55 protein-coding genes and 3 tRNA genes (2 of these 58 cut by a window edge) are annotated in these 55,681 nt (G+C 64.2%); 23 read left to right on the top strand and 35 right to left on the bottom strand.

Translation table 11 applies throughout. From position 1 onward, the window contains the following. From glrR to HOP51_RS12315, 6 genes are all read right to left on the bottom strand, one after another. Positions 1-723: the 5' portion of a two-component system response regulator GlrR gene (gene glrR, locus HOP51_RS12340; RefSeq protein WP_234274209.1), read on the bottom strand. The gene continues 558 nt to the left of window position 1, outside the view; 723 of the gene's 1,281 nt are visible here — the first part of the coding sequence; it begins with the start codon at positions 721-723; its stop codon lies off the left edge, out of view. A 157-nt stretch (positions 724-880) separates the two neighbouring features. Next, positions 881-1,489 carry a hypothetical protein gene (locus tag HOP51_RS12335; protein ID WP_234274190.1) on the bottom strand — a complete coding sequence of 203 codons (609 nt, stop codon included), beginning with the start codon at positions 1,487-1,489 and terminating at the stop codon, positions 881-883. Continuing rightward, positions 1,486-2,985: a sensor histidine kinase gene (locus HOP51_RS12330; protein WP_234274189.1), complete on the bottom strand. Its 1,500-nt coding sequence runs from the start codon at positions 2,983-2,985 to the stop codon at positions 1,486-1,488. Before HOP51_RS12330 ends, HOP51_RS12335 begins: the two co-directional genes overlap by 4 nt. Positions 2,986-3,852: 867 nt before the next feature. Continuing rightward, positions 3,853-5,166 carry an amino-acid N-acetyltransferase gene (argA, locus tag HOP51_RS12325; protein ID WP_234274188.1) on the bottom strand — a complete coding sequence of 438 codons (1,314 nt, stop codon included), beginning with the start codon at positions 5,164-5,166 and terminating at the stop codon, positions 3,853-3,855. Between the two features lie 168 nt (positions 5,167-5,334). Next, positions 5,335-6,600: an inorganic phosphate transporter gene (locus tag HOP51_RS12320; protein ID WP_234274187.1), complete on the bottom strand. Its 1,266-nt coding sequence runs from the start codon at positions 6,598-6,600 to the stop codon at positions 5,335-5,337. 67 nt (positions 6,601-6,667) lie between these two features. Beyond that, positions 6,668-7,348, bottom strand: coding sequence for a TIGR00153 family protein (locus HOP51_RS12315; protein ID WP_234274186.1), 681 nt, complete (start codon positions 7,346-7,348; stop codon positions 6,668-6,670). 144 nt (positions 7,349-7,492) lie between these two features. On the opposite strand from HOP51_RS12315, the gene HOP51_RS12310 reads away from it, so the two are divergent. Further along, positions 7,493-8,338 (top strand): CYTH domain-containing protein, encoded by an 846-nt coding sequence (locus HOP51_RS12310; RefSeq protein ID WP_234274185.1) that lies wholly within the window; start codon positions 7,493-7,495, stop codon positions 8,336-8,338. Between the two features lie 63 nt (positions 8,339-8,401). After that, positions 8,402-9,277, top strand: a complete 876-nt coding sequence (locus HOP51_RS12305) for an ion transporter (protein ID WP_234274184.1) — start codon at positions 8,402-8,404, stop codon at positions 9,275-9,277. A gap of 2 nt (positions 9,278-9,279) precedes the next feature. On the opposite strand, the gene HOP51_RS12300 is transcribed toward HOP51_RS12305, so the two are convergent. Together HOP51_RS12300 and HOP51_RS12295 are read right to left on the bottom strand one after the other, a co-directional pair. Beyond that, entirely contained in the window at positions 9,280-9,903 is a 624-nt protein-coding gene (locus HOP51_RS12300) for an L-threonylcarbamoyladenylate synthase (protein ID WP_234274183.1), read from the bottom strand. 49 nt (positions 9,904-9,952) lie between these two features. Beyond that, positions 9,953-10,882: a PHP domain-containing protein gene (locus HOP51_RS12295; RefSeq protein ID WP_234274182.1), complete on the bottom strand. Its 930-nt coding sequence runs from the start codon at positions 10,880-10,882 to the stop codon at positions 9,953-9,955. A 115-nt stretch (positions 10,883-10,997) separates the two neighbouring features. On the opposite strand from HOP51_RS12295, the gene HOP51_RS12290 reads away from it, so the two are divergent. Beyond that, positions 10,998-11,297, top strand: a complete 300-nt coding sequence (locus HOP51_RS12290) for a YciI family protein (RefSeq protein WP_159549145.1) — start codon at positions 10,998-11,000, stop codon at positions 11,295-11,297. A gap of 176 nt (positions 11,298-11,473) precedes the next feature. After that, positions 11,474-13,555, top strand: coding sequence for a bifunctional tRNA (5-methylaminomethyl-2-thiouridine)(34)-methyltransferase MnmD/FAD-dependent 5-carboxymethylaminomethyl-2-thiouridine(34) oxidoreductase MnmC (mnmC, locus tag HOP51_RS12285; RefSeq protein WP_234274181.1), 2,082 nt, complete (start codon positions 11,474-11,476; stop codon positions 13,553-13,555). A 35-nt stretch (positions 13,556-13,590) separates the two neighbouring features. On the opposite strand, the gene HOP51_RS12280 is transcribed toward mnmC, so the two are convergent. From HOP51_RS12280 to ccmA, 13 genes are all read right to left on the bottom strand, one after another. Next, positions 13,591-13,860, bottom strand: coding sequence for a YheU family protein (locus tag HOP51_RS12280; RefSeq protein WP_234274180.1), 270 nt, complete (start codon positions 13,858-13,860; stop codon positions 13,591-13,593). Beyond that, entirely contained in the window at positions 13,857-15,920 is a 2,064-nt protein-coding gene (gene ligA / locus HOP51_RS12275; protein ID WP_234274179.1) for an NAD-dependent DNA ligase LigA, read from the bottom strand. The genes HOP51_RS12280 and ligA overlap by 4 nt, the downstream gene beginning before the upstream one ends. A gap of 135 nt (positions 15,921-16,055) precedes the next feature. Continuing rightward, entirely contained in the window at positions 16,056-17,828 is a 1,773-nt protein-coding gene (gene zipA, locus HOP51_RS12270; protein WP_234274178.1) for a cell division protein ZipA, read from the bottom strand. A gap of 226 nt (positions 17,829-18,054) precedes the next feature. Then, entirely contained in the window at positions 18,055-21,549 is a 3,495-nt protein-coding gene (smc, locus tag HOP51_RS12265) for a chromosome segregation protein SMC (protein ID WP_234274177.1), read from the bottom strand. A gap of 4 nt (positions 21,550-21,553) precedes the next feature. Further along, complete coding sequence (ccmI, locus tag HOP51_RS12260; protein ID WP_234274176.1) at positions 21,554-22,780, bottom strand: c-type cytochrome biogenesis protein CcmI; 1,227 nt, start codon at positions 22,778-22,780, stop codon at positions 21,554-21,556. Beyond that, entirely contained in the window at positions 22,777-23,250 is a 474-nt protein-coding gene (locus HOP51_RS12255) for a cytochrome c-type biogenesis protein (protein ID WP_234274175.1), read from the bottom strand. The genes ccmI and HOP51_RS12255 overlap by 4 nt, the downstream gene beginning before the upstream one ends. Beyond that, complete coding sequence (locus tag HOP51_RS12250; protein WP_234274174.1) at positions 23,241-23,771, bottom strand: DsbE family thiol:disulfide interchange protein; 531 nt, start codon at positions 23,769-23,771, stop codon at positions 23,241-23,243. The genes HOP51_RS12255 and HOP51_RS12250 overlap by 10 nt, the downstream gene beginning before the upstream one ends. After that, positions 23,768-25,792, bottom strand: coding sequence for a heme lyase CcmF/NrfE family subunit (locus HOP51_RS12245; protein WP_276574355.1), 2,025 nt, complete (start codon positions 25,790-25,792; stop codon positions 23,768-23,770). Before HOP51_RS12245 ends, HOP51_RS12250 begins: the two co-directional genes overlap by 4 nt. A 12-nt stretch (positions 25,793-25,804) precedes the next feature. Next, on the bottom strand, positions 25,805-26,317 hold the full coding sequence (ccmE, locus tag HOP51_RS12240) for a cytochrome c maturation protein CcmE (RefSeq protein ID WP_234274173.1): 513 nt from the start codon (positions 26,315-26,317) through the stop codon (positions 25,805-25,807). Next, a complete protein-coding gene (gene ccmD, locus HOP51_RS12235) occupies positions 26,307-26,546 on the bottom strand; it encodes a heme exporter protein CcmD (RefSeq protein WP_234274172.1) in 240 nt (79 codons plus the stop codon). The genes ccmE and ccmD overlap by 11 nt, the downstream gene beginning before the upstream one ends. Continuing rightward, entirely contained in the window at positions 26,546-27,286 is a 741-nt protein-coding gene (locus HOP51_RS12230) for a heme ABC transporter permease (protein ID WP_234274171.1), read from the bottom strand. The genes ccmD and HOP51_RS12230 overlap by 1 nt, the downstream gene beginning before the upstream one ends. 14 nt (positions 27,287-27,300) lie before the next feature. Next, complete coding sequence (ccmB, locus tag HOP51_RS12225; RefSeq protein ID WP_234274170.1) at positions 27,301-28,038, bottom strand: heme exporter protein CcmB; 738 nt, start codon at positions 28,036-28,038, stop codon at positions 27,301-27,303. Continuing rightward, on the bottom strand, positions 28,025-28,669 hold the full coding sequence (gene ccmA / locus HOP51_RS12220; protein ID WP_234274169.1) for a cytochrome c biogenesis heme-transporting ATPase CcmA: 645 nt from the start codon (positions 28,667-28,669) through the stop codon (positions 28,025-28,027). Before ccmA ends, ccmB begins: the two co-directional genes overlap by 14 nt. A gap of 204 nt (positions 28,670-28,873) precedes the next feature. Between ccmA and HOP51_RS12215 the strand changes: the two genes are divergently transcribed. Continuing rightward, positions 28,874-29,353 (top strand): LexA family protein, encoded by a 480-nt coding sequence (locus HOP51_RS12215; RefSeq protein WP_234274168.1) that lies wholly within the window; start codon positions 28,874-28,876, stop codon positions 29,351-29,353. Then, complete coding sequence (locus HOP51_RS12210; protein WP_234274167.1) at positions 29,353-29,973, top strand: IMPACT family protein; 621 nt, start codon at positions 29,353-29,355, stop codon at positions 29,971-29,973. Before HOP51_RS12215 ends, HOP51_RS12210 begins: the two co-directional genes overlap by 1 nt. Here HOP51_RS12210 and HOP51_RS12205 read toward each other — a convergent pair. Then, positions 29,951-30,637: a GntR family transcriptional regulator gene (locus HOP51_RS12205; RefSeq protein WP_234274166.1), complete on the bottom strand. Its 687-nt coding sequence runs from the start codon at positions 30,635-30,637 to the stop codon at positions 29,951-29,953. The genes HOP51_RS12210 and HOP51_RS12205 overlap by 23 nt on opposite strands. 154 nt (positions 30,638-30,791) lie before the next feature. On the opposite strand from HOP51_RS12205, the gene HOP51_RS12200 reads away from it, so the two are divergent. The 13 genes from HOP51_RS12200 to HOP51_RS12140 all read left to right on the top strand — a co-directional run bounded on the left by HOP51_RS12200 (position 30,792) and on the right by HOP51_RS12140 (position 42,602). Then, positions 30,792-31,364 carry a chromate transporter gene (locus tag HOP51_RS12200; protein WP_234274165.1) on the top strand — a complete coding sequence of 191 codons (573 nt, stop codon included), beginning with the start codon at positions 30,792-30,794 and terminating at the stop codon, positions 31,362-31,364. Continuing rightward, positions 31,361-31,891, top strand: a complete 531-nt coding sequence (locus HOP51_RS12195; protein WP_234274164.1) for a chromate transporter — start codon at positions 31,361-31,363, stop codon at positions 31,889-31,891. The genes HOP51_RS12200 and HOP51_RS12195 overlap by 4 nt, the downstream gene beginning before the upstream one ends. A gap of 74 nt (positions 31,892-31,965) precedes the next feature. Then, entirely contained in the window at positions 31,966-32,916 is a 951-nt protein-coding gene (locus tag HOP51_RS12190; RefSeq protein ID WP_234274163.1) for a tripartite tricarboxylate transporter substrate binding protein, read from the top strand. Between the two features lie 26 nt (positions 32,917-32,942). Continuing rightward, the gene (locus HOP51_RS12185; RefSeq protein ID WP_234274162.1) at positions 32,943-33,440 is read left to right on the top strand and encodes a tripartite tricarboxylate transporter TctB family protein; all 498 of its coding nucleotides are present in this window, start codon (positions 32,943-32,945) and stop codon (positions 33,438-33,440) included. A gap of 12 nt (positions 33,441-33,452) precedes the next feature. Continuing rightward, a complete protein-coding gene (locus HOP51_RS12180) occupies positions 33,453-34,961 on the top strand; it encodes a tripartite tricarboxylate transporter permease (protein WP_234274161.1) in 1,509 nt (502 codons plus the stop codon). An 8-nt stretch (positions 34,962-34,969) separates the two neighbouring features. Further along, complete coding sequence (locus HOP51_RS12175) at positions 34,970-36,577, top strand: gamma-glutamyltransferase family protein (protein ID WP_234274160.1); 1,608 nt, start codon at positions 34,970-34,972, stop codon at positions 36,575-36,577. A 476-nt stretch (positions 36,578-37,053) separates the two neighbouring features. Further along, positions 37,054-37,785: a TenA family transcriptional regulator gene (locus HOP51_RS12170; protein WP_234274159.1), complete on the top strand. Its 732-nt coding sequence runs from the start codon at positions 37,054-37,056 to the stop codon at positions 37,783-37,785. A gap of 126 nt (positions 37,786-37,911) precedes the next feature. Further along, positions 37,912-39,366, top strand: a complete 1,455-nt coding sequence (locus HOP51_RS12165; protein WP_234274158.1) for an aldehyde dehydrogenase family protein — start codon at positions 37,912-37,914, stop codon at positions 39,364-39,366. 40 nt (positions 39,367-39,406) lie between these two features. Then, positions 39,407-39,886, top strand: coding sequence for a GlcG/HbpS family heme-binding protein (locus HOP51_RS12160; protein ID WP_159549085.1), 480 nt, complete (start codon positions 39,407-39,409; stop codon positions 39,884-39,886). A gap of 130 nt (positions 39,887-40,016) precedes the next feature. Next, positions 40,017-41,033 carry a 2Fe-2S iron-sulfur cluster-binding protein gene (locus HOP51_RS12155; protein WP_234274157.1) on the top strand — a complete coding sequence of 339 codons (1,017 nt, stop codon included), beginning with the start codon at positions 40,017-40,019 and terminating at the stop codon, positions 41,031-41,033. 30 nt (positions 41,034-41,063) lie between these two features. Next, the gene (locus HOP51_RS12150) at positions 41,064-41,402 is read left to right on the top strand and encodes a 2Fe-2S iron-sulfur cluster-binding protein (RefSeq protein ID WP_234274156.1); all 339 of its coding nucleotides are present in this window, start codon (positions 41,064-41,066) and stop codon (positions 41,400-41,402) included. Positions 41,403-41,410: 8 nt separating this feature from the next. Continuing rightward, the gene (gene nadX / locus HOP51_RS12145) at positions 41,411-42,229 is read left to right on the top strand and encodes an aspartate dehydrogenase (RefSeq protein WP_234274155.1); all 819 of its coding nucleotides are present in this window, start codon (positions 41,411-41,413) and stop codon (positions 42,227-42,229) included. Between the two features lie 61 nt (positions 42,230-42,290). Further along, positions 42,291-42,602: a DUF1330 domain-containing protein gene (locus HOP51_RS12140; RefSeq protein ID WP_234274154.1), complete on the top strand. Its 312-nt coding sequence runs from the start codon at positions 42,291-42,293 to the stop codon at positions 42,600-42,602. Positions 42,603-42,709: 107 nt separating this feature from the next. Here HOP51_RS12140 and HOP51_RS12135 read toward each other — a convergent pair whose 3' ends face one another. The 4 genes from HOP51_RS12135 to HOP51_RS12120 form a co-directional block, all read right to left on the bottom strand. Beyond that, positions 42,710-43,369, bottom strand: coding sequence for a GntR family transcriptional regulator (locus HOP51_RS12135; RefSeq protein ID WP_234274153.1), 660 nt, complete (start codon positions 43,367-43,369; stop codon positions 42,710-42,712). Between the two features lie 160 nt (positions 43,370-43,529). Continuing rightward, positions 43,530-43,835: a ferredoxin gene (locus HOP51_RS12130; protein WP_234274152.1), complete on the bottom strand. Its 306-nt coding sequence runs from the start codon at positions 43,833-43,835 to the stop codon at positions 43,530-43,532. Positions 43,836-43,916: 81 nt separating this feature from the next. Continuing rightward, positions 43,917-44,714, bottom strand: coding sequence for a creatininase family protein (locus HOP51_RS12125; RefSeq protein WP_234274151.1), 798 nt, complete (start codon positions 44,712-44,714; stop codon positions 43,917-43,919). Positions 44,715-44,919: 205 nt separating this feature from the next. After that, positions 44,920-45,582, bottom strand: a complete 663-nt coding sequence (locus HOP51_RS12120) for a GntR family transcriptional regulator (protein ID WP_234274150.1) — start codon at positions 45,580-45,582, stop codon at positions 44,920-44,922. A gap of 175 nt (positions 45,583-45,757) precedes the next feature. On the opposite strand from HOP51_RS12120, the gene HOP51_RS12115 reads away from it, so the two are divergent. From HOP51_RS12115 to HOP51_RS12105, 3 genes are all read left to right on the top strand, one after another. Continuing rightward, positions 45,758-46,006: a chromate transporter gene (locus HOP51_RS12115; protein WP_267957719.1), complete on the top strand. Its 249-nt coding sequence runs from the start codon at positions 45,758-45,760 to the stop codon at positions 46,004-46,006. A gap of 160 nt (positions 46,007-46,166) precedes the next feature. Beyond that, positions 46,167-47,645 (top strand): hypothetical protein, encoded by a 1,479-nt coding sequence (locus HOP51_RS12110; RefSeq protein WP_234274149.1) that lies wholly within the window; start codon positions 46,167-46,169, stop codon positions 47,643-47,645. Between the two features lie 191 nt (positions 47,646-47,836). Beyond that, a complete protein-coding gene (locus HOP51_RS12105; protein ID WP_234274148.1) occupies positions 47,837-48,178 on the top strand; it encodes a 2Fe-2S iron-sulfur cluster-binding protein in 342 nt (113 codons plus the stop codon). A gap of 101 nt (positions 48,179-48,279) precedes the next feature. Here the strand turns inward: HOP51_RS12105 and HOP51_RS12100 are convergent, their stop codons facing one another. Genes HOP51_RS12100 through HOP51_RS12090 form a run of 3 tightly spaced genes read right to left on the bottom strand, consistent with a single transcriptional unit; the run spans position 48,280 to position 51,750 of the window. Further along, on the bottom strand, positions 48,280-49,602 hold the full coding sequence (locus HOP51_RS12100; RefSeq protein ID WP_234274147.1) for a sodium ion-translocating decarboxylase subunit beta: 1,323 nt from the start codon (positions 49,600-49,602) through the stop codon (positions 48,280-48,282). Positions 49,603-49,615: 13 nt separating this feature from the next. After that, positions 49,616-51,442, bottom strand: a complete 1,827-nt coding sequence (gene oadA, locus HOP51_RS12095) for a sodium-extruding oxaloacetate decarboxylase subunit alpha (protein WP_234274146.1) — start codon at positions 51,440-51,442, stop codon at positions 49,616-49,618. Positions 51,443-51,501: 59 nt separating this feature from the next. Beyond that, on the bottom strand, positions 51,502-51,750 hold the full coding sequence (locus HOP51_RS12090; protein WP_234274145.1) for an OadG family transporter subunit: 249 nt from the start codon (positions 51,748-51,750) through the stop codon (positions 51,502-51,504). Between the two features lie 163 nt (positions 51,751-51,913). Here HOP51_RS12090 and HOP51_RS12085 point away from each other — a divergent pair, with 163 nt between their 5' ends. Then, positions 51,914-52,879 (top strand): tRNA dihydrouridine synthase, encoded by a 966-nt coding sequence (locus HOP51_RS12085; RefSeq protein WP_234274144.1) that lies wholly within the window; start codon positions 51,914-51,916, stop codon positions 52,877-52,879. Positions 52,880-53,071: 192 nt separating this feature from the next. Here the strand turns inward: HOP51_RS12085 and HOP51_RS12080 are convergent. The 6 genes from HOP51_RS12080 to alaS form a co-directional block, all read right to left on the bottom strand. Next, positions 53,072-53,148 (bottom strand) — tRNA-Arg (locus HOP51_RS12080). 92 nt (positions 53,149-53,240) lie between these two features. After that, positions 53,241-53,317: transfer RNA gene (locus tag HOP51_RS12075), tRNA-Arg, on the bottom strand. 33 nt (positions 53,318-53,350) lie between these two features. Continuing rightward, positions 53,351-53,443 (bottom strand) — tRNA-Ser (locus tag HOP51_RS12070). Between the two features lie 101 nt (positions 53,444-53,544). Further along, on the bottom strand, positions 53,545-53,745 hold the full coding sequence (gene csrA, locus HOP51_RS12065) for a carbon storage regulator CsrA (protein ID WP_234274143.1): 201 nt from the start codon (positions 53,743-53,745) through the stop codon (positions 53,545-53,547). Positions 53,746-53,998: 253 nt separating this feature from the next. Further along, positions 53,999-55,249 carry an aspartate kinase gene (locus HOP51_RS12060; RefSeq protein WP_234274142.1) on the bottom strand — a complete coding sequence of 417 codons (1,251 nt, stop codon included), beginning with the start codon at positions 55,247-55,249 and terminating at the stop codon, positions 53,999-54,001. Positions 55,250-55,354: 105 nt separating this feature from the next. Beyond that, a protein-coding gene (alaS, locus tag HOP51_RS12055; protein ID WP_234274141.1) for an alanine--tRNA ligase crosses the window boundary here: on the bottom strand, positions 55,355-55,681 show its 3' end. 2,283 nt of this gene lie beyond the right edge of the window; 327 of the gene's 2,610 nt are visible here — the last part of the coding sequence; the start codon falls outside the window, past its right edge; its stop codon occupies positions 55,355-55,357.

Raw genomic sequence — 55,681 nt, 5'->3', positions numbered from 1 at the left:
CAGCGGACGGATCTGGCGCTCCTGTAGCGCACGCAGCAGCTTGACCTGCAGCGGCAGCGGCATGTCGCCGATCTCGTCGAGGAACAGGGTGCCACCGTCGGCCGCCTGGAACAGGCCCTTGTGGTCGCTCACCGCGCCGGTGAAGGCACCCTTGGAGTGACCAAAGAGTTCGCTCTCCAGCAGTTGCTCGGGCAGCGCGCCGCAGTTGATCGCCACGAACGGCTTGCTGGCCCGCGGGCTGGCGTCGTGAATGGCTCGCGCCAGCAGCTCCTTGCCCGAGCCGGAGGGGCCGGTGATCAGCACGCTGACATCCGAAGCAGCCACCATGCGTGCCTGCTCCAGCACCCGCTCCATTTCGGGGCTGCGGGTGATGATGTTGGCCCGCCAGGCGTCGTCGTTGCCACTGCTGCCCGCCGGCGTGTGGGCCAGCGCCTCGTCGATGGCGCTGAACAGCTCGTCGCGGTCCACCGGCTTGGTGAGGAAGCTGAACACACCCTGCTGGGTGGCGCTGACGGCGTCTGGGATGGAGCCATGGGCGGTCAGAATGATGACCGGCAGCCCCGGCACTTCGCGCTGGATCGCCTGGAACAGGGCGAGACCATCCATCTCGTCCATGCGCAGGTCGGAAAGCACGATGTCGGGGCGTTCGGCCTCCAGCCGGCGCAGCGCCTCCGCACCACTCTCGGCGGTAGTCACCCGGTAGCCGCGACTCTCCAGGCGCATGCCCAGTAGACGCAACAGGCTGACGTCGTCGTCGACCAGCAAAATATGAGCATTGCCTGACTTCGCACCCGAGGTGCGAGTCGCGGGCCTGCGCGCCTCATTCCTGCGTGTATCGGTCAATCGAGCCGCTTCCATCACGTCCATCTCCCTTCATCGCTCAGGGCGATTGCTGTCGCAGGTTCATGTTCTGCTCGATGGCGGTGAGCGCTTCGAGCTTTTCGGCAAGCTCGGCGTTCTCTTGTTGTAATGAAACCGCCTGAGCGCGTGCATTCGACCCCTGGCTTGCCAGGGACCGCCGCCCCTCCAGTTCATTGCGCCAGTATCGCAGTAGCGGTTGGAGGTCGGCCGGCGCGGCGTGCGTATACTCCCGGTAGAGTTCCGTGGCCTGCCGCCATTCCCGCTCGTTGCCCCAGGCCAGTATTACGGCGCGGGCCAGTTCCCGCTCGGCCTCGCTTCTGCCCGGCGCGGCATCGAGTTCCATCATGGTCTGGCTGCGCCACTCCCTGTCGCCACGCTGCGAGGCCAGGCTAAAGGCCACCCAGTTGTGCAGCAGGCAGGCTTCGTCCTCGAACGTCGGCTCTCCCGCATGGCAGGCCACCGCTGCCGACGTCTCCTCCGCTTCCCTCCCGAGCATGGCGTGCTCGGGCAGCAACTCGCAGCCGCCCAGGAGGACGGCTAGTCCGATAATGGTCAGTGCCTTTCTCGTACCGGTTCTTGCACCGGTCTTTGCCATGGTTCTTACACCGAAGGTCTCAGTCCCCTTCATCGTTTCTCGCTCCTTGCGTCAATGCCCAGTTCGACGGGCTCGATATTATTATCATCTCTGGTCAGGGGCACCGCCTGGCGCGGCAGTGTCAGGCGGAAGCACACGTCAAACTCCCTGTCTTCGATCAGCGTCAAACCACCGCTCTGGATACGCGCGCAGTCGGCGGCCACCGAAAGCCCGATGCCCGAGCCCTTGAGCGGCCCTTTGCGTCGCGAACGGCCCTGGTAGAAGGGCTCGAACAGCCGTGGACGGTCGTGTTCATCAATGGGCTCGCCGGTATTGGCGACATCGAGAATGAGGTTATCGCGTCCGGCATGGGCGCGAATCAACAGCTCGCCGCCATCCTCGCCGTAGGCAATGGCGTTGGAGACAAGGTTGTCGAGAATGCGACCCACGGCGGTGCGATCCACCACCCACTCCAGCGGACCGTCGAAGGCGGTCACCCGCATGCCTTTGTTCTCCAGCGCCAGGCGGTGCTTGGCCAGTGTCGTCTTGACCAGCGTCGCCAGATCCACCCGCGCGAGGGTAATGCGCTGGTTATGCTGTAGCAGGTTGTAGTCGAGCAGCTGTTCGATCAGTCGCTGCAATTCGCGGCCGCTGGAGTCGATCAACGTCAGGATTTCGCGTTGGCGGGGGCTCAGTTCTCCGGCCACGCCATCGGCCAGCAGGGCCGAGCCTTCGCGTACGCTGGCGAGCGGTGTCTTGAGTTCGTGAGACATGTGGCGCAGGAATTGCTGCTTCTGCGCCTCAAGATCGCTGAGCCGCGTCGAGAGCCAGTCGAGCCGGTCGCCGAGCTGAACCAGTTCGGCGGGCCCCTGGATGGTGTCGCGATCGTTGGTTTCCACGCCGCTGCCGATACTGAGAATACGGCGCTCCAACTGGCGTACCGGGCGAATGATCAGCCAGCTGAACAGCAGCATGAGCAACAGGCTGGCCGACACCAGCGCCGTGGTTTGCAACCACAGCCGCGACTGTACGTCCTGCGCCCGGGCACTGATCATCTCGATGGTGGCATCGATCTGGCGATTGGTGGCCCGTCGCATCGATTCGGTGTGTTCGGCGAAGGGCACGAATAGCGCCAGCCAGACGTCGAGTTCCTCGGCATCCAGCTCCGGTAATTGTGACAGCAGCATCAGTTGCTCTTCCAGGGCCACGACATCGGGATCGTTGGGCAGGAAGCGGCGCTGTTGCGCCAGCAGTTCATGGAATTCCGAATGACGCTCGGCATAAAGCTCGAGCAGGCTCTCCTGCTCTAGCACCGCATACTGGCGCGCGCTGCGCTCCATCTCGACGGCGAGGTTCCCCAGTACGCGGGCACGCCGGCTCTCCTCCACCGCCTGGCGTGCGCTGACATCCGCCAGGCGCGAAAGCTCGGAAAGCGCCTGGCCGGCCTGATACATCAGGACTCCCAGCGGTAACATGACGACAAGAAATGCCAACAGTACGAGCTGCAGCAATGAGCGTGGACGCCAGCGGCGCGAGACCCGTTTGGTCATGACCAATGTTCTATTCAGGAGAGGGTAAGAAACCACCATGGCACATACCTGAAGGATAACAGAGTTCCACACTCAACTAACGTCCCGTTCAACGTTCCTGTCGGAAAAAAAAGAGGCCGGCTGGTGCCGGCCCAAGTACGCAGGGAACTGAAGGGTTGAAAATATGGGCATCGTTCGCCTGGTCGAGCCATGTCCCATACTTTCAGTGGGCCCGAAGGCCCCGAAGCTCCGTTGCCGACCCTATGCCACCAGGAGCTGCCGGTACGGTGAGCGGCAAGCCGCTCTGCTTCGTGCTCTGTTTGCCACCATCGCTGCGTAAAACACACCAGCGCTGGGGCCGAATTCGATCCCCCGAAGGGGATGAGGCATCCTTGCCAGGGCATCCTTGCCCAACTGGTACCTTTCCTTGCCTATCGGCGGTACCCGTCTCATCGCAACCTAAGTTACACATCGCGGAGCGAACGTTGATCATCTCGATGCCCGGGTTGCACAGGGCATGGGGGGTGGTGGTCCCCGAGCCTCTCGACGATCCGAAGTGATTCGAGCCGTTTGAATCACTTCTTTCGTTGCTCACCTAACCTATTGCCAGGAGCATGCCAGGAATTTTACTAAATCATAAAATTCAACAACTTATTGTCATAAAAAAGTTGGCACATCGATCCCGGACGACAAAACAGGGTTAAAAGCGCCAAATAACCTCACTTTTTGTCATCCTTTGGCGACACCTTTTCCGAAGCTCTATCGCAAGACATGCATAAACAATGAGTTAGCGTGTAGCTTTTTTGAGACAAGACAATGAACAGCGTTGCTCCAAAGCGACAGCCGCCGCCCGGAGCCAGGTTCAGGCGGCGGCAAGCTTGCAGCGCCTCATGCGAGGGGTTTGACGAGGATCTTCGACTTGCGGGCATGGTTGTAGGTATCGCGCCGCAGCGGCGGCAGCGATTCGATATCCGAAGAACGAAAGCCGTGCTCGACGAACCAGTGTGCGGTATGGGTAGTCAACACGAACAGCGAAGCAAGCCCGAGCCGTCGCGCCCGCCGCTCGATTCCCGAGAGTAGCAGCGAGCCTCGCTCTCCGCCGCGGTAGTCGACATGGATGGCCAGGCAGGCCAGCTCGCCCATCTCGGCCTCGGCAAAGCGATGCAACGCCGCGCAGCCGATGACCATGCCATCCCGCTCGATGACCAGGTAGTCATCGATTTCGTGCTCCAGGCGCTCGCGCGAGCGCGGCACCAGCATGCCGCGACGCTCCAGCGGTTCCAACAGCTCCAGCAGGCCGCCGATGTCGCCGAGTTCGGCCGGACGCAGTTGCTCATAGCGGTGCCGGGTAATCATGGTGCCGACGCCGTCGCGGGTGAACAGCTCGCCCAGCAAGGCATCGTGGTCATGCCACGAGAGCAGGTGCGTGCGGGCCACGCCATTACGCGCAGCGGCGCAGGCCACGGCAATGTGGCGTGCCTGCTCGCTGCCCGGCTCGGCCTGGTTCAGCAGCGGTTCGGCCTCGTCGGGCGTGAGCTGGCGCTGCATGGCGCCGTTCTCGTCGTAGAGCCCGGCCGCCTCGCCCAGCAGGATCAGCTTGTCGGCAGCCAGCGCCATGGCCGCGTGCTGGGCCACCTCGGCGGCGTCCAGATCGAACACTTCACCAGTGCTGGAGAAACCCAGCGGCGGCAGCAGCACCAGTGAGCCGCGGTCGAGCAGTCCCTGCACCGCCGAGACCCGCACCCGGCGCACCTCACCGCTATGATCGTAGTCGACGCCTTCGCGTACGCCCAGCGGTTTGGCCATTACCAGGTTGCCGGACACGGCGGTCAGCTCCACCCCATGCAGCGGGGTGTTGGGCAGCCCCAACGACAGCCGCGCCTCGAGCCACAGCCGCTGCTCGGCGGCAACCCTCTCGACACAGGTCATGATCGCCTCGTCCGCCACCCAGCGCCCATTGTGGCGCTGCGGTACGATCTTCGCCTCGGCGAGCGCCTGCTCCACCTGGGGGCGAATACCGAATACCACCACCAGGCGCACCCCGAGGGTATGCAGCAGCGCCAGATCCTGGATCAACTGCTCGCCTCGGCCTCGCGCCATGGCCTCGCCCTCGATCAGGATCACGAAGGTTCGGCCCCGGTGCGCATTGATATAAGGCGAGGAATTGCGGAACCAGTCGACGAAGGGGAAACGAGTATCCAAGGCCGCTCTCCGGCAGCAGGTGAAAAAGGAGGCTGTCTTACATTCGACTATATCAGAGCGACGAAAACGGCGGCACCACTGCCGTGGTACCGCCGATTCGGGCTTCGGCAGGATGCCCCTACGACACTCTCGACGCTAAGGTGTTGGCTCGTAGCTCGTAGCTCGCCCTTACCCGAAAATTCCCTTGAACATGAAGAAGAACAATATTGCCAGCCCCGCCCCGGCCGGCAGGGTAATCAGCCACGACATGACGATGGTGCCGATCACGCGCAGGTTGAGCGCTGCCATGCCGCGCGCCAGCCCCACACCCAGCACCGCGCCGACCAGGGTATGAGTGGTGGAGATCGGCAGCCCGGTACCCGAGGCCAGCACCACGGTGGTAGCGGCGGCCAGGGTGGCGGCAAAGCCGCGGCTGGGGGTCAGCTCGGTGATGCCGGTGCCCACGGTAGCGATCACCTTGTGGCCGTAGGTGACCAGGCCGGCGACAATGCCGCCACCGCCGAGCACCAGCACCCACCAGGGCACCAGCGCGGCACTGTCGATCACGCCGTCGCTGCGCACCACGCTGATCACTGCCGCGAGCGGGCCGACGGCGTTGGCCACGTCGTTGGAGCCATGGGCGAAGGCCATGGCACAGGCGGTGAAGATCATCAGCACGCCGAACACGCGCTCCACACTGCCGTAGCCGAACTGGTCGCCGATGCGCCGCTCCCCCTTGACGCGGTTCTCCATGACGATGCCGATGCCCATGATGCCGATGCCCAGTAGCACCGAGAGCATGAAGCTCTGGGCGAAGGTAAATTCCAGCCCCACATGGGTGAGGCCCTTGGTCAGGGTCACCATGGAGACGATGAAGCCGACCAGGAAGATATAGAACGGCACGGTACGCTTGGCCGCGGCGAAAGGATCCTTGGCCTCAAAGATCAGGTACTGCACCGACTTGAACAGCAGGAAGGAGATGGCACCGGCCAGCAGTGGCGAGACCACCCAGCTCGAGGCGATGGTACCGACCCGGTTCCAGGCCACCGCCTCCATGCCCAGCCCTACCGCACCAAAGCCGACGATGGCGCCGACGATGGAGTGGGTGGTGGAAACCGGCCAGCCCTTGGCCGAGGCGATCAGCAACCACAGGGCGGCGGCGAGCAGGGCCGAGAGCATGCCATAGACGAGCAGCTCGGGGTTGGCCTGCAGCAACACAGGATCGACGATACCGCCGCGAATGGTGGCGGTGACCTCGCCGCCAGCCAGCCAGGCGCCGAGGAACTCGAAGACCACGGCAATGATGATCGCCTGCTTGATGGTGATGGCCTTGGAGCCCACCGAGGTGCCCATGGCGTTGGCGACGTCGTTGGCGCCCACGCCCCAGGCCATGAAGAAGCCGAAGAGGCAGGCCAGGATGATGAAGATTTCACCGTGCTGCGCAATGATCGACATAGGGGTTGGTTCCTATGTGGCTGTCAGGTTATGGGCACATCGCCCCGGGATCGCCGGTGGCGGTGTCCTACCGGGCAGTGAGTATCTGCAGGCGGCTGCCGACGCGTTCGGCACGGTCGGAGAGCTCCCCGACCCAATCGATGATCTTGTAGAGGAAGACCACATCCACCGGCTTGAGCCGATCCTCGAGATCGAAGAGCAGACGGCGAATAGCAATCTGCTGTTGATCGGCCCGCTGCTCGAGAATGTGCAGCTCACGGATCAGGTTGAGCATCACGTTGGATGCGTGGCGACCGAAGCCCGACTCGAGCAGGTCCTGCAGCTCTTCCAGGGCCTGGCGCGCCTGGGACACGCAGGCTACGGCGGTATGCATGTAGTCGCGCATGGGCTGGGCCAGCTCGGAGGGAACCTGCATACGGCGTCCGAGCATGATGCCGGTGATGTCACGCACCTTGTTGGCGATCTTGTCCTGTACAGTGATCAAGTCGAGAAGGTCGGTGCGGGAAACGGGCAGGAATAGCGTATTGGGCAGGTTGAGGCGCAGCTCGGTCTTGAGGCTATCGGCCTCGTGCTCCAACCGCGTGATGGTCTCGCGGATCTTGGTGGCTTCTTCCCAGTCGCCCGGGAGCGAGGCCTCGAAGAAAGGCAGCAGTTGGTCGGCACACTCGTTGGCCTTGGCGATATGGGCCAACAGGGGCTGGAACGGAGAGCGGCCGAACATCGCCGAAAAGGGGTTGGGTTTGACCATGGAGTAGGATGCGCTTGTGAAATGGCGGCGCCAGTATAAAGAATGGCACCCTGTCACGTCATGGAAATATTCTCGTCATACGGTAGGCCCAGCCGCAGGGCCCCATCCAGGCAGCAAAGTAGGGAAAGGTAAGCAGGAAGAGACATGAGCCATGAGATCGAGATGAAGCTGGCCCTGGGCGAAACCGGCCCGGAACGGCTGCTGCAGCACCCCTTCCTGCGCGGCGGGGTGGACGAGGCCCAGCGCTTGGCCAACACCTACTTCGACACGCCCGCGGGCGAGTTGGAGACGGCGCGCATGGCACTACGCCTGCGCCGCCGCAACGACGCCTGGGTACAGACCCTGAAGGCCAGCGGCGAAGGCAGCGGCGGCTACAGCCGGCGGCGCGAATGGGAGTGGCCGGTGGCGGGCGGCAGCCTCGACCGCACCGGGCTCGCCACCCTGCCACCCATGGCCGCGCTGGGAGAGGGGGTGCTGGCGCGCCTCGAACCGCGCTTCGCCACCGACTTCGAGCGCCGCGCCTGGCATCTGGAGCTGGCCGAAGCCACCATCGAGGTGGCGTTGGACCAGGGCGAGATTCGTGCCGCTGGCCGCCGTGTGCCGATCCATGAGCTGGAGCTGGAACTCAAGGACGGCGACCCACAGGCGCTGTGGAGCCTGGCGCTGGCCTTCGCCGAGACGGTGCCCCTGCGCCCCGCCGATGCCAGCAAGGCCGTTCGCGGCAGCGCCCTGCTCAACGGTCAATGGAAGCTGCCCGGGGGCACGGCGAAAAGCGAGCGGCTGCATCGTGCCATTCTGGCCCTGGACGCCTTCACCGATACCGGCGACGATGCCTGGAAAGCCACGGCCAGGGAGGCGCTGGAGGCACTGGCCACGGAGGGCAACGCCGAGGCCAGCCAACTTGCCGCCATGCTGGAGCGAGCCGACTGGCTCGATCTCGACTTTGGCCGCACGTCGCTGCGGCTGGCGCATCGCCTGGCGTCCTCATGAGGGCAACGAGAGCCAAGGCAACGTGAGCGATAACAAGGGCTACGCCATGCAGGGGACGAGGGAATGACCGAACCGTTTCGGCCGGCCGGCGAAGGGCTGCGCACACGCCTGTTCCAGATCATCTTCGAATCCGACACTCCGCTGGCCAAGGGCTTCGATATCGCCCTGATCGTGACGATCCTGGCCAGCGTGCTGGTGGTGATGCTCGACTCCGTCGATCACTTGAGCGCCGCCCATGGAGAGTGGTTCTACTGGCTGGAGTGGGGGTTCACCATCGTCTTTACCATCGAACTCCTGGTTCGCATCTATATTCTCGACAAGCCACTGCGCTACCTGCGCAGCTTCTACGGCATGATCGATCTCGTAGCGATATTGCCGACCTGGCTGATGCTGCTCGTTCCCGGCACCCAGACCCTGGTGATCGTGCGCCTGCTGCGCGTGCTGCGAATCTTCCGCGTGCTGCGCCTGATGCAGTTCGTCGGTGAAGGACGCCTGCTGGTGGGGGCGCTGAAGAACAGCGTGCGTCAGATCTTCCTGTTCCTGTTCACGGTGTTCCTGCTGGTAACCCTGTTCGCCGCACTGGTCTACATGATCGAGCCCGCCGAGGCCGGTTTCACCAGCATTCCCATGGCGATCTACTGGGCCATCGTCACCCTGACCACGGTGGGCTATGGCGACATCGTGCCCATCACGCCCCTCGGCCAGGCGATCTCCACCCTGGTCATGCTGATCGGCTATTCGATCATCGCCGTGCCCACCGGGGTATTCTCCGCCGAGGTGATTCGCTCGATTCGCGCCGACCGCTACTCCGATCAGGCCTGCCCGGGCTGCGGCCACGACCGCCATGAAAAAAGAGCGCTCTACTGCCTCAAGTGCGGCACCTGGCTGGACGAGGAGACGCAAGACCCGAACAGGCCGCTGGAGAACGGCAAAAGGTAGCATCAGCTGCGGAACGGCGCCAGGTCGCCGCGTCCTTCGCGCACGATGGTCGGCGGCAGCTCGCGCAGGTCGATCACGCTGGTGGCCTCCAAGTGGCAGGCGCCGCCATCGATGATCAGGTCCAGATGGGCGCCGAAGCGGTCGCGGATCTCTTCCGGGTCGGTCATCGGCAGTTCCTCACCCACCGGGATCAGCGTCACGCTCATCAGCGGCTCGCCCAACGCGTCGAGCAACGCCCGGGTGATGCTGTGGTCGGGCACACGCACGCCGATCGAGCGCCGCTTGGGGTGCAGCAGCAGGCGAGGCACCTCTGAGGTGGCGTTGAGGATGAAGGTGTAAGCACCCGGCGTGTTGGCCTTGAGCAGGCGGAACACGCTGTTGTCGACCTTGGCGTAGGTGCCGATGTCGGAGAGATCCGAGCACACCAAGGTAAAGTTGTGCTTGTCGTCCAGCGAGCGCAGCCACTTGATCTTCTCGATCGCCTTCTTGTCGCCCAGATGGCAGCCCAGCGCATAGCCGGAGTCGGTGGGATAGGCGACCACCCCGCCCTGGCGCACGATCTGCACTGCCTGATCGATCAGGCGCTTCTGCGGATTCTCGGGGTGGATCTGGAAGAACTGACTCATGATGGAATTCCCTGACGTTAGCGATTCTTGCGGCCACTCTTGTTGCCCACTATAGCGCGCCGGGGGTGGGTGCGTCGCAACCCGCCGCGACGAAGCCGGCCAGCCGCGGGTGGGTCCATACCGGCGGCACGGCGGTGCGCGGCACCGGGCTCATGCTGCCCGGCGCCAGGTGTCCACCGGGAAAATGGAAGTCGCTGCCGAGCGAGGCATACAGCCCCCTTTCGTCGAGCTGCCGCGCCAGGTCGCGGGTAACATCGGCATTCTGAAAGCCGCTGACCAGCTCGGCGGCCTGGCCGCCGGCAGCGGCAAAGTCATCCAGCAACTGGCCACGCTTGCGCCGGGTCAGACCATGGCGCAGGGGGTGGGCGAGCACCGCCACGCCGCCCGCCTCGACCACCCAGCCCACTACCTCGTCCAGCGCCGGCCAGTGCGCCTTGACGTCGCCCGCCTTGCCACTGCCCAGGTGCTTGCGAAACGCCGTGGCCATGTCGGGTACCAGCCCCGCCGCCACCAGTGCCCGGGCGAAGTCGGGACGGCCCAGCGGACGGTGGGGGCCAGCCTGCTCACGCGCCTTGGCCAAGGCATCGCCGAGCCCCAGCTTCTCCATGCGTTCGGCGATCACCTCGGCGCGGGCCTCGCGGGCCCGGGCCTGGGCCTTCAGCCCCTCCTCCAGCGCCCCGCTGACGCCCTGGGGAAGCAGCGCGACGACATGGATGCCCACGCCCTGCCAGCGGGTCGAGAGTTCGGCCGCCGGCAGCAGGCATACACCCAGCCGGGCGGCGGCCTCGCCGGCCTCGTTCACGCCGGCCATGGTGTCATGATCGGCCAGGGCCATCAGCCGCACGCTGCGCGCGGCGCACAGGGAGACCACCTCGGCGGGAGCCAGGGCACCATCCGAGGCGGTGGAATGCATGTGAAGATCGATACCGAGGGGACCAGGATCGCCGGCGAAACGCTCGGGCAGGGAGGGCAATGGCATGACGCAAGCAAGCAACTTTGTCAAAATGATGGCCCCATGGTGCGCGTCCGGCGACGGTCGGTCAACGCACGGTTGGAGTCTGCGGTGATACCGCGCTGCCCCGAGGAACGCTGCGATGCTGTATGCAATCATCAGTGAAGACGTGAAGAACAGCCTGGAGCGGCGTCTGGCCGCCCGCCCCGATCACCTGGCCCGTCTTGAGAAGCTGCGCGACGACGGCCGCCTGGTACTGGTCGGCCCCCATCCGGCGGTGGATGCCGAGGACCCCGGTGAAGCCGGTTTTACCGGTAGCCTGGTGGTGGCGGAGTTTGACAGCCTCGAGACCGCCCGCGCCTGGGCCGACGCCGACCCCTACGTGATCGCCGGCGTCTACGCCAAGGTGACGGTGAAACCGTTCAAGAAAGTGCTGCCCTGAAGGCCAGCGTAAAAGAGCCCCGAAAGCCGAGGAAGCTGACAAACGTTGCGAGCGCAGTAGTTTGTCAGCATTCTCGAAAGCCCTCCCTGACGAGAGCGTTTTATCCACAGAGGCTTTGCTCACAGCTTCTGTGGATAACGCTGTTGAAACGCCGCGGATGGTCTCCGAGATGCACCATGCCACGCCGCCGCGGCATCATCGATCATTTTTTGAACACTCTTGCCGAAGGCGCTGGAGAAACCGTGTCATCGTCCCATGTTCCCCTTCCACCGCTGGCCGGCCTGGAGCCGGCGCACCTCGACTGGCAGCGCGACGACACCGGCGAGAGCGCTCCGCGCTCGACCCGGTTCGACGACGTCTATTTCTCGCGTCATGACGGCCGGGCGGAAACCGAGCATGTCTTCCTCCATGGCAATGCGCTGCCCCAACGTCTGGCCGCCTGGCGCGAACGGCGCCCCTTCACCATCGGCGAGACCGGCTTCGGCACCGGGCTCAACATGCTCTGCGCCTGGGCCTGCTTCGACGCCCATGCCCCGGCACAGGCACGGCTGCACTTGGTTTCCACCGAACGCTACCCCTTGAGCCGAAACGACCTGGCCCGGGCTCTCGCCACCTGGCCGGACCTGGCCCGGCGCGCCGAGCGGCTGATAAGCCAGTGGCCCGAGCCGGTGGCCGGCGTGCATCGGCTGTGGCTCGACGAGCGAGTGACGCTGGACCTCCACTTTGGCGATGCCGCCGAGCGCCTCGCCCTGCTCGAAGGGCGAGTGGATGCCTGGTTCCTCGACGGCTTCGCTCCGGCCAAGAACCCCGAGATGTGGCACCCCGAGCTGTTCGCCGCCATGGTCGCCCGTTCACGGCCGGGCGCGACCTTCGCCACCTTCACCTGTGCCGGAGTGGTCAAGCGCGGGCTGGCCGCGGCGGGGTTTGCCTGGCGCAAGGTGCCGGGCTTCGGGCGCAAGCGCGAAATGCTCTGCGGCGAGATCGCCGAGCCGCCTGCCGACACCCGTCGCCAGCGCACGCCCTGGTTCAGCCCGCCAGCGCCACATCCGCCGCGCCACGTGGCGGTGATTGGCGCCGGTATCGCCGGTGCCAGCACCGCCGCCGCCCTGGCCCGGCGCGGCGTCGCGGTGACGCTGATCGACCGCTTCGACCGCGCCGAGCTGGGCACCACTCACCTGCAGGGGGCCCTCTACGTCAAGCTCGCGGTCGAAACCAATCTGCAGAGCCGCACCTATCTGGCCGGCCTGCTCCACAGCCGGCGCTGGCTGGCCCAGCTCGACCCGGAGCAGTCGCTGTGGCGGCCCAGCGGCGTGCTGCAGCTGGCGCTGGACGAGAAGGAGCATCAGCGCCAGACGCGCTTCCTGGCCAACCATTCGCTGCCCCAGAGCGTGGTACGCGGCCTCGACGCCGAGACGGCCGGCCGCGTCGCGGGAATCCGACTCGAGGCGCCGGCACTGGATTACCCCGATGCCGCCTGGGTCAGACCGCTGGAGCTGTGCGTGCGCCTGGCCCAAACGCCTGGCGTCAGCTTCTGCCGAGGCGAAGTGACGGCGTTGCACGGCAATGAGGCGGGCTGGACGTTGACCCTGGCTGATGGCGAGTGCCTTGAAGCCGAACAAGTCGTCGTTGCCGCCGCCCACGAAGCCGCCGGGTTCAGCCAACTCGCGGCGCTGCCGCTACAGCCGGTGCGTGGCCAGGTCAGCCAACTGGCAATGCCCGCAGACGCCCCGGCGCTGGGACGCGTGGTGTGCGCCGGCGGCTACGTGCCGCCGGCAGCGGAGGGGGTGCTCAACTTCGGCGCCACCTTCGCCCCCGGCGACACCGACCTGGCCGAGCGCGAGGCCGACCACGCCGCCAACCTGGCGGAGCTCGAACGCGGCCTGCCCCATTTCGTGGCAGCGCTGCGCAAGGCAGGCGCCGACCTGACGCCCACTCGGCTCACCGCGCGCACCGGCGTACGTGCGGCAAGCCCAGACAAGTCGCCCTACTGCGGGCCGGTGCCCGATGCCGAGGCCTGGCGCCGGGACTACGCCGTGCTGACCAAGGATGCCACCCGTGTGCCCGACGTGGCCGGCGGGCACCATCCAGGCCTGTGGATCAGCGCCGCCCATGGCTCCCGCGGCATGGCCAGCGCACCGCTGTGCGCCGAGTTGCTCGCTTCACGCCTCTGCGACGAGCCGCTGCCGCTGGAGTGGCCGCTGGTGGATCACCTGCATCCGGGACGGCGGATCATCCGCGACCTGGTCCAGGGCAAGTAACCTCTGGTTTTATCCGACAACTGGCCGCGACCGCGCTAGCCTTCTTCCTCGTCGTCGGCCAGGTCGCGTCCGAAGGCGCGCCACTGGGCCAGCGTCATCACTTCGGTGGTCTCGGTCTGCAGGTCGTGGGCGATGAGCAGCTCGCCCCGCTCCAACTGGCGCTTGAGCTGGCCTACCCAGCCACGCATGCCCTCGCCGGTATCGGTGGTGTCGTAGCCCTGGCGGGTGACGAAGGCTTCCAGCAGAGCATCGAGGGTCTCCCCCGGAAGCATGCGATAGGGCACTTCGATGAAGCGTCCGCTCATGCCTGCCCCTCCTCACTGTCCGGCACTCCCTCTCCGCGCTCCCAGGCCGCCAGGCGTTCGAGGAAGGCGGCCTCGTCGAGCACCTCGACACCCAGCTCCTGGGCCTTGGCCAGCTTGCTGCCGGCGGCCTCGCCGGCGACTACCGCGGCGGTCTTCTTCGATACGCTGCCGGCCACCTTGGCGCCCAGCGCCTGCAGGCGCTCCTTGCCTTCGTCGCGGGTCATGCTCTCCAGGGTGCCGGTGAGCACCCAGGTCTGGCCGGCCAGCGGCTGGGGACGTTCGCCGATGGTTTCCTCGGCCCAGGTCACGCCCAGCTCGCGTAGCGCCTCGATGGTCTCGCGGTTGTGCTCCTGACGAAAGAAGGTGTGCACGTGAGCGGCCACCACCGGGCCAACATCCTCGACCGCTTCGAGATCGGCCAGCTCGGCGGCCATCAGCGCATCCAGGGTACCGAAGTGGCGCGCCAGGTTGGCCGCCGTGGCCTCGCCCACCTCGCGGATGCCCAAGGCGAAGATGAAACGCGGCAATGTCGTCTGCTTGGCCTTATCCAGCGCCGTCACCAGGTTCTCAGAGGACTTCCGGGCCATGCGCGGAAGCGTTGCAAGATCCTCGGCCTTGAGCCGGAACAGATCGGCTGGGGTCTTGACCCAGTCGAGCTCGACGAGCTGGTCGATCAGTTTCTCGCCCAGTCCATCGATGTCCATCGCCCGGCGCGAGGCGAAGTACCGGAGCGCCTCCTTGCGCTGGGCAGCGCAGTAGAGCCCACCGGAACAGCGCGCCACCACTTCGCCCTCCACACGCTCGATCTCGGAGTCGCACACCGGGCAGCGCTCGGGGAAGACAATCTCGCGGGCGTCGTCGGGGCGCCGCTCGGGCAGCACGCGCACCACCTGGGGAATCACGTCGCCGGCTCGCCGGATCGCCACGGTGTCGCCAATCATCACGCCAAGACGCGCGATCTCGTCGGCATTGTGCAGGGTGGCATTGGAGACGGTAACGCCGGCCACCGATACCGGCTCGAGCCGTGCCACCGGTGTGATTGCCCCGGTGCGGCCGACCTGGAATTCGACGTCTTTGAGCCGGGTGGTCTCCTCCTGGGCGGGAAACTTGAAGGCTGTGGCCCAGCGCGGCGCCCGGGCGACGAAGCCCAACTCGCGCTGCAGACGCAGGTCGTCGACCTTGATCACCACGCCGTCGATGTCGTAGCCGAGGCTATCGCGCTGCTCGCCCAACCGCCGGCAGTAGTCGATGATGCCCCGACTGCCCGCCACCACCTGAAGCTGGGCGCTGCTACGGAAGCCGAAAGCCTTGAGGTGCGCCATCAATTCGCTGTGGCTGGCGTCACCCGGGGCCGGTTCGATGCGTGCCACCTGATAGGCGCTGAACTCCAGCGGCCGCGTGGCGGTGATGCCCGGATCGAGCTGGCGCAGGCTGCCCGCCGCGGCGTTGCGCGGATTGGCAAATATCTTGCCGCCCTCCTCCCGCGCCCGGTCATTGAGTCGCTCGAAGCCAGCGTGGCTCATGATCACCTCGCCACGCACTTCGAGCAGTTCGGGGGCGTCGCCACGTAACTTGAGCGGAATCGAGCGCAGCGTGCGCAGGTTGGAGGTAATGCCCTCTCCGGTGCGGCCATCGCCGCGGGTCGCACCGCTGATCAGCACGCCCTGCTCGTAGACCAGCGATACGGCGGCGCCGTCGAGCTTGGGCTCGCAGCAGAAGCAAATCGCCTCACCATCGGTTTCCAGACGCTCGCCCACTCGTTTGACGAAGGCTTCTATCTCCTCCTCGCTCAGGGCGTTGTCCAGCGACAGCATGGGGACTGCATGCTCGACCTCAGGGAAGCCGGCATCGGGCGGCGCCCCGACCCGCTGGGTCGGCGAATCGGGGATTACCAGTTCGGGGTATGCCTGCTCCAGTTCTTGCAGGCGACGTAGTTTGCGGTCGTACTCGGCATCGGTGAGCTGCGGTTCGTCGAGCACATAGTAGCGGTAGTTGGCATCGTCGAGTTCGGCACGCAGCTTGGCGACTTCGTCGAGGGTGTTCTGTTCGGGCTGGCTCATTGCGTCAAGGTTCTCGTCCATGGCGAAGGCCTCGAAGCTCGAAGCCGGCATGAGCGTCTAGCTTACCAAAGCAACAACCCCCGTGGGGCTACCTCACGGGGGTTGTCTTCCAGCTTCTTCAGCTTACAGCTTTGGTTAGTTCACCTGGTAGCGGTTGAGGCGATTGCGGCGCTCGAACTCCTGCACGCGCTGGCGGGCGAACTCCACGGTCTGCGCGGTCATCACGCTGTGGTTCTCGTCCTTCAGCTCACCGCCCAGGTTGCGCACGATGACCATGGCGGTCTCGACCATCGCTTCGAAGGCTGCAGCGGTATCCAGCGCGCCGGGCAGCGGCATCAGCAGGGTGATGCCCGGGGTGCGGAACTCATCCATGGCCTCGATCGGGAAGGTACCCGGCTTGAGCACGTTGACCATCGAGAATTGCAGTTCGCTCTCGGGGTCCTCGGTCTCGAAGCGGTGGAAGATACCCATGTCGCTGCTGTAACGCAGGCCGCAGGCCAGCATCAGGTTGAGCAGCGCCTCGCCGGAGAAGCCCTCTTCGTCGCGCGACAGCACGCTGATGACGATGATCTCGTCGGCTTGGCTCAAGGTGTCGCGTGCGCGTTCGGCGTTGACGTTGTGACGCAGTGCCCGGGCCAGGGTCGGGTGGGCACGTACCACGTCGTCGTCGGCAATGGCTTCGGCCTCCGGCGCTGCCTGTTCGACAGGCTCCGAATAGTCGAGCCTCGAATAGTCGGGCTCCGCGGTCCTTGGACGCGGCGGCGCAAACAGGGGATCGTCGTCGTCAGCCAGTTCAATGGCTTCGGCTTCCAGGCGACGGCGCTCGGCCTCCCTGGCGGCCTGGACCTCGGCAGCCTCGCGGCGATGCTGGGCTTCACGTTCGGCTTTTTCGGCGCGCAGCTGCTCGCGGCGCGCTTTCTCCTCGCGTTTCTGCTCACGCCGCTTGGCAAGGCGCTGCTGAATGGAGAGGCCAAAACGCTGCACCGACTCGCCCATGCGGCGCGAGCCGCTTTTAATCGAATCGCCCATGCCCTCGAGGTCGACCAGCCGATAGCGCTCGTCCTCGTCGTGGTGTGGATCGTGATCGGCGGGATCAGCGGCCAGCGGCGCCGTTTCGGCAACCGGCTCCACCTCGCCGTCGAGTGCGGAAAGGGTCGGCTCATGGCGATCTTCGGATACCTCCCGCCCCAGCGAGGCCGGCTCGGCGGTAGCCTCGTGGGCATCGTTCAGGGAGCGCTCGACGTTGTCATCGACCCGCTGTGCGGCGGCGACACTGGCCGGCTGCGCGTCCTGTTGCTCCACGGTGGCACGTTCGGGCGTGACGGAGTCGTCCACCTGTCGTTCGGTATCACGCAGGTCGACCTCAGGCTCGATTTGCGCAGCCTGCGTTTCGGCCTGCCCGGCAGCGGCGTCGCGCTCCGTACTGCGCGAATGGGCCGTCTCGCCCGGCGTCCGACTCGTTGCTTGCTCTTCTTTACCACCGCTTGCACCGCTCGCCTCCGCCCGGGAGGGGGTGGGCGAGCCGGCCTCCAGCATGGCGGAAGCCACCGGGCGTGAGGCCGCGGTGGCAGCGAAGCCGGCGCCGGGCGCCGCGGTTCCGGCGTCGACGTTGGCTTCCTTCAGGCCGGCCAGCACCCGGGAGGGCCCGGGGTGGTCCTGACGTTGAAGCTTGGGTTTCGCTTGCACTTGGGTATAACTGGCGGGCTTGACGACCCGGGCGCCGCCGTTGGGCAACTCCCAGTTGTCTTCGCCATCGGCCGCTGCCTCGCCATTACCTGGGTTTTTGTTATCCCCTACCTGGTCCAGGCGGGGCACTCGGCGCTGACGCTTCAGGCGACGCACACCATCGATCACGATGAGCGTTACCAGGGCCAGCCCCAGAATGATCAGCCATTCTCTAAGTTCCATGGGTCGTCTTGCCTATCACTAGGGCGCCATGCCGGATGGATGTTCGTCAACAGCATAGCGCGATTGCCAGAAAAAGGGCCACTTTTTTTGTTTGTCAAGCCCCGGCATTATCGCCCGAGAGTTAAATCGACCCTGCGCCTTTCCCTGTCAATTCGCTTTTTCAATCTGCAGTATGACCGTGATGTATCTTCTGATAACGCGTTTGGCGCTCGCTTTCAAGCCTTTTTCAAGCCTCGGCGAGAGCCGCGGCTTCCTCTACGCCGACTGCCACCAGGCGTGAGACTCCAGGTTCTTGCATGGTAACGCCCATTAACCTTTCGGCGGCCTCCATCGCAATCTTGTTATGCGTGATATAGATGAACTGCACCGACTCGGACATGTCTTTCACGAGTTTGGCATAGCGACCGACATTAGCGTCATCAAGTGGTGCATCGACTTCGTCGAGCATACAGAAAGGCGCCGGATTGAGTTGGAAGATAGCAAATACCAACGACAGAGCCGTTAGTGCCTTTTCCCCCCCCGAGAGAAGATGAATGGTACTGTTCTTCTTTCCGGGAGGACGCGCCATGATGGCCACGCCGGTGTCGAGCAAATCCTCGCCGGTCAGCGTCAACCATGCGGTTCCACCGCCAAAGACTCGCGGAAAAAGTGACTGCAGGCCCTGGTTGACTCGCTCGAAGGTGTCGCGGAAACGGGTACGGGTCTCCTGATCAATGCGCCGAATCGCCCGTTCCAGGGTCTCCAGCGCCTCGTTCAGCTCGGCCTGCTGGGCTTCGAGATAGTCGCGCCGCTCGGCCTGCTGGTCGTACTCCTCGATGGCCGCCAGGTTGATCGCTCCCAAGCGGCGGATGCGCTCGCCGACCTCTTCCAGCCGGGCCTGCCAGGCCGACTCGGTGGCGTTGGGATCGAGGTTCGCCTCCAGCTCGGCGGCCTGGTGGCCCAGCTCGGCGAGCTGCTCGTCCTGGGTCTCGGACTTGAGCGCCAAGGCCTGTACCTGCATGCGCGCTTCCTGCAGGCGCTCACGAATGCCTTCGAGATTGCGCTCGTGATTCTGCCGCGCCAGTTCGTCCTCGCGTAGCCGTTCCACCAGCTCGGCGGCACGCGCCTTGGTTTCGTTCAGTGCACGCTCGTCGCCTTCACGGCGGTGCAGCAGTTCGTCGAGCTTCTCACGCTGCTCCTCGTCCGGTTCGCGCAACTGCTCGAGGGTCTCGGTCAGCTCCTCGCAGCGCGCCAGCAAACGCTCACGGGTGTCGTCGCTGCGCCCTTGCTGCTCGGCCAGGCCGGCGCGCTCGGTGGCGAGCCGCTGCCGCTCCAGCGCCAACTGCTGCACCCGCTCGTTGAGCGGACGCTGGCTTGCACGCAGCGCAACCAGGCGATCGCGGGCTTCGCTGCGCGCCCGCTCCAGGCGCTCGCGCTGCTCGGCGCCCTCCTCCAGCCTCGCCATGGCCAGTTGCCAGTTCTCGCGCGCTTCCTCGATCGCCAGCCGGGCCTCTTCGCGGGCCTCGTCCAGCCCTGCCAGCTCCTCGGCCAGTTCCCCGGCCCGCCCCTGCAGATGCTCGAGGCGACTGGCCAGGCCGCTGTCCTGTACCGCCAGTTGCTGTTGCTCGCCGGCCAGGCTCCGCTCCTCCTGGAGAATGGTCTCGAGTTCCCGCTCGGCCTGCTCGGCGCGTTCGCGTTCGGCCTCGATCGCCTGGTCGCGTGCCGCCAGGCGGGTCTCGATGGCGTCGAGTTCGGCTGCCGCCTCATCGAAGCGGCGGCGGCTGACCAGCAGCGCATCGGGGCCGGCGCCCTGGCCGCGATGCCGCACCCAGTCACGGCCCAGCCACAGCCCTTGCGGCGTGATCAGGCTCTCACCCGCGCCCAGGCCATCACGCTCGGCCCAGGCCTGTTCGTCGCTCTCGACACAGCAGATCGGTGCCAGCCAGGCCGCAGCGGCGCCGGCGCCGCGCACGCAGGCGGCAAGGCTATCGGAAGAAAATTCGATCTCGGCCCGGGGTGCCAGGACGCCAAGCTCGGCAGGCGGCTGTACGCTTGCCGTACGGAAGGCATCGGGAGCCGCCAGGCGCGCCTTGAGCCAGGGCGCCAGCACCCAGGAGACGCTGGCTTCCCAGCCCGGCTCGACCTCCAGTGACTCGCCCAGTCGCGGCAGCCCATCCAGCTCATGCGCTGCAAGATGCTCGGTCAGACTGTCGTCGGGGTCGGTGAGAGCGGCCTGGATCAGTGCCCCGAGGGAGGCCAGCTCGCCCTGCAGGCTGCTGCGCCGGCTGCGCTCGGCCTCGCGCTCGGCCTCCAGCGCAGCGGCCGTCTCGCGCGCCTTCTCGCGGCTGGCTTGCAACCCCTCACGGCGCGCCTCGATCTCTTCCTGGGCCAAGCCGAACTCGGCCAAGCGCTCCTTCAATTCATCTCGTCTGGCGGTCAGCTCTGCCAGGTCGGGCAGTTCCTGCTGCTGCTGGCGACGACGCTGGGCATCGGCTTCGAGCCGCGCCAACCGACTCTCTAGTTCGCGCAAACGGTCCTGGCTGCGCTCCGCGTCGCGGCTGGCTTCGCGCCAGCCTTCGCTGAAGGCTTCGAAGGCTCGCTCGGCCTCCTCGGCGCCGGGCTCGGCCTCTTCCAGCATCGCCTCCAGCTCGGCTAGCCGTTCGGCAAGTTCCTCCTGCTCCGGCACCAGGGTCTCGAGGCGCTCGTCGAGCCGCACCAGCCGTTCACGATCGTGTTCGCCCAGGCGGTCCAGCTCGGCCAGCTCCTGGCGGGCACTCTCGAGGTCGCGGGCAAGCTGGCCTTCGCGGCTGCGAGCGTGCTCCAGGTTCTGCTCGAGCCGGGCGATGGCACCGCTGGTCTCGAAGAAACGCGCCTGCCGCGCCTCCAGGGTCTCGGCCAGTTGGTCGTGGTCGGCACGCGCCTCCTCAAGACGGGTCTCGCACTGGCGCAGGCCGAGAATCTCACGTTCGACCGCGGTTTCCAGATCGCGCACACGATGCTCTTCCTCACGCTGGCGGGCACGCAGCGCACGGCCACGCAGCAGCGCCAGCTCGCCCTTGAGCCGATGCTCTTCTTCCTTGAGGGTCTGGTAGCGGCGTGCGGCCTCGGCCTGACGACGCAGGCGCTCGAGCTGCTTGTCGAGCTCCTCGCGAATATCCTCCAGGCGCTCCAGGTTCTCGCGGGTCCGCCGCATGCGATTCTCGGTTTCGCGGCGGCGCTCCTTGTACTTGGAGATGCCGGCGGCCTCTTCTAGGGTGGCACGCAACTCTTCGGGGCGCGCCTCGATCAGGCGCGAGATCATGCCCTGGCCGATGATGGCGTAGGAGCGCGGGCCAAGGCCGGTGCCAAGGAAGAGATCGGCGATGTCGCGGCGACGACACTTCTGGCCGTTGAAGAAGTAGCTCGACTGGCCGTCGCGGGTGACCAGGCGCTTGACTGCGATTTCGGCGTACTGGGCGTAAATTCCCCCCATGGTGCCGTCGCTGTTGTCGAAGCGCAGTTCGATGGAGGCCTGCCCCACCGGCTTGCGCGCGGTGGAACCGTTGAATATGACGTCGGTCATCGACTCGCCGCGCAGGGTCTTGGCCGAGGATTCGCCCATGACCCAGCGTACGGCGTCGATGATGTTCGACTTGCCACAGCCGTTGGGGCCGACGATCGCGGTCATGTTGCCATCGAAGGGCACCGTGACCGGATCGACGAAGGATTTGAAACCGCTCAGGCGGATCGAGGTGAGTCGCATCCCGCTATTCTATGACACGGTCGATCACGACCTCCACGGGATCTCCTTCAACGTCGCCTACCGGCACGCCCTCCAGGTCGCCGAACATGTCGCCGGTCTCGGGCGTAGCGCCGCCACTCTTGGTCACACGGACGATCAGGCGCACCTCGTTGGTCTGGGACAGGCTCGCCGCATCGGACATGGCGTGGCGGTCGTCGAGCACCAGGGTGGCTGGCAAGTCACCGAGGGTTACGCCGGCCACCGCCAGCGGCGGCAGCTCGCCCTCCATGTCGCGGGCGACGATGAACACGCGGGTATCGTCGTCGAGCAGCCCCTGGAGTTCCTCGGCCAGGCGAACGCTGACGTGAATGCCGGGGCCCTGGGGCAGCGCTTCCTGCACGCCGGATGCTACCCCGAGGCGCTGCTGGGCTACCTGGATGCCTTCGCGCAGGGCGCGCGAGGAGCCGGACTCGGGCATGCCGGCGATGGCCCGCCGCCAGTGGTCGATGGCCTGCTCGTAGTCGCCCCGGTCAAAGGCGTGCACGCCCAGCATGCCGAAGATGGTGGGCTCGCGGGAGTCGCGCTCTAGGGTCTCGTCGATCAGCGCCTGCACCTCGTCGGTGAGGGTGCGGTCGGCCATGAAGAACTTGAGTTGGGCCTTCTGTGCCAACAGCGAGGGGATACGCCCCTCAATGGCGATCAGTTGCTCCAGGGCGTTCAAGGCCGCCTCGCCCTGGCCCGAGTCGCGGTAGAGGGGAAACAGCGAAGCCCACACGTTGGGGTTGCCCGGCTGGCTCTCGGCCTGCTGCTCGAGCCGCTGCATCAGGTCCGGCAGCGACTCGCTCTGCTGGTAGACGTCGAACAGGGCGAGATCGCCCTCGGCGCCCTGCTGCTGGTACCAGAGCACGGCACCGACCACCACCGCCAGGGCCACGATGGGCACCATGAGGCGACCGGCGGCCGGCGAATGCAGCGCATGGCGCTTGAGTCCCTCGGTATCCTCAAGCAGGCTGCGGTCGAGTTCGAGGCGATCTTCGGCAAAACGCGCCTCGTCGATGTCGCCCCGCTCCAGCGCGGCCTGCAGTGATGCCAAGCGGCGCTGGTAGATCGCCACGTTCTGCTCGGCGGACTTGTCGTTGGCTTCGAAGTCGCGCTGGGCCTCGTATACCAGACGCGCCCGGCGCAGCGGTGCCACCAGCAGCCACAGGGCAGGCAACAGCAGGAGGGCAAAGGCAAGCCATAGCTGGATCATTCGGGCCTCCCGCGGTTGATCAGGACCTCGAGTCGGGCGCGCTCCTCGGCGCTCAGCTCACGAGCCGAGGCGTTGCGCCGTGCGCGTACCACCAGGGCGACCAGGACGCCGCCCGCCACCACCAGCCCGGCGGGCAGCCCCCAGAGCAGGAAGGTGCGGCCTTCCAGGCGTGGGTTATAGAGTACGTAGTCGCCGAAGCGTTGCACCATGTGGTCGCGGATCTCCATGTCGGAGCGGCCATCCTGCAACAGCAGGTAGACCCGGTCGCGCATGTCGCCGGAGACCGGGGCATTGGAGTCGTTGATGGCCTGGTTCTCGCAGGTGGGGCAACGCAGCGAGGCCGTCAGGCTGCGGTAGCGCTGCTCCAGCACCGGATCGTCGAATTCACGCACCTCGATGGCGCCAGCCTGAAGAGTACCCGCCATCAGCAGCGTCAGCACGCCGATGAGGGCCAATCGAATCACTGCCATTTCTGCACCTCCGGCAGGATGTGTTCACGAACGTCACTGGCCGAGATATAGCCGGTGTGGTGATAGCGGATGATGCCCTCGCGATCGACCAGGAAGGTTTCCGGCGCACCGTAGACGCCCAGCTCGAAGGCCAGCTCGCCGTCCGGGTCGAAAATGTTGATCTCGAAGGGGTTGCCGAAGTCCTCCAGGAAGCCGAGCCCCTTCTCGCGGGTATCCTTGTAGCTGATGCCCACCAGGCGGATGCCGCGTTCGGCCAGGTCGAGCAACTGCGGCATCTCGCGCTTGCACTCCGGGCACCACTCGCCCCAGACGTTGACCAGGGTGACCTCGCCATTGGCCAGCAGCGAGCGGTCGACGCGCCGCTCGGGATCTTCCAGGGTGACCATGTCGAATTCGGGAAAGTCGCGCGCCATCAGCGCCGAATCGCGATGAAAGGGATTCAGCGACAGGCCCTGATACAGGAACAGCGACAGCCCCAGGAAGCCGAGCAGCGGCAGCAGCAGCAACAAGCGACGGGTCATGCCGTGGCCTCCCGCGGTTTGCCATCCGCCTTGCCATTCGCGGCGGCGGCCACGTCTTCCGGGTCGGGCGCGGTGGCCAGGCGCCGGTAGCGCTTGTCGGCCACGGCCAGCACGCCGCCGGCGGCCATCAGCAGGCCACCCAGCCACAGCCAGCGCACAAAGGGCTTGTACTGCACGCGCATGGCCCAGCTGTTGTCGCCGAGGTCTTCGCCCATGGCCACGTAGAGGTCACGGAAGAGCCCCGGACGCAGTGCCACCTGGGTCATGGGCATGCCGCGGGCGATGTAGAGCCGCTTCTCCGGGTTCATGGTGAAACTGCGCCGGCTACCGTTGCGCTGCACTTCGATCACTGCCCGGTCGGCGAGGAAGTTGGGGCCGCGGCGGCTGGTCAGCTCCTGCATGGTGAAGGTGTAACCGGCCACGCTGACGCTATCGCCGACCGACATGCGCACGTTGCGCTCGATGTTGTAGTTCGACACCACGGCCACGCCGATGATGGTCACCGCTACGCCCAGGTGGCCTAGCTGCATGCCCCAGTAGGCCAGCGAGAGCTTCTTGAGCCCCGCGCCCACGGAACTGGCATGACGGGTCTTGTCGACGAGGTCGCGCAGCATCGGCAGCACGATCCACAGTGCGGCGACCAGGCCCAGCGCCACCGGCACGCTCCAGCGCTCGGCGAAGATCAGCGGCAGCGCCATACCGAGCACCAGCGCGGCGACGGCGGCGAGCCACAGGCGCTGGATCAGCAGCCTGCTGCTAGTGTCCTTCCAGCGCGCCACCGGCCCCAGGCCCATGAAGATGCACATGATCAGGGTCAGCGGCACGAACAGGGCATTGAAGTAGGGCGGGCCCACGCTGATCTTGCCCAGGTCGAGGGCATCGAGCAGCAGTGGATAGACGGTGCCCATCAGCACGGTGACGGTCATGATCACCAACAGGATGTTGTTGATCAGCAGCAGCGCGTCGCGCGACAGCCAGCCGAAGCTCACCTTGTGGCTGACACGAGGCGCGCGCAGGGCGAATACCAGCAGCGACAGGCCCACGGTGATGCCCAGCAGCATCAGAATGAAGAAACCACGCGAAGGGTCGTTGGCGAAGGCGTGCACCGAGGTCAGCACGCCGGAGCGCACCAGGAAGGTACCCAGCAGCGACAGCGAGAAGGTGGTGATCGCCAGCAGCAGGGTCCAGCTCTTGAACGAGCCGCGCTTCTCGGTCACCGCCAGCGAGTGCATCAGGGCGGTGCCGGTCAGCCACGGTAACAGCGAGGCATTCTCGACCGGATCCCAGAACCACCAACCTCCCCAGCCCAGCTCGTAGTATGCCCACCAACTGCCCAGCGCGATGCCGATGGTCAAAAAGGCCCAGGCCAGATTGGTCCAGGGCCGCGCCCAGCGCGCCCAGGCGGCATCCAGGCGGCCGCCGATCAGTGCGGCAATGGCGAAGGCGAAGACCACCGAGAAGCCCACATAGCCCATGTAAAGCATCGGTGGGTGCAGGATCAGGCCGATGTCCTGAAGTAGCGGGTTGAGGTCGGCGCCGTCCTGCGGCACGTTGGGCAGAATACGCTCGAAGGGATTGGAGGTAGCCAGGATGAACAGCAGGAAGCCGACGCTCACCATGCCCAGCACGCTCATGACTCGAGAGACCATGTCCCGCGGCAACTCGCGGGAGTAGCGCACGGCGAAGTAGCCCCAGCCGGCCAGCATCAGACTCCACAGCAGCACCGAGCCTTCATGGTTGCCCCATACCGCGCTGAACTTGTAGTACCAGGGCAGCATCGAGTTGGAGTTGTTGGCCACGTTGACGACGCTGAAGTCATCCAGCATGTAGCTGGTCGTCAGTGCCGCATAGGCGATCGCGACGAACAGGAACTGGCCAGCCGCCATGGGCCGCGCATAGGCCATCCACAGCGGTCGGCGCAAAGTGGCACCGGCCAGCGGTACCGCCGCCTGCACCGCGGCGAACAGCAGCGCGATGACGAGGGCGAAATGGCCGATTTCGGGAATCATCTGGATCTGCATGGAAACTCCGGCTCAGTACTGGCTCGCGCCTTCTTGTTCCTCGCGCTCTTCGATACGCTCGGCCACCTTGGCAGCCTTGGCCTGGAAGTCGGCGGGTGAGTAACCGGCCGCCTCCAGCGCCTCGGCCACTTCAGGCGGCATGTAGTTCTCGTCGTGGCGGGCCAGGACCTGGTCGGCCTTGATCCAACCGCCGCGCTGCAGCTGGCCGACCACCACCACGCCCTGCCCTTCGCGGAACAGGTCGGGCAGGATGCCGCTGTAGTGAACGCGTACGTCCTCCACGTAGTCGGTCACGGTGAACTCGACGTCGAGACTGTCGGGGTTACGCACCACGCTGCCCTCCTTGACCATGCCGCCGGCGCGCAGTTGGCGCTCGAAGGGCGCATCACCGGCGACGATCTGGATCGGGCTGAAGAACAGGTTGATGTTGGCCCGTAGCGCGTAGAGCGTCAGCCCCACGGCGATCGCCGCGAGTGACACCAGGCCAAGGGCCATGAACAGCTTCTGTTTCCGTTTAGGTGTCATTGATGCTTCCACCCCTGCTAGTTTGAATCGGTTGCGTCTCGGCGCTGCGCCCGGCCTGGCGGGCTTCGCGGCGCACGCGGCGTTGCAACTGGCGCAGCAGCTGGCGGCGCTCGGCGCGAGCGTGGAGCACGCTGCCCAGCAGCAGCGCCAGCGTCAGACCCCAGGCCGACCAGACGTAGGGCGCATGCCCGCCCATGGCGAGCAGCTCTTGAAAGGTATCGAATGCCATCAGTGCGCCTCCTCGGCCAGCTCACGCACCCAGCGCTTGTTGGATTCACGGCGCAGAATCTCGCTGCGCGTGCGCATCAGGGTCAAGGCGATGAAAAAGCTGTAGAAACCGAGCACCATGATCAACAGCGGCAGCCACATCTCCGCCGGCATGGCGGCACGCCCGGTGATGGTGAAGGTGGCGGGCTGGTGCAGCGTGTACCACCAGTCCACCGAGTACTTGATGATCGGGATGTTGATCACGCCCACCATGGCCAGCACCGAGGCGGCGCGGGAGGCGCTGTCGCGGCTGGCGAAGGCGCCGCGCAGGGCGATCACCCCAAGGTAAAGGAACAACAGGATCAGCATCGAGGTGAGGCGGGCGTCCCACATCCACCAGGTGCCCCAGGTGGGCACGCCCCACACCGCGCCGGAGAACAGAGCGATGAAGGTCATGGCGGCGCCCAACGGGGCCATCACGGTGGCGGCCATGTCGGCGATCTTGATCTTCCAGACCATGAACACCAGCCCCGTTACCGCCAGGGAGACGAAGATCGACTGGGCCAGGAAGGCCGCCGGCACGTGTACGTAGATGATGCGGAAACTGTCGCCCTGCTGGTAGTCGGCCGGAGCGAAGGCCAACCCCCAGATGGTACCGGTCACGATCAGGATCAGTGCCGCTGCCCAGAACCATGGCTGCAGGCGGGCACTGAGGGTGTAGAACCATTTGGGGGAACGCAACTTGTTAATGAAGGCCCACATGCCTCGTCAACCTCTCAACCGTTGATACTGATGCGCAGCGATGCCGCGATCGCCAGCGGCGCAAGGATCAGCGCCAGCGCCAGCAGCGCGCCGAGGATCGCCAGATGCGCCAGCACGCCATCGCCGAAAATGGCCGCCTGGACGGCTCCGGCGCCGAAAATCAGCACTGGGATGTAAAGGGGAAGCACCAGCAGCGACAGCAGCACGCCACCGCGAGCGAGCCCCACCGTCAGCGCCGCTCCGATGGCACCGATCAGACTGAGACTGGCACTGCCCAGTGCCAGTGAAACAGCCAACACCAGATAGCTGCCCGCCGGCAGCGCCAGCATGATCCCGAGCACGGGCGCCATCAGTGCCAACGGCAAGCCGGTCAGCAGCCAGTGCACGGCCACCTTGGCCAGAGCCAGCAGCGCCAGCGGCTGGGGTGTCAGCAGTAACTGTTCCAGCGAGCCGTCGTCGTAGTCGGCTCGAAACAGGCTATCCAACGACAACAGGGCGGCGAGCAGGGCCGCCACCCACAGCAGGCCGGGCGCAATGGCCGCCAGCAGCGCCGGGTCGGGAGAAATGCCGATGGGAAACAGGGTAATGACGATAGCGAAGAACACCAGGGGGTTCAGTACTTCGCTACGCCGCCGCAGCAGCAATACCAGGTCCCGCTTCAACGTTGCCCACACTGCGACAGCGAGGCCGCCGCGAGGTTCCTCATGAACCACCGCCACCTCCTTCGGCAAGGCCCCTTCAGATGCCGCCATCGTGCGCTCCTCCACCCAGACGGATACGGCGCAGTTCGGCGCACGGCGTCAACCCGTGGTGGGTGGTGACCAGCACGCCGCCGCCTGCGCGGGCATGCCCGACCAGGCGCTGCTCCAGCGCCGCGACACCATCACGGTCGATGGCGGTAAAAGGCTCGTCGAGCACCCACAGCAGCCGCGGCGTGAGCGCCAGCCTCGCCAGTGCCACGCGGCGCTGCTGGCCGGCGGAGAGCTGTGCCGCCGGAACGTCCTCGAAACCAGCCAGCCCAACCTCTTCCAGCGCCGCGAAGCGTGCCGCTTCGCCTCCCGGCTGACCGGCCAATGCCTGGTACCAGGCCAGGTTTTCCAGCGGCGTGAGAGCCGCCTTGACGCCCGGCGAGTGTCCCAGGTAGAGCAGGTTCGCAAGGAAAGACTCACGCGCCTCGCGCATCGGCCGCCCGCCCCAGGACAGCTCACCCTCGTAATCGGCCAACTGTCCGGAGAGGATCTTCAGCAGAGTGGTCTTGCCGCTGCCGTTGGGCCCTTCCACACGAACGATCTCGCCCGCGCGGATATCCAGGTCCAGGCCCCGGAACAGCCAGCGGTCGTCACGTTCGCAGGCCAGATTTCGCGCTTGCAGACGCAGGCTCAACGGCACTCTCCAGGAAAGGGAAATTCGCCGGAGATGCTACACGGATTGGCGTTTAGCCGCTAGCGAACCAGGTGCGGCACGGCGCCGCCCTTGCTTCAGATCAAGACAACGATACATCGGCAAAACTTGCCACTCGCCGAACGCTTGGTATGATACAAGACACCTGTACATTTCAACAGGGTCGAACAGAGGGGGGAAACGCCAATGCCAGCACCTTCCATACAGTATCTGTACCGACGCCCCAACCTGCCCATCGCCACCTCCTGGGACAGCGTCGAGGCCACCGATCTCACCGAGATCCCCTTGCTCGGGGACGTCTCGGCGGGCCTGCCGATCGAAGCCTGCCCCAGCGGCGGGACCATCCGCGCTCCCGCCTGCATGGTGCGACGCAATACCTACGCCCTGCGCGTGCGCGGCGATTCGATGATCGACTGCAACATCTTCGATGGCGACGTGATCATCATCGAGCGCCAGGAAAGCGCCGAGAACGGCGAGACCGCCGTGGTGCTGATCAACCAGCAGGAAGTCACGTTGAAGAAGCTCTATATCGAGAAGAACGGCGTACGCCTGCAGCCGGCCAACGAGAATATGGCGCCGATCTACCTCAAGAACAGCGACATCCAGGTCCTCGGCATGGTGATGGGTGTGGTGCGTCAGCAGGAACGTCCCGAGTTGACCCACTGATGCGCTATCCGGTCCCCGACCTGCCGCGGGGCACCTGGCGCGAGAGCGTGACGGAAGTGGAAAGGAGCCGCTTCATCGCCTGGCTCTGTCACGCCCCCGATGCTGGGGCCTTCGACGCCCTGCTGGCCGAGGCCCGCCGCGCCCATCCCAATGCCAGCCACCACTGCAGTGCCTATATCGCCGGCCCGCCCGGCGAGCAGAACGCCATCGGCTTTTCCGACGACGGTGAACCCGGCGGCACCGCAGGCCGCCCCATGTTCCAGGTGCTCGAGGGCACCGGACTGGGGCAGGTCGGCTGCGTGGTGACACGCTACTTCGGCGGCACCAAGCTGGGCACCGGCGGTTTGGTCCGCGCCTACGCCCAAGCCGTGGCCAAGGCACTCGACGGCCTGCCTCAGCGGGAAGTGATCGAGCGCCGCACCCTCAGGCTCAAGGTCGGCTTCGCGGGCGAAGCCGAAGCACGCGCCTGGCTCGAAAGCCGCGGAGCTCCGATCGAAGCCGTCGACTACGTCAGCGACGGGGTCCTGCTCAGCGTGGGCTGGCCCAGCGACACCGAGGCCGATTTCAACTCGCTGGAAGCTCGCCTGCGCGGCAATCTCAGCCTGGTCGAGACGGACTGACCTCCACCGTCACTCCCCGCAGCGCCACCTCGTAGGAGCGCTGGATATGGTCGTCCATCAATACTCGTGCGGCCTTGATGTCACGTTCCAGCGCCAGTTGCACCAGCTCGCCGTGCTGGGCATCCAGCACCCGGCGCACCTCCTGGGCCTCGGGCGCCATGCGTCGATAGCGATCGAACTGATCATGCAACTGCTCAATGAAGCGCAGCAGCCAGACCGAGCCGCAAGGAGCCACCAGGGTACGGTGGAAACGGGCGTGGAGTTGCTCCCACTCATCGACCTTTTCCGGCGCCATGTCGGCTCGCTTCAGTCGATGCGCCGCGGCTAGCAGCTCGGACTCCCACTCGGCGTCGCCAAAACGAATGGCTCTCTCCAGCGCCATGCCCTCGAGTTCTCGACGCATCTCCGCAATGTCGTCGAGTTCGCCTCGCTCCAAGCTGGGCACGCGGAAACCACGCTGGTTCTCCTGAATCAGCAGCCCGTAGGCCGCCAGGCGATTCAATGCCTCGCGCAGCGGGCTCAACCCTACCTCGTAGCGCTCCTTGAGCGCACTGATGGCGACTTTTTCCCCAGCGGCAAAACGGCCATTCACCAGGTCCTGGCGCAGGATATCGTAGATGCGGCTGGACGCCGTCAGCTGCTCCTTGCGTCTGGGTATCCCCATGCCCCCTCCTCAGTTCGTTTTGGCGGCGAAGGTTGACGCTGCTTTCGGGGTCAACCTATATTCTAGCCGCAATAATCGATTTTTCTCTTACAAGACGACAAATGAACCATAAATCAATAAGCACCCTCATTACCGGTGCAACTGAGGTGTCGGCATGACGGCTTCCGGCAAGGCACCCCTTAGCGCTCTGTTCTGGGCCTTTACCCGCGTCGGCCTACTCGGCTTTGGCGGCGGCCCTTCCATGATACCCCTGGTGCAGCAGGAGGTGGTCAAGCGCCATGCCTGGCTCAGCGACGAGGAGTTCGCCGATATCCTGGCCATCGGCAACACCCTTCCCGGCCCCATTGCCACCAAGATGCCCGGCTATATCGGCTACCGGGTCGCCGGCACGCTCGGTTGCCTGGTCGCCGTGACCGCCGTCATCCTGCCCATGATCGTGGCCATGATCGCGTTGCTAACCGCTTTCAGCCGTTACCGAGACATGGCCTGGATTCGCGGCATGGGTCAGGCGGTGGTACCGGTAGTGATGGTAATGATGGGCCAGCTGACATTGGATTTCTGGCATAAGTCGCGGCTCGCCCTGGGCTGGATCGCCAGCCTGGCCCTGGCCGCGACATCGGGCGTGCTGATCTACTACATCGGCATCCATCCCGGCCTGATCATCGGTGCACTACTGGCCACCGCTCTGCTGTGTCCCACGCGCCGGCGCAAGGAGGCGGCCCAGTGATCTACTGGCACCTTTTTCTCGCCTTCTTCATCCCCAACATCATCGGTTATGGCGGCGGCCCGGCCATCATCCCGTTGATCGAAGCCGAAGTGGTGGGCCGCTACGGTTGGATGAACGCCCAGCAGTTCGCCGAAACCCTCGCCCTCGGCAACGCTTTGCCGAGCCCCATCGCCACCAAGATGGCCGGCTACGTGGGCTATGACGTGGCAGGCTTCGGCGGCGCCCTGGTGGCGGTGCTGGCCACAGTGGCACCATCGCTGCTGCTGATGCTCGGTGCACTGGGGCTGCTCTACCGCCATCGCAACTCGCCCCGCGTTCAGCGCATGAGCCAGTGGGTACGCCCGGTGATCGCCATGATGATGGCCTGGCTTACATGGAGCTTTTTCAACGAAGGAATGGTTAACGCCGGGCTGCTGCATACGCTGCTGATTGGTGCAGTGGCTGCCATCGCCCTCGTTCGCTTCCGTACGCATCCGGCCTTCGTGGTCCTGGGAGCACTCGTCTATGGAGGAGTCTTCATTCCATAGCCACTTGTGTCTGTCTTCAGGCAGGCCACCATCAACAACGCCCAAACCATAACGACACAAAACGAGGTTGACTCATGAAACTGACCCCGCTTCTGGCTGCCACCGCTGCTACCGCGGCCCTCATTGCCGCACCTCTGACACTGGCGGCCGAGGACTACCCGAACAAGCCCGTCGAATTCATCGTACCCTGGGGCCCCGGTGGCGGCAGCGACCTGCTGATGCGCATTGTGGGCCAGCACCTGGAGAAGGAGCTTGGCCAGGCGGTGCCGATCATCAACATGCCCGGTGCCAGCGGCACGGTCGGTCTGCGCGAGGCCTCGCGCCGCGACAATGACGGCTACACCATTACTCAGATTCACGAAGGGCTGATGATCGCCCACCATTCCGGCGTCACCGAGCAGAACTGGGACGATTTCGAGCCTATCTCGATGATGACCAGCATCAACTCGGTCATCGCCGTCAACGCCGATACCGGCTGGGAAACCCTGGACGACATGCTCGAAGACGTCACTGCACGCCCGGGCGAGTACCGTATGGGCGTCACGCTGGGCGGCATTCCCCACTTGTGGGCCGTGCAGTTCGAACAGGCCACTGACACCGAATTCGGCTATGTCGGCTATGAAGGTACCGGCGAGCGCCTTCGGGCCCTGGCCGGCGGCCATATCACCATCGCCATAGAGGATTACTCCTCAGCCAGCAGTCTGGTCGAGAATGGTGACCTCAAGATACTGGCCGTCGCGACCGAAGAGCGCATCGAGGAGTTGCCCGAGACACCGACACTCAAGGAACTCGGCTATGACCTGGAGTTTCTGGTGACCCGCGGCATCGTGGCACCGAAGGGCACGCCAGACGAGATTCTGGAGATACTCGAGAACGCACTGGCAAAGGTAGCCGCGAGCGAGGATTACCGTGATCAAATCATCAACGTTGGCGGCACCGTACGCTACATGAACCGTGACGACTACGTTGCCTATCTAAACGACATGGATCAGTTCATCGAAACCAACGCCCACCTGCTCGACTGAAGGCAGGGCTACACGAGGAGACTGTCATGGCGCAAAGACGCTCGCAGGAAGCCCTACTGCCCTCGCTGCAATTGGTGTCTTATGTCGCCATTGCCTCGGTGGCCCTGTTCATGGCAATCAAGGCCGGTTCCTTACCGGCCTCACGCTGGGAGCCCATGAGCTCGGGGGCCTTTCCACGTATTATTTTCATCGCCGTGGCCCTGCTGTGCGGGGCCGCTTTCGTTACCGAATTGATGAAGCGGGGCATGCCCCGCACCAACTGGGCAGCCTGTGTCGCCCAGGTTCACCGGCTGAAGATGGTATTCCTCAATCTAGCGTTGTTCATCATCTATGTGATCAGCATGCCCAAGGCCGGCTTCTTGCTCAGTACCTTCATCTACCTGACATTCGCACAACTGTTGCTGGCCCCCAAGCGTCCGGCCACGATTGTTCTGGTGCTGGCCGTTGCCACGTTCTTCTCTGCCGGCCCTTACTACCTCTTTTCTGAGGTGTTCAATATCTACCTACCCAGAGCCAGGTGGTAAGCGGGTGATCTCATGACTGACGCTTTCGTACTCGCCCTGAGTGGCGTATTCGACCCCTACACCTTAGCGCTGATGGCAGTAGCAACATTCGCTGGCATCGTGTCGGCTGCCATACCGGGCTTCACCATCACGATGGCCATCGTACTCACGCTGCCCCTGACTTTTGCCATGCCGCCGCTTCAAGGCGTTGCAGTCATGCTGTCGGTCTACGTGGGCGGTCTGAGTGGTGGGCTATTCAGTGCGGCGTTGCTGGGCATTCCCGGCACGCCCTCCTCGGTCGCCACCACCTTCGATGCCTTCCCCATGGCCCGCAAGGGCCAGCCCGGCAAGGCGATCTCCCTGGGGCTGGTCGCCTCCTTTCTCGGCTCGCTGATCTCGATTATCGTGCTGATCATGGCGGCTCCTCCGCTTGCCCTGCTGGCCGTGAAACTTGGCCCCTGGGAGTACTTCGCCCTCATTTTGTTTGCCCTGACCATCATTGCCAGCCTGGTGGGTGATTCACTGCTACGCGGCCTGATCGCCGGCCTGATCGGTATCGGATTGGCCACCATCGGTCCAGATCCCATCATGGGCCGGGAGCGCTTTACCTTCGGTCAGGAAATGCTCACCGCCGGCATTCCCTTTCTGGTCGTGCTGATCGGCATGTATGCCATGAGTCAGCTACTCTCGGAGCTGGAGCCTAGTCGCAGCGGTAAGCCCCAGTCGGCATCATTGATCAGCGGAGACATGCGCCCTCACCTGCTCGAGACGCTCACGCTGACCGTGATGAAGCCTGTCAACACGCTGCGCTCTTCATTGATCGGCGTTTTCATCGGCGCCGTACCCGGCGCCGGCAGCTCGATCTCAAACCTTTTAGCCTATGATCAGGCCAAGCGCGCTTCGAAGCACCCCGAAACCTTCGGCCAGGGCGAGCCTCAGGGCGTTGTTGCATCAGAATCGGGCAACTCCTCTACCGTCGGCGGCAGCATGATCCCCCTAATCGCCTTGGGGATCCCCGGCTCGCCCGTTGATGCTGTGCTCATGGCAGCGATCATGGTTCACGGCATCAGCATTGGCCCACGCCTTATCCTGGACAACCCTGACCTGGTCTACGGCATGTTCATTTCCATGGCCGTGGCATCTGTCTTCATGCTATTCATCGGGCTGGCGCTGATGCGTGCCTTTCTAAGGCTGCTCAATGTACCCAAGTACATTGTGGTTCCGGTCGTACTGGCCTGCTGTGCCATCGGCGCCTTTACGCTGAACAACCGCATCTCCGACCTTTACCTGCTGGGCTGCATCGGCGCCGTGGGCTACGTATTAAAGAAGCTCGACTACCCTCTGGCACCTCTGGTGCTAGGCGTGGTGCTCGGCCCCATTGCCGAAACCAACCTACGCCGGGCATTCCAGACCAGCGACGACTGGACGCTATTTTTGACCCGCCCCATTTCCGCCATGCTGCTGGTACTGGCGGCCATTTCCATCGTCTACAGCATCGTCAGCTACACGAAGCGCCGTCATACCAGCGCCTCTCTCGAATAGGACTTGCCATGAACGCAGACCCTCACTACTACCCTTCCGCATCACGCCGCATGGTGACCTTCGGCCATCGTGGCATGGTCGCCACTTCCCAGCCTCTGGCCGCCCAAGCCGGGGGGGATATGCTCAAGCGCGGTGGTAATGCCATAGACGCGGCGATCGCCACCGCCGCAGCACTGACCGTAGTGGAGCCCACCTCGAACGGCATCGGCAGCGACGCCTTCGCCATCGTGTGGATGAATGGTGAACTGCACGGCCTCAATGCCAGTGGTCCTGCGCCGCAAAGTATTTCTGTCGAGGCGCTCAAAGCACTGGGACATGAGAAGATGCCGGCCCATGGCCTGGTCCCGGTGACCGTGCCCGGCGCACCGGGCGCATGGGCAGAGCTTTCCGAACGCTTCGGCAAACTGCCGTTTGCCGAGCTGCTGGCACCGGCCATCGAGTTTGCAGAACAGGGCTATGCGGTGACGCCGGTAGCCAGCCTACTATGGGAAAGCGCATTCAAGCGCTATGGTCAGTATGAGCGAGAGGAGTTCGCCCCCTGGTTCGAGCACTTCGCGCCCGAAGGCCGGCCACCGTCTGCAGGCGAAGTCTGGTGCTCTCAGGATATGGCCGGCACCCTCAAGGCTATCGCCGCAAGCCATGCACGGGCCTTTTATGAGGGTGAGCTGGCGGATCGCATTGACGCCTTCTCACGTGAGCATGGGGGCTTCCTGCGCAAAGAGGACCTTGCCGCCTTCCAGCCTGAGTGGGTAGAGCCTATCGCTACCCGCTATCGCGGCCACGATATCTGGGAAATCCCGCCCAACGGCAGCGGACTGATCGTGCTGCAGGCACTGGGCATTCTGGAGCGCCTGGGCGAGGAGGGTCGCGACCCGGTGGAAACTCTGCATCGTCGCATCGAGGCGACCAAGCTGGGCTACGTCGATGGCCAGCGCTACATCACCGAGCGCGAGGCCATGGGCCCGAGCGTAGAGCAGTTACTGGCCGACGACTATCTCAAAGCCCGTGCCGGGCAGATCGGCGAAAGGGCGCTCGATCCTCAGCATGGCAATCCGATCCGCGGCGGCACCGTGTACCTGGCGACCGCCGATGGCGACGGCAACATGGTCTCGTTCATTCAGAGCAACTACGAGGGCTTCGGCTCGGGTATCGTGGTGCCGGGCACCGGCATCAGCCTGCAGAACCGCGGCTGGTCCTTCTCGCTCGACCCCGAGCACGCCAACGCCCTGGCGCCGGGCAAACGCACCTACCACACCATCATTCCCGGTTTCATTACCCGAGATGGCGAAGCGGTGGGTCCCTTCGGCGTGATGGGCGGCTTCATGCAGCCGCAAGGTCATGTGCAGGTGGTCACCGCCATGCTCGATGACCACCTCAACCCTCAGGCCGCTCTCGACATGCCGCGCTGGAAGTGGACCCAGGGGCGAACCGTGGAAGTGGAACCGCACTTCCCCGATCATCTGGCCCAGGCGCTGGCGAGGCGGGGCCATCATATCGTCAAAGTGGCCGATTCGATCAGCTTCGGCCGCGGCCAGATCATCCTGCGCGACAGCGTGACCGGAGTGCTCTGCGGCGGCACCGAGCCGCGCACCGACGGCGCAGTCTTGCCCTGGTAGCTGCTCTGTTCGCAAAGGTTCAGGGCGCCATGCCCGGTATGGCGCTCGTTCTTCCCCTCTCTTGCAGGTTCACCTACAGGTTCGTGCCTTCTCGCCCACGGCCGTTGTCGCCAAGGCGCCTCTACCCACCATGGTATACCGAGCATTTTGCTCAAGACTTCTTCCCTGCCTAGCCTCTGCACATTTTCCTTTCTTCATGAAACTATGCCCATCCCCTCCACTGCGGGCCTTTCACCTTTCTCACGGCTCTGACCATAGCACCTTCGGCAAAATTTGATTCAGGTCAGAAAAAGCCTTGACAGGCCAAGCGAGGGGAATTTACGCTGCTCACATGGCTTTTGGTATACCATGAGCCATCCACAAGACACCGGCCTACCCAGGCCCATGACGCAACCCACCATGCTCGAACAACATTCTTGAACAACAAGGGCGCTGACCCGCAACAGCCAGCGCACGGCACAATCAGGAGTCCTCCCATGGCACAGTTGATGAACCGCGATGAATTCCGTACCGCCCTGGAAGAAGCCATCAAGGGCAAGAGCGCCAACAAGGCCCCATTCAGCGTGGCCTGGGCCAGCGGCAAGCTGTCCCGCGATCACCTCGCCCGCTGGGCCGAAAACCACTACCACTACGTTGGCCCGTTCGCCGACTACCTGGCGTACATCTATGCCAATACCCCGGAGAACTACACCGAAGCCAAGGATTTCCTGCTGCAGAACATGTACGAGGAAGAGCTTGGTGGCGACCGGCATACCGACCTGCTGATCCGCTTCGCCGAGGCCTGCGGCACCACCCGCGAGCGCGTCGAGAATCCCGACAACATGTCGCCCACCACCCGCGGCCTGCAGAGCTGGTGCTATGCCGTGGCCATGCGTGAGCACCCGGTGGTCGCCGTGGCGGCACTGGTGGTCGGCCTGGAGTCACAGGTGCCCTCGATCTACCGCAAGCAGACCCCGACCCTGCGCGAGAAGTACGGCTTCACCGACGAAGAGGTCGAGTTCTTCGACCTGCACATCGTCTCCGACGAGATCCACGGCGAGCGTGGCTACCAGATCGTGCTGGAGCACGCCGACACCGTCGAGCTGCAGCAGCGCTGCCTGAAGATCTGCGAGATCGGTGCCCAGATGCGCCTGCTCTACACCACCGCGCTGTACTACGACTATGTCGCCGGTGACCTGCCCCTCACCGAGCTCGACATGGCGGCCTGAGCGAGGCCCTGCCTCACTCGCCCCCGCGCTTACACATCTGCCGGCCCGGTGCCGGCAGATGCTCAGCGCGACACGGACCATGACGAAGCCAGCGACGACAGCCAGTGACGACAAGAGGTAAGCGTCTTGGATAACGCAACCCAGTTTCTCAACTACATCGACGGCCAGTGGGTCGCTAGCGGCTCAGGGAACACCTTCGAGAACCGCAACCCCGCCGACCAGGACGACCTGCTCGGCCTGTTCCAGGCCAGCACCACGGAGGACGCGCGCCGGGCCATCGCAGCGGCCGACCGTGCCTTCGCCGAGTGGCGGGCCACGCCGATCTCGCAGCGTGCCAGGATCCTCAATCGCGCCGCCGACTACCTGATGGAGAACCTCGAGCCGTTCGCCCAGGAGCTGACCCGCGAGGAAGGCAAGCTGCTGGCCAACAGCCGCGACGAGATAGCCCGTTCCGCCCAGACCCTGCGCTTCTACGCGGTGGAAGGCCAGACCATCACCGGCGAGACCTTCCCCCAGGACGACGCCAGGATGACGGTCTATACCCAGCGCGAGCCGCTCGGCGTGGCCACCATCATCACGCCATGGAACTTCCCCATCTCGATTCCGGCGCGCAAGATCGCCCCGGCACTGATCACCGGTAACAGCGTGGTGTTCAAGCCCTCCTCCGATGCCCCGCTGATCGGCTATCGCCTGGCCGAAGCCCTGCATCATGCCGGCGTGCCGGCCGGAGTCTTCAACTTCATCACCGGCGCCGCCTCGGCCATCGGCGAGGAGATCACCGCCAATCCGGTGGTCAAGGCGATCTCCTTCACCGGCTCCACCGCCGCCGGCGAGCGCATCCACCGCGCCGCGGCCATGGCCACCCGCACCCAGATGGAACTTGGCGGCAAGAACCCGCTGATCGTGCTGGAGGATGCCGACATCGACACCGCGGTCGACCTGACCGTGAAGGGCGGCTTCTCGCTCACCGGGCAGGCCTGCACCGGCACCAGTCGTGTGCTGATCGCGCGCTCGTGCAAGGAGGCGTATCTCACTCGCCTGGTAGAGAAGGTCAAGACGCTGAAGATCGGCAACGGCATGGCCGAGGGCACCCAGATCGGCCCGCTGGCCACCCGCCAGCAGCTCGACACCGTGCTTAGCTACATCGAGACGGGCAGAAAAGAAGCCACCCACGTCCACGGCGGCGAACACCTCACCGAGGGCGACTACGCCAAGGGCTTCTACGTCACCCCGGCGATCTTCAGCGACGTGACCCAGGAGATGCGCATCGCCCAGGAGGAGATCTTCGGCCCGGTCGTGGCGGTGATCGAGATCGACGGCTACGAAGACGCCATCGCCGAGGCCAACGATACGCCCTATGGGCTCTCCGCCGCCCTGGTGACGAAGAACTTCGATTACATCCAGCGCTTCCCGCTCGATATCCAGGCCGGCACGGTGAAGATCAACCGCACCACCACCGGCAACCTGGTCAACGCCCCCTTCGGCGGACTGAAGCAGTCGAGCACCTCGACCTTCCGCGAGTCAGGACGTGCCGGACTCGACTTCTTCACCCAGACCAAGACCGTCTACCTCGGCTGCTGAGGCCGCCCCTGCAACGACAACCTGACGACAAGGTGACCCAATGAAACAGGTATTTCGACTGGAACTGGAAGAAGCCAAGCTGATGGTGGAAGCCGCCAAGCAGCGCTCCGAGGAGATCGGCGTACTGGAAACCATCTGCGTGGTGGACGACGGCGGCTACCCGCTGGCCATGGAGCGCATGAACGGCGCTCGCGTCACCGGCCCGCAGATCGCCTGGAACAAGGCCTTCACCGCCGCCGGCCACAAGCGCTCGACCCACCTGTTCAACACCGCTCCCAACGGCCCTGCCCTGCCGGGCAACGAGGCCTTCGGCATCCAGTGGAGCTTCGAGGGCAAGTTCGCCGTGTTCGTCGGCGGCTTCCCCATCGTGGTCGATGGCGAGGTGATCGGCGGCGTGGGCCTGAGCGGCGGCAACGGCGAGCAGGACACCCAGGCTGGCCTCGCCGCGCTGAAGGCCCTTCAGGACCATCTACGCGAGTCGGGCCATGAGGTGATGGTCGAGGCCGACATCAAGAAGTGAGCCCTACGGCTCCGACGATAGCGTCGGCAAGCGGCCACGCCTCTTGCCGACCCCTGACGAACGGCCAAGCGCCGACACCCGGCAGACAACGACAAGACTGCCTGGCATGGGTGCGCTCGAGGAGGCTGCCATGAGCTACCGTATCACTCTCTCCGAATCCTCCGACTCCTTCGACGCCCAGCCGGGAGAACCGCTGCTCGAGGCCGCCGAGCGCGCGGGCTTTCCGCTGGTGCACGACTGCCGCTTCGGCGGTTGCGGCGCCTGCCGCGTCAAGCTGCTGGAAGGACGCGTCGACTACGAGGAGTTTCCCTTCGGACTGACCGAGGAGGAAGCCGGAGAAGGTTATGCCTTGGCCTGTCAGGCCCGGGCCTGCAGCGACCTGACCATCAGCGTCAGCCTACTGCCGGAAGGGCACGTGCCCTCCGACTTCCATGTCGCCACGATCGAGCGACTGGACAAGCTCAGCCATGATGTGACCCACCTGGTGCTGCGTATTCCCACAGCGAGCGACGTGCAGTTCCATCCGGGCCAGTACCTCAACGTGATGCTCGACGACGGCAGTCCGCGCAGCTTCTCGATGGCCTCGCCACCCAACGGCGAGCTGTTCGATCTGCATATACGCCGCGTTCCGGGCGGCTATTTCACCGGCCGCCTCGAAACCCACTACCAGCCCGGCGACACCTTGGACGTGGAGCTGCCGCTGGGCGCCTTCCGCCACGACGCCACGAGCCCTCGCGAGCTGCTGATGGTGGCCGGCGGCACCGGCCTGGCGCCGATCAAGAGCATCATCGAGTCGCTCAAGGACGATCCGCTACGCCCCGGCATCGCCCTCTACTGGGGCGTGCGTCGCGCCGAGGATCTCTACCTCGACGAGCAACTGCGCCGTTGGGCACGCACGCTGCCCAACTTCCGCTATGTGCCGGTGCTCTCGGAGCCCGACCCGCAGTGGGGCGGACGCCGTGGCTTCGTTCATCAGGCCGTATGCGAGGATCACGACGACCTTTCGGCCTTCGACGCCTACCTGTGCGGTCCCCCGCCGATGATCGCCGCTGCCAAGACGAGCTTTTCCCAGCGCGGCCTCGACGTCGAACGGATCTTTGCCGACAGCTTCAACTTCACCCATGAGCTCGACGGCAGCGTGGCCTGAGGCATCACCCGATCTAGCGAGGTAATCGACATGCCGGATATCACTTTCCTTACCAACGACGGCAAGGTCGTCAGCGCCCCCGAGGACGCCAACCTGCTGCGCGTATCGCTGCGCGAAAAGGGCGGCATTCCGTTCAAGTGCGGTGGCGGCCTGTGCGGTACCTGCAAGTGCCTCATCGAGGAGGGCCGTGAGAACACCGACGCGGTGAAGAAGAAGGAAGAGAAACTGCTCTCCGCCGAGGAACTCGAACAGGGCTACCGACTGGCCTGCCAGACCTTCCTCAAGGGTGACGTCAAGGTCTCCTGGGAGGAGGCTCCCAAAGGCGCCACTGCCGGTGCGCGCCAGGTCAGCCCCAAGGCAGAGGCATGAGGCAAGCGATGACGAACAACACCAGTATCCGAGTGGGGCTCATCGGCTACGGCACGGCGGGCAGGGACGTCGCCGAGGCCATCCTCGCCAACCAGGCGGGCGATACCCGCCTGGTGTCCGTGCTGGTGCGCGACGCCGGCAAGTACACCGGCATTTCCCTGGAAGGCTTCCAGATCACCGACAGCGAAGATGCCTTCTTCGCCAGCCATCCCGATGTGGTGGTCGAAACCGCAGGGCATGACGCCGTGATCCGCTACGCCGAGAAGTCGCTCACCAACGGCAGCGATTTCATGGTGGTCTCCGTCGGCGCCTTCTGCGACCAGGCGCTGCATGACCGGGTGCTGGGGAGCGCCAGCCGGCATGGTAGGCGAGTACTGGTGCCCTCGGCCGCAATCGCCGGACTCGACCGCATCGCTGCCGCCGCCCAGGGCTCGCTGGAGCGGGTCACGCTGACCACTCGCAAGCCGGTGAAAGCCTGGCGCGGTACCTTTGCCGAAGAAGTGGTCGATCTCGACACGGTGGCGCAACCGACGGTGATCTTCGAAGGCAATGCCCGCGAATCGTCCCGCGTGTTTCCCGAGAGCGTCAACGTCTCGGCAGCGCTGAGCCTGGCCGGTGTGGGCTTCGAGGCCACCGGGGTACGCGTACTGGTCGACCCCACCATCGACAAGAACGTGCACGAGGTTTCCGCCAAGGGCCTGTTCGGCGAGGTCCGCATCGAAGTGCAGAACACACCGTCACCGAACAATCCCAAGACCGGCTACATCGTCGCCATGAGTGTTGCCCGGGCGCTGAGGAACCTCACCGCCACGCTCGTCATAGGCTAGCCTCTCGGGCGGGGCCAGGCCCCAAACCGAAGGCCAAGCAGAGAAAATCGATCACCCTCTCATGCTCAAGGAGTTCGACAAGATGGGAAAAGCCTACTGGGTCTCTTGCTATCGTGAAATAAAAGATACCGAGAAGTATGCCAGCTACATAAAGCTTGCAATCCCCGCCATCACCGCTGGCGGCGGCGTCTTCCTGGCGCGTGATGTGGCCGCTTTTGCCTATGAATATGGCCTGAAGGATCGCACCATCATCATCGAGTTTCCGGATCTCGACAGTGCGCGTGCAACACACGATGGGGAAGCTTATAGGGCAGCACTGGAAGCTCTGGGTGATGGCGCGGTCAGGGATATCCGTCTTGTCGAAGGAGCCTGAACGGGAAGAGCCCAGCCATCTCCTTGCCATGTAGCAAACTTAAGAACGAGAACCCGGGCACCTTACCCAGCGCCCGGGTTCTCGTGTGTTCTACCAGGAAAATTCGGCTAGACCTGGGAGCGGCTGATATAGGCCTTGCGAGACTTCTCGAGATGGACGCGGGTAAAGCTCTCAGCCAGGTCCTCCTCGCCATTGCGGATGGCGCCGAGAATGTCCTGGTGCTCACGCAGAGCTTCCTTGGTACGTCCCGGCAGGGCGCTACTGAGATTGGAAAAGGCGCGCACGTAATCTTTTAGATCGACGAGCATTTCGTGGAGTTTAGGGTTGCCGGAGGCTCGCCCAATCAGGTCGTTGTACTTGACGTTGAGCTCCACCTCATCGCCGTCGCCATCCTGTAGGGCCTCGTCCATCTCGATCATGAGCCGGTCGATTTCGGCAGCGATTTCATCGTTGATCTTCTGTGCCGCCAAGCGCGCGGCGAGCGACTCCAGCGAGGCCAGGATCATGAACACCTCGAGGATCTCTGCCTGGGTGATCTCGTTGACCACCACTCCCTTGCGCGGCACCGTGCGCACGAAGCGCTGGGTCTCGAGACGGAACAGCGCCTCGCGGATCGGGGTGCGGCTGATGTTGAGCTTCTCGGCCAGCACCCGCTCGACCAGACGATCGCCTGCCTTGTACTCGCCGCGCAGGATGGCATCCTTGAGGTAGGCGTATACCTTGTCACGGATCGGAGAAAGGTCTTCCTGGGTCCAGGTCTCGGCCATCGGGCTACCTTCGGCTGTCTCGCGGCTATGGGCTATAGGAAGGAAACCCGCATTTTAGCATAGCGAAGTACCCCAGCGGTATCTGGTACACGAAGGGCCAGGCCATTTGCCCCGTACCAACGCACAAGGGCTGGAAGAGTCGGAGGGAGCGCGCCGTCGCTCAGTGTAGCGGTGCCTTTTCCAGGTGGGCGTCGATGGAGCCGAAGGTAACCAACTGCTCCAGCTCGGCGCGGGCCGCCTCCAGCGTGTCGAAACGCTCAAAGAACTTCAGCGGTACGCTGTTGCTCTTGCCGCCCTCGCCAGTCTCGACGATGCTGACCCTGCCTTGGTCAGCGGTAACTTTGGCAATGGTGAAACCGGCCTTCTTGCGGCCGTAGAAAAAGTATTCGTAGCATTCGACCGGGGTGATGCCCCGCCCCGGCCTGGCATCGTATTCGCCTAGCTTGCTGGTCAGAATGATGTACATCTCGCTGTCCTCTTGTTGGATTCGTGTTCGTGTTCGTCGTCATCGTGACGCCGGTTGCGTGACATCTCGTTGCGGCAGGCCTCAAACGGCGAGTTCACCTTCGCCGCGCGTAGCGCGGGCCTGTGCGGGCTCGGCCAATACCGTACGCACCGCCTGCGACAACTCTTCCAGCGCCTCTTCGACGATCGCCTTGCCGATCTCGAGGCTCGCCCGGGTGGCATCGCCGATACAGCCGTTACGCGTCATCTCCTCGTAGCGGTAGAAGCCCTGCAGCGGCTTGCCCGGGCGCATTCCCTCCCAGCGCCCGCCGTGAACGATATCACCCTTCTCCAGCCGCTCAGGACGTACCAGGTGGGGCGCCAGATAGTAGGCCTCGGATACCTCGCGCTCGCAGCTATGGCCGTACAGGGACGAGGAGATATGTGCCTGCATGGCCTGCTTGGCCGAGGCCGTGGTCTTGGCGTAATAGCAGTCGACCCCCAGTTCCTGGGCGAAGCTGGCACAGGCCAGGCCAAGGGTGCCCTGGTTGCCGCCATGGCTGTTGAGGAACAGCACCTTGTCGACCCCGTGGCGTTTCAGCGAGACGACCATGTCGCGCAGCACGGCCAGCAAGGTCTCCGGACGCAGGCTGATGGTGCCAGGAAAGTTGAGGTGATGCGGCGACACGCCCATGTTCACCGTCGGCGTCACCAGAACGAGCGGATACAACCTGGCCGCCAGCCGCTTGGCCATTTCCGTGGCCAGCACCGCATCGCAACTCTCGCTCATGTGCGGCCCGTGCTGTTCGTGGGCGCCGACCGGGACGATGGCCATCTTGACGCTCTTGAGGGCCACCGCGACCTCAGGCCAGGTCATCTCGGTCAGAAGGTAGCTTTCCATCCCGCTCTCTATCCCGTTTTCTTTCCCGCTCATCATCCCACGCTCCTCTTTCCTGCTCTCTTCGCCACCCGCACGACAGGGCTAGCCGGCAGGCAGCGTGTTGCTGGGTTCAAGCACAGCCCAAGCTTTTGGTATACCATATTCCAAAACTAGCCTAACTCAGCACGTTCTGTAAAGAATCTCTCAGAAGCCTTTCGTCGGATCGTCAGGCTGGGTGACAGCTGTGCTTGGCCACCTCACTGGAGAGCGTGATGTGCTCCTCGATCAGCTCCCGGGCACGGCGGGCATCGCGAGCCAGGGCCAGATCGACGAGCTCCTGGTGCTGGGTGTCGAGACGCTGGCGCAACTCCTGGGCACGCGGCGCCACGCGCCGGTAGCGGTCGAACTGGTCGTGCAGTTGGGAGATGAAGCGCAGCAGCCAAGTCGAACCGCAAGGGGCCACCAAGGCATTGTGAAAGCGTGCATGCAACTGCTCCCATTCGCCCACCGGCGTGCTCTCACCCGCCCGCCCCAGGCGGTGATTGGCTGCCAGCAGCTGGGACTCCCACTCGTCGTCGCCATACCGAATCGCCAGCTCCAGAGCCAAACCCTCGAGCTGACGGCGCATCTCGGTAATGTCGGCGAGCTCCACTCGTGTCAGCTCAAGAACGCGAAAGCCACGCTGATTCTCCTGACGCAATAGCCCATAGGCCGCCAGGCGGTTGAGCGCCTCACGCAGCGGACTCAGCCCCACCTGATAGGTTTCGCGAAGCCGTGTGATCGACAAACGCTCACCGGCATCGAACCGCCCGTTGAGCAGGTCCTGGCGCAGCGCTTCGTAGATCCGACTTGCCGTAGTAGCGCTCCCAGGACGGGTAGCTTGATTCATGGCGTGGCTCCATTCGATTTTTGGAATTTGGTATACCTTTCTTGACGATTTGTCTCGCGTGACCATACTCTAGACCAAATAATCGATTATTTCCATGGAAAAGCCATCACATAATTAAGTAATTTACTGTTTTTAATGAAATTATTCTTGGAATGCCGGAAAGGAACCCCTTGACATGACGACATCTCAACAGGGCAAGCTGTTCTTCTCCTTCCTTCGGATTAACCTTCTCGGGTTCGATGGCGGGCCTTCGGCAATGCATTTGGTACACCAAAAGGCGGTCAAGCGGCATGCCTGGCTGAAGAATGAAGTGTTCTCCAATGTCCTACGGCGGCTTGCTGCTGGGCTAGAAGACAACGACCGATCCCCCATGGAAAGCCACCCATCGAGACAGGAGAGACCAATGCGACAACCGCCGAGATGAGTGAATGACATGTGCGAAAGATGTCAAAGCACCACTTTCGTGACATGCAAGGCAACGACAACCGTGGCAATGCAGTAACCGACAACTACAAGCAGTCGATGAGCCGCCCGACACCCTCGGCGCCGCCATCGCCAAGCCTGACGACACGACAAGGTGCAACATGGAACAACTCGAACAGGTACCTCTCACCGCCTCGCACTGGGTCTTTCTCCTGGTGATCCTGGCGATATTCGTTTCCATCGGCTTCCGCAAGGGTGTGATCATCCCCTCCATTGCCGGTATCTTCATGCTGGGCCTACTGGCCGAAGCTCCTCACGAGGGTGGACTCAACCAGCTTATCTTCGCCGTTCAGGTGGTTTTCCGTGCCCTGCTCAATGCCGGCACCGAGCTCTTCGACATCATGCTGGTCATCGCGCTGATGGTCGCCATGCTCAAGTCGCTCCAGCATCAGGGGGCCGATCGCTTGATGGTGGCACCAATGAAGAAGCTGATGGTCGGCCCCTGGACCGCGTTCTTCGTCGTCGGCATCACCATGTACATCGCCGCCGCCTTCTTCTGGCCAACCCCGGCCGTGGCACTGGTCGGCACCGTGCTGATCCCCGTGGCCATGCAGGTGGGCCTGCCGGCCATCGGTGCCGCCATGGCGGTGAATCTGTTCGGTCACGGCATGGCGCTCTCCGCCGACCCGGTGATCCAGGGCGCCAGCCGCCTGACCGCCGGTGCCGCCGGTATCGAAACCACCACTCTGGTGCCCTATACCCTGCTGTTCTCCCTGGTAGTGGGCGTGGTGGCAATCACCCTCGCCTGCACTCACCTGCGCCGTGATATGCGCTCCGGTGCGCTCGGAGCGCCCAAGGCCGATGAAATCTTCGGTCCCCGCTCGGCAGGAGCCGCCGCCGTTCAGGCCGACACCGTCAAGGAGGTGGATGAGCCGGCCGCCGGCCCCTATGCACGCGTCTTTGCCGTCGCCGTGCCGGTCATCCTGCTCGGCATCGCGGGGCTGATGATCTATCGCGCGCTGTTCCTGCACGACCAGGCGATCCGCGGCGGCGGCGCCACGGCATTACTGGGCGGCACGGCCACCGTGTTGCTGGTGCTCTCTTCATTCGCCGCCCATGGGCACCACGCCCTGGACGGCATCAGCACCTATACCCGCGAGGGCTTCTTCTTCGCCATCAAAATCTTCGCCCCGATCATCCCGATCGCCGGCTTCTTCTTCCTCGGCCATCCCGAGCACTCCTCACAGGTGATCGGCGCCAGCGCCGCCGGCTACCTGTTCGACATCGGCCACAATATCGGCCATTACATTGACGGTAATGTCTTCCTGCTGACCTTTGGCATGGCGTTCATCGGCCTGCTCTCCGGCATGGATGGCTCGGGCTTCTCCGGCCTGCCGCTGGTGGGCTCGCTGTCCGGCGCCCTGGGCACCGGTGCTGGGGTCGACGTGCATGTGCTGGCCGCCCTCGGCCAGGTTGCGGCGATCTTCGCTGGTGGGGGCACATTGGCGGCCTGGGCCTTCGGCGTGGCGGCCGACGCCGGCATTGCCGGTGTCAGCCCCTCGGCTCTGGTACGACGCAACTTCGTGCCGGTGATCTCCGGTATCGTCGCGGCATGCCTGCTCGCGATAGTGCTGCTCTAGCCTTCTCGGCTTCGCGACACCCTGGCCGAGGCGCCAGGGTGTCGTTTTCCGTAGCAGAAGGAGGAATCGAGGGTTGACGAAACCAATTCTATGGAACACGGTATACCATATGCCATAAAACTCCTTTCGCGCGCCCTAGAGCCTCCTGGAACCTGAAGCGCGCCACGACGACAACGAGCTAGGTGAATGTCATGCCCCTGATCAAGATTCACAAGAACGGCGAAGTCTTCGAAGGCGAAGTCCAGCCCAACACCAACCTGGTCGTGCGCGCCGGAATCCGCCAGTTTCCCTACCCCCACCTCAGCTACGGCTGCGGCATGGGAAAGTGCGCCAAGTGCATGTGCAAGGTGATCAAGGGCAGCGAAGCTCTGCCAGAGCCGAACTGGAAGGAAAAGAAGATGCTTGGCACGCGTCTCGAGCAAGGTTATCGCCTGGCCTGCCAGCTATGGGTGGAAGAAGATCTCGAGCTGGCACAGGAGAGCCCGGCCACCACTACCAGTCAGAGCCGTGCCGGTAGCGTAACGACATCATGAGCGCACGCCCGCCGTTGAGGTGAGGTCGCCAGATTGCACACGAGCACGACGCAAAGGAGCCCGCCAGCTCGCGCTGGCGGGCTCCTTCCGTTCCGTGTCGCTCAGCCCAGGTACTTGATCATTACCCCCGCTGCCACCGCCGAGCCGATCACGCCGGCCACATTGGGGCCCATGGCATGCATCAGCAGGAAATTATGCGGATTGGCTTCGAGGCCGATCTTGTTGGACACCCGTGCGGCCATGGGCACCGCCGAGACCCCCGCCGAACCGATCAGAGGGTTGATCGGCATACGGCTGACCAGATTCATCAGCTTGGCCATCAGCACGCCAGCCGCGGTGCCGATGGCAAATGCCACGATGCCCAGCCCCATGATCCCCAGCGTTTCCATGGCCAGGAAGCTCTCGGCCATGAGCTTGGAACCCACGGACAAGCCGAGCACGATGGTGACGATATTGATCAGTGCGTTCTGGGCGGTATCGGTGAGACGCTCCACCACGCCGCATTCGCGCATCAGGTTGCCAAAGCAGAACATGCCCAGCAACGGCGCGGCATCGGGCAGAAACAGGGCCACCAGCAGTAGCAACGACAGCGGGAAGACGATCTTTTCCAGCTTGGAGACCGGACGCAGTTGGGTCATGGTGATCTCACGCTCACGCCGGGTGGTGAGCAGTCGCATGATCGGCGGCTGGATCATCGGCACCAGCGCCATGTAGGCGTAGGCAGCGACGGCGATGGCGCCGAGCAGCTCCGGTGCCAACACGCTCGAGACGTAGATCGAGGTGGGGCCGTCGGCACCGCCGATGATGCCAATGGCGGCAGCCTGTTGCAGCGAGAAGTCCATGATCCCGAGCGATGACAGCCCCACCGCACCGAACAGCGTGGCGAAGATGCCGAACTGCGCCGCTGCCCCCAGGAACAGGGTACGCGGATTGGCCAGCAGTGGGCCGAAGTCGGTCATCGCCCCCACGCCCATGAAGATCAGCAGCGGGGCAATGCCGGAGGCCACGGCAACGGAGTAGAAGACGTAGAGCATGCCGTCGCTGTAACCGACGTTGACCGCCACGTCACGAGCGGCCCGCAGTTGATCGGGCGAGGCACTGTCATGGGCCAGCAGCTTGAGCGAGGCGCGCCATGTCTCCACGTCCGTCAGCGGATCGAGGGTGGCCCCCAGTGCGGCGGCGATCTGCTGCAACACCGCCGGGCGAGCCACCTCGATGGCTTGGTCCAGCGCCGAGATCGCCAGCCCGGCTTCGGGAATGTTGGCGAGAATGCCGCCAAAACCGATCGGCACCAGCAGCAGCGGCTCGAACTTCTTGGCGATGGCCAGGTAGAGCAGCACCAGCCCCACCAGGATCATGGCCGCCTGGCCTAGGGTCAGATTGTAGAGGCCGGAGCCCTCCCACAGGGTCAATAGCTTGTCCATGGAACGCAGGCCCTTACAGCACGATCAGGACGTCGCCGACGGCGACGCTGTCGCCCTCGCCAACCTTGACCTCGGAGACGGTGCCACCGCTGGCGGCACGCACTTCGGTCTCCATCTTCATGGCTTCCAGGATGATTACCACGTCGCCCTCCGCGACCGTATCGCCCGGGCGCACGTTGACCTTGAAAATGTTGCCGGCCAGCGGGGCGGTGATCGTTTCACCGCTCGACGCTGTCAGAGCAGCGGCCTGGGGTTGAACCTGCTCCTGAATCGCGCCGATCTCGCCGCCTTCGGCGACCTCGACCACATACTGCTTGCCGTTGACCGTGACGGTATAGGTCTCGGGGCCGGCGGGCGCTGCGGCGGGAGCCGTGGGCACCTTGGCCCCCTGCGCTGAAGAGACCGGCAGGTTGGCGCTGGACGACTCCTGGCCCGGCGCCTGGGGGGCTGGTTCGAAGGCATCGGGGTCGTCGCGGTTCTTGAGGAACTTGAGCCCCATCTGCGGGAACAGCGCGTAGGTCAGCACGTCGTCTATCTCGCGCTCGCCCTCGGCGAGGCGGATACCGTCGGCCTTGGCCTTGTCCTTGAGTTCGATAGCCAGGCGCTCCATTTCAGGCTCGAGCAGATCGGCAGGACGACAGGTGATCGGCTCGCCGCCTTCCAGCACACGGCCCTGCAGCGCCTTGTCGAACAGGGCCGGGGCGGCGCCATACTCACCCTTGAGCAGCGCCTGGACCTCCTTGGAAATCGACTTGTAGCGTTCGCCCATCATCACGTTCATCACCGCCTGGGTGCCGACGATCTGTGAGGTGGGCGTCACCAGCGGAATGAAACCCAGGTCTTCGCGGACGCGTGGAATCTCGGCAAGCACGTCATCGAGCTTGTCGCCGGCGCCCTGCTCCTTGAGCTGGCTCTCCATGTTGGTCAGCATGCCGCCCGGCACCTGGGCGACCAGGATGCGCGAATCGATGCCCTTGAGCGAGCCTTCGAAGTCAGCGTACTTCTTGCGCACCTCGCGGAAGTAGCCGGCGATCTCCTCGAGCAGCTCGAGATCGAGATTAGTATCGCGCCCGGTGCCCTTGAGGATCGCCACCACCGATTCGGTAGGGCTGTGGCCGTAGGTCATCGACATGGAGGAGATCGCCGTGTCGACGTTGTCGATGCCGGCTTCCACCGCCTTGAGAATCGTGGCGGTAGACATGCCAGTGGTGGCATGGCACTGCATGTGGATCGGAATCGACAGCGTCTTCTTCAGCCGCGTGACCAGCTCATAGGCATCGTAGGGCGCCAGCAGACCGGCCATGTCCTTGATCGCCAGGGAATCGGCGCCCATGGCGGCGATGGTCTCGGCGAGTTCCACCCAACTGTCGAGAGTGTGCACCGGGCTCACGGTATAGGAGATGGTGCCCTGTGCGTGACCGCCCACCTTGCGCACGGCCTGGATGGCCCGTTCCAGGTTGCGCGGGTCGTTCATGGCATCGAACACACGGAACACATCGACGCCGTTGGTCTTGGCACGCTCGACGAAACGATCGACCACATCGTCGGCATAATGGCGGTAGCCGAGCAGGTTCTGTCCGCGCAGCAGCATCTGCTGCGGCGTGTTCGGCATGGCCTCCTTCAACGCCCGTATCCGCTCCCACGGATCCTCGCCGAGGTAGCGGATACAAGCGTCGAAGGTGGCGCCGCCCCAGGACTCCAGTGACCAGAAGCCCACCCGATCGAGCTTCTCGGCGATCGGTAGCATGTCGTCGAGGCGCATGCGAGTGGCGAATAGCGACTGGTGAGCGTCGCGCAGGACGACGTCGGTGATGCCCAGCGGGCGGTTGGTCTCACTCATGACAATGATCCCGTGAATGGCATGTTATGTAGTAGTATTGGCGGCCGTTGCGGCGTCGATCAGCAGCGATGACGGCGGCGGTAGCGATGGATGGCGGCAGTGATGGCGACCATCAGCTCCGCGTCGTCCGCACGACCAGAGGGTTTGGAGACGGGTGCGGGAGCTGGAGGAGTGGCCGGCGCCAGGCGGCATACGACCCATGACATCAGGGTGGTGACGAGCACGAGGAGCGTAAGAAAAACAAAAACGACCCCCATGCCGACCCCCATCAGGGCCAAGCCATCCAGTAGCAGCTGTTCGTCCCGCATGCATTATCCCCTTATTCTTCGCGACTTATTGGCGAACTGACGCCAACATGCCGATAAGCTTTCAAGTCGGCCATATAACCCCCCACTCATGGTAGATTGCAAGCGACCTATGGTGGAAGCCAACGTTGTTTTTTTACTACAAGGCAGGATCGGCCTCGCCCCCATGGAGGGCGTGATCGATGCTCATACCCGCGACCTGCTGACCCGCCAGCCCGGCTTCGACTGGACGGTGACGGAATTCGTCCGCGTCGTCGATGCCCGCCTGCCACCCAAGGTCTTCCTGCGTCACTGTCCCGAACTCAACGAGAGCGTGACGACGCCTTCAGGCGTGCCGGTGGCGCTGCAACTGCTCGGCAGCGATCCAGCGGCGCTGGCGACCAATGCCGAACAGGCGAGAAAACTCGGCGCCACCGCCATCGATCTCAATTTCGGCTGCCCGGCCAAGCTGGTCAACCGCCATGACGGCGGCGCCTCGCTGCTACACGACCCTCGCCGGGTGCATGCCGCCGTAGCAGCCGTGCATGCCGCCGTGGGCGACGAGATACCGGTCACGGCCAAGATCCGCCTCGGCTTCTCGCATCGGCTTCTGGCGCTCGACTGCGCCAAAGCCGCAGAGGACGGCGGCGCCACGCAGTTGGTCGTGCATGCTCGCACTCGAGACGAGGGCTACCGACCTCCGGCTCACTGGGAGTGGATCGGCCGCATCCGCCGCCACCTGAGCATTCCGGTCGTGGCCAACGGCGACATCTGGAGCCTCGAGGGCTACTGGAAGGCTCGTACCCTCTCGGGCTGTCACGACGTCATGCTGGGCCGAGGCGCGCTGGCCGATCCCTGGCTGGCACCACGCATACACCACTGGCTGGCGACCGGCGAGCAGTTGCCCGCCACTCCCTGGCAGGCTCGCGCCCACATCCTGACCGAGTTTGCTGCGTTGCAGCGTACCACACTCCCCGACCGTATTGTCACATCCTTGATGAAGCAATGGCTTAATCACATGCGACAGCGTGATGCCGAAGCGGCCCAGCGCTTCCAGGCGGTCAAGCGTATCAATGACCTCGAGACGTTGCTCGCCAGACTTACCCAGCCCCATGAAGCGGCGTTGGCCCACGATAGGCTCGAAATAGCCTGAGCCGATCAGAGGGCGCCGCGGGAAACGAGCAGGAGGGAATAAAAAAGGGTGCCATCGGCTCACGAGGGCACCCAAACGATCGCGCAACCGGCATCACTCCATGCCGGCTCGGCTAGTCGATACGCGTGTCCGGCGCAAGACGCCAGGAACACAGACAGAAGACCCGCCCTCTGACGAGGACGGGTCGAAATCTGGCGCGCCCGGGAGGATTCGAACCTCCGACCACCTGATTCGTAGTCAGGTACTCTATCCAGCTGAGCTACGGGCGCTAGTGGCAAGATCCGATGATCTTGCTGGCAGAATGCCTTTCTTCGAACCGCGCGGCGAGAGATGACCCAGTCATGCTCATACTCACCCATCGTGGCGCGCCCGGGAGGATTCGAACCTCCGACCACCTGATTCGTAGTCAGGTACTCTATCCAGCTGAGCTACGGGCGCACATTACGCTTCGAACAACGACAACATGTCGAATGGCGGAGAGGGAGGGATTCGAACCCTCGATGGGGCTATAAACCCCATACTCCCTTAGCAGGGGAGCGCCTTCAGCCACTCGGCCACCTCTCCCTCAACGACACGGCGCATATCCTATCGCTTCCTCTAGCCTTTGTCCAGCATATTCAGTGATTTGTTTCCTGCGCTGGAAGGACCGGGGAAACGGCGCTCCGTTACGAAGATGGACCATTTCCCCCTTCTTCGTCGGATTTCTCCCGCTGGATGCGCTGATAGATCTCTTCACGATGTACAGCGACATCTTTGGGGGCATTGACGCCAATGCGGACCTGATTGCCCTTGACGCCAAGGACGGTCACGGTGATGTCATCACCGATCATCAGCGTTTCTCCGACACGGCGGGTCAGGATGAGCATGACTGATCTCCTTCTCAGACGACTAGCAACGGGATACGCGTCGATCCCATCGACGCTAAGCTGCTGCTTGCATTATGTAACACTTTCTCTACTGTGCACCACCACCAACCCCACCATGACATCATGACAGCGTTGAAGGGAAGCTCGTACAAATCTCATCAGACCGTCGCTTCCCCAGGCAGCAACTTCCCAACAGGGTAGAAAAGGCACCGCTTTTAGTCGCCCGTACCTTGTTAATTTTCTTGTAACTTCCCTATTCGCTTTCGATATCGCTCTTATCCAGACCAAAAGCGGTGTGCAGGGCGCGAACGGCGAGTTCCATCTGTTTTTCGTCGATCACCACCGAAATCTTGATTTCCGAGGTGGAGACCATGCGGATATTGATGTTCTCGTCAGCCAGGACGCGAAACATCTTGGACGCTACGCCGGCATGTGAGCGCATGCCCACACCGACCAGCGAGACCTTGGCGATGTTGTCGTCGCCATTGACCTCACCGCCTCCCAGATCAGGGATCACCTGATCCTCGATAATCTTGAGGGTCTTCTTGTAATCCCCCTTGGCCACGGTGAAGGTAAAGTCGGTGTAGTCACCGGCAGGCGCCACGTTCTGCACGATCATGTCGACTTCGATGTTGGCATCGGCGATCGGTCCGAGAATGCGCGAGGCGACGCCAGGCACGTCCGGCGTGTGGAGCAGCGTCAGCTTGGCCTCGCTGGCGGTGAAGGCGATGCCTGAGATCAGCGGTTCTTCCATAGAGTCCTCGTCTTGGTCGGATTCAGCAACGATCAGGGTACCGGGGCCATCCTGAAAACTGGACAGCACGCGCAGCGGGACATTGTACTTGCCGGCGAATTCCACCGAGCGGATCTGCAACACCTTGGAGCCAAGGCTCGCCAGCTCCAGCATCTCCTCGACGGTGATGGTGTCGAGGCGCTGCGCCTTCGAGCAGACCCGAGGGTCGGTGGTGTAGACACCGTCGACGTCGGTGTATATCTGGCACTCGTCGGCACCCAGCGCCGCGGCCAGCGCCACGCCGGTGGTATCGGAGCCACCGCGACCGAGGGTGGTGATGTTGCCTTCTTCGTCGACCCCCTGGAAGCCGGCGACCACGACCACCTTGCCTTCGTCCAGGTCGTCGCGCATCTCGTCGGTCTCGATACGCTGGATGCGCGCCTTGGTGTGGGCGCTGTCGGTCAGGATCCCGACCTGGGAGCCGGTGTAGGAGGTCGCCGGCACGCCCAGCTTGTGCAGCGCGAGGGCCAGCAACGAAATGGTCACCTGTTCGCCAGTGGAGACCAGCATGTCCATCTCCCGCGGCGTGGGCTCGTCGTTGATCTCGTTGGCCATGGCGATCAGGCGGTTGGTTTCGCCGCTCATGGCGGAAACCACGACCACGACCTGATGGCCCGCATCACGGAAGCCCTTGACCTTCTCGGCCACCACCTTGATGCGCTCCACGGAGCCCACCGAGGTGCCGCCGAATTTCTGTACGTATAGTGCCATCTGCGTTTTTTTCCCTCGTATGTCGAGCGGGGTCACGCCCGGATGAGTGAAAGATGTATCCATGCACAAGGGATGGAGCATGCGCTACCGTCCCCTGTTCAACCGCTACGAGAGCCTTGCCTCGACCCAGCCTGGCACACTCTCCAGCGCGCCTGGTAGAGCCACGACATCGCTGCCGCCGGCCTGGGCCATATCAGGTCGGCCACCGCCCTTGCCGCCTACCTGCGAAGCCACATGGTTGACTAGCTCGCCAGCCTTGACCTTGCCGGTCAGGTCATCGGTGACACCGGCAATCAGACTCACCTTGCCGGCTTCCTGGTCCGCCACGCCGAGCACCACGATGCCCGAGCCCAGCTTGTTCTTTAGCTGGTCGAGAACGCCGCGCAGCTCCTTGGCCGAGACACCCTCGAGCTGAGTGGCCAATACCCGCAC

It is taken from the genome of Billgrantia zhangzhouensis (genome assembly GCF_021404465.1).
In the GTDB taxonomy this organism is placed as follows: Bacteria; Pseudomonadota; Gammaproteobacteria; order Pseudomonadales; family Halomonadaceae; genus Halomonas; species Halomonas zhangzhouensis.
Note: the sequence above shows the minus strand (reverse complement) of the source record. Positions and strands in the feature narration are given on the sequence as shown.

Excerpts from the sequence above, each read along its gene's own strand:
- HOP51_RS12335 (WP_234274190.1), bottom strand. The coding sequence starts at position 1,489 with ATGAAGGGGACTGAGACCTTCGGTGTAAGAACCATGGCAAAGACCGGT.
- HOP51_RS12330 (WP_234274189.1), bottom strand. The coding sequence starts at position 2,985 with ATGACCAAACGGGTCTCGCGCCGCTGGCGTCCACGCTCATTGCTGCAG.
- HOP51_RS12320 (WP_234274187.1), bottom strand. The coding sequence starts at position 6,600 with ATGTCGATCATTGCGCAGCACGGTGAAATCTTCATCATCCTGGCCTGC.
- HOP51_RS12315 (WP_234274186.1), bottom strand. The coding sequence starts at position 7,348 with ATGGTCAAACCCAACCCCTTTTCGGCGATGTTCGGCCGCTCTCCGTTC.
- HOP51_RS12310 (WP_234274185.1), top strand. The coding sequence starts at position 7,493 with ATGAGCCATGAGATCGAGATGAAGCTGGCCCTGGGCGAAACCGGCCCG.
- HOP51_RS12305 (WP_234274184.1), top strand. The coding sequence starts at position 8,402 with ATGACCGAACCGTTTCGGCCGGCCGGCGAAGGGCTGCGCACACGCCTG.
- HOP51_RS12300 (WP_234274183.1), bottom strand. The coding sequence starts at position 9,903 with ATGAGTCAGTTCTTCCAGATCCACCCCGAGAATCCGCAGAAGCGCCTG.
- HOP51_RS12295 (WP_234274182.1), bottom strand. The coding sequence starts at position 10,882 with ATGCCATTGCCCTCCCTGCCCGAGCGTTTCGCCGGCGATCCTGGTCCC.
- HOP51_RS12290 (WP_159549145.1), top strand. The coding sequence starts at position 10,998 with ATGCTGTATGCAATCATCAGTGAAGACGTGAAGAACAGCCTGGAGCGG.
- mnmC (WP_234274181.1), top strand. The coding sequence starts at position 11,474 with ATGCCACGCCGCCGCGGCATCATCGATCATTTTTTGAACACTCTTGCC.
- HOP51_RS12280 (WP_234274180.1), bottom strand. The coding sequence starts at position 13,860 with ATGAGCGGACGCTTCATCGAAGTGCCCTATCGCATGCTTCCGGGGGAG.
- ligA (WP_234274179.1), bottom strand. The coding sequence starts at position 15,920 with ATGAGCCAGCCCGAACAGAACACCCTCGACGAAGTCGCCAAGCTGCGT.
- zipA (WP_234274178.1), bottom strand. The coding sequence starts at position 17,828 with ATGGAACTTAGAGAATGGCTGATCATTCTGGGGCTGGCCCTGGTAACG.
- smc (WP_234274177.1), bottom strand. The coding sequence starts at position 21,549 with ATGCGACTCACCTCGATCCGCCTGAGCGGTTTCAAATCCTTCGTCGAT.
- ccmI (WP_234274176.1), bottom strand. The coding sequence starts at position 22,780 with ATGATCCAGCTATGGCTTGCCTTTGCCCTCCTGCTGTTGCCTGCCCTG.
- HOP51_RS12255 (WP_234274175.1), bottom strand. The coding sequence starts at position 23,250 with ATGGCAGTGATTCGATTGGCCCTCATCGGCGTGCTGACGCTGCTGATG.
- HOP51_RS12250 (WP_234274174.1), bottom strand. The coding sequence starts at position 23,771 with ATGACCCGTCGCTTGTTGCTGCTGCTGCCGCTGCTCGGCTTCCTGGGG.
- HOP51_RS12245 (WP_276574355.1), bottom strand. The coding sequence starts at position 25,792 with ATGCAGATCCAGATGATTCCCGAAATCGGCCATTTCGCCCTCGTCATC.
- ccmE (WP_234274173.1), bottom strand. The coding sequence starts at position 26,317 with ATGACACCTAAACGGAAACAGAAGCTGTTCATGGCCCTTGGCCTGGTG.
- ccmD (WP_234274172.1), bottom strand. The coding sequence starts at position 26,546 with ATGGCATTCGATACCTTTCAAGAGCTGCTCGCCATGGGCGGGCATGCG.
- HOP51_RS12230 (WP_234274171.1), bottom strand. The coding sequence starts at position 27,286 with ATGTGGGCCTTCATTAACAAGTTGCGTTCCCCCAAATGGTTCTACACC.
- ccmB (WP_234274170.1), bottom strand. The coding sequence starts at position 28,038 with ATGGCGGCATCTGAAGGGGCCTTGCCGAAGGAGGTGGCGGTGGTTCAT.
- HOP51_RS12215 (WP_234274168.1), top strand. The coding sequence starts at position 28,874 with ATGCCAGCACCTTCCATACAGTATCTGTACCGACGCCCCAACCTGCCC.
- HOP51_RS12210 (WP_234274167.1), top strand. The coding sequence starts at position 29,353 with ATGCGCTATCCGGTCCCCGACCTGCCGCGGGGCACCTGGCGCGAGAGC.
- HOP51_RS12205 (WP_234274166.1), bottom strand. The coding sequence starts at position 30,637 with ATGGGGATACCCAGACGCAAGGAGCAGCTGACGGCGTCCAGCCGCATC.
- HOP51_RS12200 (WP_234274165.1), top strand. The coding sequence starts at position 30,792 with ATGACGGCTTCCGGCAAGGCACCCCTTAGCGCTCTGTTCTGGGCCTTT.
- HOP51_RS12190 (WP_234274163.1), top strand. The coding sequence starts at position 31,966 with ATGAAACTGACCCCGCTTCTGGCTGCCACCGCTGCTACCGCGGCCCTC.
- HOP51_RS12185 (WP_234274162.1), top strand. The coding sequence starts at position 32,943 with ATGGCGCAAAGACGCTCGCAGGAAGCCCTACTGCCCTCGCTGCAATTG.
- HOP51_RS12180 (WP_234274161.1), top strand. The coding sequence starts at position 33,453 with ATGACTGACGCTTTCGTACTCGCCCTGAGTGGCGTATTCGACCCCTAC.
- HOP51_RS12175 (WP_234274160.1), top strand. The coding sequence starts at position 34,970 with ATGAACGCAGACCCTCACTACTACCCTTCCGCATCACGCCGCATGGTG.
- HOP51_RS12170 (WP_234274159.1), top strand. The coding sequence starts at position 37,054 with ATGGCACAGTTGATGAACCGCGATGAATTCCGTACCGCCCTGGAAGAA.
- HOP51_RS12160 (WP_159549085.1), top strand. The coding sequence starts at position 39,407 with ATGAAACAGGTATTTCGACTGGAACTGGAAGAAGCCAAGCTGATGGTG.
- HOP51_RS12155 (WP_234274157.1), top strand. The coding sequence starts at position 40,017 with ATGAGCTACCGTATCACTCTCTCCGAATCCTCCGACTCCTTCGACGCC.
- HOP51_RS12150 (WP_234274156.1), top strand. The coding sequence starts at position 41,064 with ATGCCGGATATCACTTTCCTTACCAACGACGGCAAGGTCGTCAGCGCC.
- nadX (WP_234274155.1), top strand. The coding sequence starts at position 41,411 with ATGACGAACAACACCAGTATCCGAGTGGGGCTCATCGGCTACGGCACG.
- HOP51_RS12140 (WP_234274154.1), top strand. The coding sequence starts at position 42,291 with ATGCTCAAGGAGTTCGACAAGATGGGAAAAGCCTACTGGGTCTCTTGC.
- HOP51_RS12135 (WP_234274153.1), bottom strand. The coding sequence starts at position 43,369 with ATGGCCGAGACCTGGACCCAGGAAGACCTTTCTCCGATCCGTGACAAG.
- HOP51_RS12130 (WP_234274152.1), bottom strand. The coding sequence starts at position 43,835 with ATGTACATCATTCTGACCAGCAAGCTAGGCGAATACGATGCCAGGCCG.
- HOP51_RS12125 (WP_234274151.1), bottom strand. The coding sequence starts at position 44,714 with ATGGAAAGCTACCTTCTGACCGAGATGACCTGGCCTGAGGTCGCGGTG.
- HOP51_RS12120 (WP_234274150.1), bottom strand. The coding sequence starts at position 45,582 with ATGAATCAAGCTACCCGTCCTGGGAGCGCTACTACGGCAAGTCGGATC.
- HOP51_RS12115 (WP_267957719.1), top strand. The coding sequence starts at position 45,758 with ATGACGACATCTCAACAGGGCAAGCTGTTCTTCTCCTTCCTTCGGATT.
- HOP51_RS12110 (WP_234274149.1), top strand. The coding sequence starts at position 46,167 with ATGGAACAACTCGAACAGGTACCTCTCACCGCCTCGCACTGGGTCTTT.
- HOP51_RS12105 (WP_234274148.1), top strand. The coding sequence starts at position 47,837 with ATGCCCCTGATCAAGATTCACAAGAACGGCGAAGTCTTCGAAGGCGAA.
- HOP51_RS12100 (WP_234274147.1), bottom strand. The coding sequence starts at position 49,602 with ATGGACAAGCTATTGACCCTGTGGGAGGGCTCCGGCCTCTACAATCTG.
- oadA (WP_234274146.1), bottom strand. The coding sequence starts at position 51,442 with ATGAGTGAGACCAACCGCCCGCTGGGCATCACCGACGTCGTCCTGCGC.
- HOP51_RS12090 (WP_234274145.1), bottom strand. The coding sequence starts at position 51,750 with ATGCGGGACGAACAGCTGCTACTGGATGGCTTGGCCCTGATGGGGGTC.
- HOP51_RS12085 (WP_234274144.1), top strand. The coding sequence starts at position 51,914 with ATGGAGGGCGTGATCGATGCTCATACCCGCGACCTGCTGACCCGCCAG.
- csrA (WP_234274143.1), bottom strand. The coding sequence starts at position 53,745 with ATGCTCATCCTGACCCGCCGTGTCGGAGAAACGCTGATGATCGGTGAT.
- HOP51_RS12060 (WP_234274142.1), bottom strand. The coding sequence starts at position 55,249 with ATGGCACTATACGTACAGAAATTCGGCGGCACCTCGGTGGGCTCCGTG.